Annotated in this window: 51 protein-coding genes and 1 pseudogene (2 of these 52 running past the window's edge); 33 read left to right on the top strand and 19 right to left on the bottom strand. The window is 72.4% G+C overall.

The features are described 5' to 3' along the window. Positions 1-1,709: the 5' portion of a choice-of-anchor D domain-containing protein gene (locus FS825_RS12290; RefSeq protein WP_144713398.1), read on the bottom strand. It extends 70 nt beyond the left edge of the window; the window shows 1,709 of its 1,779 coding nt (coding positions 1-1,709); it begins with the start codon at positions 1,707-1,709; the stop codon falls past the left edge of the window. Between the two features lie 435 nt (positions 1,710-2,144). Here FS825_RS12290 and FS825_RS12285 point away from each other — a divergent pair, with 435 nt between their 5' ends. Continuing rightward, entirely contained in the window at positions 2,145-3,230 is a 1,086-nt protein-coding gene (locus FS825_RS12285) for a YeiH family protein (RefSeq protein WP_144713396.1), read from the top strand. Positions 3,231-3,252: 22 nt separating this feature from the next. On the opposite strand, the gene FS825_RS12280 is transcribed toward FS825_RS12285, so the two are convergent. Beyond that, positions 3,253-4,002, bottom strand: coding sequence for an ABC transporter permease (locus FS825_RS12280; protein WP_186377219.1), 750 nt, complete (start codon positions 4,000-4,002; stop codon positions 3,253-3,255). A gap of 40 nt (positions 4,003-4,042) precedes the next feature. Between FS825_RS12280 and FS825_RS18990 the strand changes: the two genes are divergently transcribed. After that, entirely contained in the window at positions 4,043-4,300 is a 258-nt protein-coding gene (locus tag FS825_RS18990; protein WP_186377218.1) for a hypothetical protein, read from the top strand. Positions 4,301-4,323: 23 nt separating this feature from the next. On the opposite strand, the gene FS825_RS12275 is transcribed toward FS825_RS18990, so the two are convergent. Further along, on the bottom strand, positions 4,324-4,941 hold the full coding sequence (locus FS825_RS12275; RefSeq protein ID WP_144713392.1) for a TetR/AcrR family transcriptional regulator: 618 nt from the start codon (positions 4,939-4,941) through the stop codon (positions 4,324-4,326). Positions 4,942-5,060: 119 nt separating this feature from the next. On the opposite strand from FS825_RS12275, the pseudogene FS825_RS19075 reads away from it, so the two are divergent. The 8 genes and pseudogenes from FS825_RS19075 to FS825_RS12240 all read left to right on the top strand — a co-directional run. Continuing rightward, positions 5,061-5,665 (top strand): annotated as a pseudogene (locus FS825_RS19075) (CocE/NonD family hydrolase); the annotation flags it as partial. Between the two features lie 36 nt (positions 5,666-5,701). Continuing rightward, on the top strand, positions 5,702-6,799 hold the full coding sequence (locus FS825_RS12270; protein WP_313960549.1) for a CocE/NonD family hydrolase: 1,098 nt from the start codon (positions 5,702-5,704) through the stop codon (positions 6,797-6,799). Then, the gene (locus tag FS825_RS12265) at positions 6,796-7,452 is read left to right on the top strand and encodes a hypothetical protein (RefSeq protein ID WP_144713390.1); all 657 of its coding nucleotides are present in this window, start codon (positions 6,796-6,798) and stop codon (positions 7,450-7,452) included. The genes FS825_RS12270 and FS825_RS12265 overlap by 4 nt, the downstream gene beginning before the upstream one ends. A 28-nt stretch (positions 7,453-7,480) precedes the next feature. After that, the gene (locus FS825_RS12260; protein WP_144713388.1) at positions 7,481-8,164 is read left to right on the top strand and encodes a response regulator transcription factor; all 684 of its coding nucleotides are present in this window, start codon (positions 7,481-7,483) and stop codon (positions 8,162-8,164) included. Next, complete coding sequence (locus FS825_RS12255) at positions 8,161-9,525, top strand: sensor histidine kinase (protein ID WP_144713386.1); 1,365 nt, start codon at positions 8,161-8,163, stop codon at positions 9,523-9,525. Before FS825_RS12260 ends, FS825_RS12255 begins: the two co-directional genes overlap by 4 nt. A gap of 135 nt (positions 9,526-9,660) precedes the next feature. Beyond that, positions 9,661-11,127 (top strand): ferredoxin reductase family protein, encoded by a 1,467-nt coding sequence (locus tag FS825_RS12250; protein ID WP_144713384.1) that lies wholly within the window; start codon positions 9,661-9,663, stop codon positions 11,125-11,127. After that, entirely contained in the window at positions 11,124-11,639 is a 516-nt protein-coding gene (locus FS825_RS12245) for an FMN-binding protein (RefSeq protein ID WP_144713382.1), read from the top strand. The genes FS825_RS12250 and FS825_RS12245 overlap by 4 nt, the downstream gene beginning before the upstream one ends. After that, positions 11,636-12,484 (top strand): FAD:protein FMN transferase, encoded by an 849-nt coding sequence (locus tag FS825_RS12240; protein WP_260981156.1) that lies wholly within the window; start codon positions 11,636-11,638, stop codon positions 12,482-12,484. Before FS825_RS12245 ends, FS825_RS12240 begins: the two co-directional genes overlap by 4 nt. 64 nt (positions 12,485-12,548) lie before the next feature. Here FS825_RS12240 and FS825_RS12235 read toward each other — a convergent pair whose 3' ends face one another. The 3 genes from FS825_RS12235 to FS825_RS12225 form a co-directional block, all read right to left on the bottom strand. Next, entirely contained in the window at positions 12,549-14,129 is a 1,581-nt protein-coding gene (locus FS825_RS12235) for a Na+/H+ antiporter (RefSeq protein WP_144713380.1), read from the bottom strand. Between the two features lie 137 nt (positions 14,130-14,266). After that, entirely contained in the window at positions 14,267-14,770 is a 504-nt protein-coding gene (locus FS825_RS12230) for a MarR family winged helix-turn-helix transcriptional regulator (RefSeq protein WP_144713378.1), read from the bottom strand. 67 nt (positions 14,771-14,837) lie between these two features. Beyond that, positions 14,838-17,852, bottom strand: a complete 3,015-nt coding sequence (locus FS825_RS12225; protein WP_144713376.1) for a glycosyl hydrolase — start codon at positions 17,850-17,852, stop codon at positions 14,838-14,840. Positions 17,853-18,058: 206 nt separating this feature from the next. Here FS825_RS12225 and FS825_RS12220 point away from each other — a divergent pair, with 206 nt between their 5' ends. Continuing rightward, positions 18,059-19,399, top strand: coding sequence for an MFS transporter (locus FS825_RS12220; RefSeq protein WP_260981154.1), 1,341 nt, complete (start codon positions 18,059-18,061; stop codon positions 19,397-19,399). A 99-nt stretch (positions 19,400-19,498) separates the two neighbouring features. Here the strand turns inward: FS825_RS12220 and FS825_RS12215 are convergent, their stop codons facing one another. After that, a complete protein-coding gene (locus tag FS825_RS12215; protein WP_222126930.1) occupies positions 19,499-20,296 on the bottom strand; it encodes a DUF427 domain-containing protein in 798 nt (265 codons plus the stop codon). 137 nt (positions 20,297-20,433) lie between these two features. Between FS825_RS12215 and FS825_RS12210 the strand changes: the two genes are divergently transcribed. From FS825_RS12210 to FS825_RS12180, 7 genes are read left to right on the top strand one after another with little or no spacing between them, the layout of a single operon-like run. Next, on the top strand, positions 20,434-21,471 hold the full coding sequence (locus FS825_RS12210; protein WP_144713372.1) for an LLM class flavin-dependent oxidoreductase: 1,038 nt from the start codon (positions 20,434-20,436) through the stop codon (positions 21,469-21,471). Beyond that, positions 21,468-22,847, top strand: coding sequence for an LLM class flavin-dependent oxidoreductase (locus FS825_RS12205; protein ID WP_144713370.1), 1,380 nt, complete (start codon positions 21,468-21,470; stop codon positions 22,845-22,847). The genes FS825_RS12210 and FS825_RS12205 overlap by 4 nt, the downstream gene beginning before the upstream one ends. Beyond that, entirely contained in the window at positions 22,844-24,214 is a 1,371-nt protein-coding gene (locus FS825_RS12200) for an NtaA/DmoA family FMN-dependent monooxygenase (protein WP_144713368.1), read from the top strand. Before FS825_RS12205 ends, FS825_RS12200 begins: the two co-directional genes overlap by 4 nt. A 26-nt stretch (positions 24,215-24,240) precedes the next feature. Then, positions 24,241-25,803 (top strand): ABC transporter substrate-binding protein, encoded by a 1,563-nt coding sequence (locus FS825_RS12195; RefSeq protein WP_144713366.1) that lies wholly within the window; start codon positions 24,241-24,243, stop codon positions 25,801-25,803. Next, positions 25,800-26,783 (top strand): ABC transporter permease, encoded by a 984-nt coding sequence (locus FS825_RS12190; RefSeq protein ID WP_144713364.1) that lies wholly within the window; start codon positions 25,800-25,802, stop codon positions 26,781-26,783. The genes FS825_RS12195 and FS825_RS12190 overlap by 4 nt, the downstream gene beginning before the upstream one ends. Continuing rightward, entirely contained in the window at positions 26,780-27,679 is a 900-nt protein-coding gene (locus FS825_RS12185) for an ABC transporter permease (RefSeq protein WP_144713363.1), read from the top strand. The genes FS825_RS12190 and FS825_RS12185 overlap by 4 nt, the downstream gene beginning before the upstream one ends. After that, positions 27,676-29,304 (top strand): ATP-binding cassette domain-containing protein, encoded by a 1,629-nt coding sequence (locus tag FS825_RS12180; RefSeq protein ID WP_144713361.1) that lies wholly within the window; start codon positions 27,676-27,678, stop codon positions 29,302-29,304. The genes FS825_RS12185 and FS825_RS12180 overlap by 4 nt, the downstream gene beginning before the upstream one ends. A gap of 502 nt (positions 29,305-29,806) precedes the next feature. On the opposite strand, the gene FS825_RS12175 is transcribed toward FS825_RS12180, so the two are convergent. Both FS825_RS12175 and FS825_RS12170 read right to left on the bottom strand, forming a co-directional pair. Further along, the gene (locus FS825_RS12175; protein WP_260981153.1) at positions 29,807-31,387 is read right to left on the bottom strand and encodes a helix-turn-helix domain-containing protein; all 1,581 of its coding nucleotides are present in this window, start codon (positions 31,385-31,387) and stop codon (positions 29,807-29,809) included. Between the two features lie 109 nt (positions 31,388-31,496). Continuing rightward, a complete protein-coding gene (locus tag FS825_RS12170; RefSeq protein WP_260981152.1) occupies positions 31,497-32,336 on the bottom strand; it encodes a helix-turn-helix domain-containing protein in 840 nt (279 codons plus the stop codon). Positions 32,337-32,496: 160 nt separating this feature from the next. On the opposite strand from FS825_RS12170, the gene FS825_RS12165 reads away from it, so the two are divergent. Then, a complete protein-coding gene (locus tag FS825_RS12165) occupies positions 32,497-33,432 on the top strand; it encodes an SDR family NAD(P)-dependent oxidoreductase (RefSeq protein ID WP_144713359.1) in 936 nt (311 codons plus the stop codon). Position 33,433: 1 nt separating this feature from the next. Here the strand turns inward: FS825_RS12165 and FS825_RS12160 are convergent, their stop codons facing one another. From FS825_RS12160 to FS825_RS12140, 5 genes are all read right to left on the bottom strand, one after another. After that, complete coding sequence (locus FS825_RS12160) at positions 33,434-34,564, bottom strand: hypothetical protein (protein ID WP_144713357.1); 1,131 nt, start codon at positions 34,562-34,564, stop codon at positions 33,434-33,436. A 28-nt stretch (positions 34,565-34,592) separates the two neighbouring features. Then, positions 34,593-35,345 carry an anti-sigma factor gene (locus FS825_RS12155; RefSeq protein WP_144713355.1) on the bottom strand — a complete coding sequence of 251 codons (753 nt, stop codon included), beginning with the start codon at positions 35,343-35,345 and terminating at the stop codon, positions 34,593-34,595. Beyond that, positions 35,342-35,887, bottom strand: coding sequence for an RNA polymerase sigma factor (locus FS825_RS12150; RefSeq protein ID WP_260981151.1), 546 nt, complete (start codon positions 35,885-35,887; stop codon positions 35,342-35,344). The genes FS825_RS12155 and FS825_RS12150 overlap by 4 nt, the downstream gene beginning before the upstream one ends. Before the next feature lie 88 nt (positions 35,888-35,975). Continuing rightward, positions 35,976-36,626, bottom strand: a complete 651-nt coding sequence (locus tag FS825_RS12145; RefSeq protein WP_144713351.1) for a class F sortase — start codon at positions 36,624-36,626, stop codon at positions 35,976-35,978. A gap of 2 nt (positions 36,627-36,628) precedes the next feature. Then, the gene (locus FS825_RS12140) at positions 36,629-37,552 is read right to left on the bottom strand and encodes a DUF4397 domain-containing protein (protein WP_144713349.1); all 924 of its coding nucleotides are present in this window, start codon (positions 37,550-37,552) and stop codon (positions 36,629-36,631) included. Between the two features lie 225 nt (positions 37,553-37,777). Between FS825_RS12140 and FS825_RS12135 the strand changes: the two genes are divergently transcribed. The 13 genes from FS825_RS12135 to csrA all read left to right on the top strand — a co-directional run bounded on the left by FS825_RS12135 (position 37,778) and on the right by csrA (position 48,447). Further along, positions 37,778-38,065: a flagellar FlbD family protein gene (locus FS825_RS12135; RefSeq protein WP_144713347.1), complete on the top strand. Its 288-nt coding sequence runs from the start codon at positions 37,778-37,780 to the stop codon at positions 38,063-38,065. A 1-nt stretch (position 38,066) separates the two neighbouring features. Continuing rightward, a complete protein-coding gene (locus FS825_RS12130) occupies positions 38,067-38,909 on the top strand; it encodes a motility protein A (RefSeq protein ID WP_144713345.1) in 843 nt (280 codons plus the stop codon). A 2-nt stretch (positions 38,910-38,911) separates the two neighbouring features. Then, positions 38,912-39,865 carry an OmpA/MotB family protein gene (locus tag FS825_RS12125; RefSeq protein ID WP_144713343.1) on the top strand — a complete coding sequence of 318 codons (954 nt, stop codon included), beginning with the start codon at positions 38,912-38,914 and terminating at the stop codon, positions 39,863-39,865. A gap of 109 nt (positions 39,866-39,974) precedes the next feature. Continuing rightward, positions 39,975-40,868, top strand: coding sequence for a flagellar motor switch protein FliM (locus tag FS825_RS12120; protein WP_144713341.1), 894 nt, complete (start codon positions 39,975-39,977; stop codon positions 40,866-40,868). Beyond that, the gene (gene fliN / locus FS825_RS12115) at positions 40,865-41,581 is read left to right on the top strand and encodes a flagellar motor switch protein FliN (protein WP_144713339.1); all 717 of its coding nucleotides are present in this window, start codon (positions 40,865-40,867) and stop codon (positions 41,579-41,581) included. The genes FS825_RS12120 and fliN overlap by 4 nt, the downstream gene beginning before the upstream one ends. 10 nt (positions 41,582-41,591) lie before the next feature. Next, positions 41,592-42,113, top strand: a complete 522-nt coding sequence (locus FS825_RS12110) for a FliO/MopB family protein (protein ID WP_144713337.1) — start codon at positions 41,592-41,594, stop codon at positions 42,111-42,113. After that, complete coding sequence (gene fliP / locus FS825_RS12105) at positions 42,110-42,940, top strand: flagellar type III secretion system pore protein FliP (protein ID WP_144713335.1); 831 nt, start codon at positions 42,110-42,112, stop codon at positions 42,938-42,940. The genes FS825_RS12110 and fliP overlap by 4 nt, the downstream gene beginning before the upstream one ends. Continuing rightward, entirely contained in the window at positions 42,940-43,212 is a 273-nt protein-coding gene (locus FS825_RS12100; RefSeq protein WP_144713333.1) for a flagellar biosynthetic protein FliQ, read from the top strand. Before fliP ends, FS825_RS12100 begins: the two co-directional genes overlap by 1 nt. A 3-nt stretch (positions 43,213-43,215) precedes the next feature. Beyond that, complete coding sequence (locus tag FS825_RS12095) at positions 43,216-43,974, top strand: flagellar biosynthetic protein FliR (RefSeq protein ID WP_260981150.1); 759 nt, start codon at positions 43,216-43,218, stop codon at positions 43,972-43,974. 5 nt (positions 43,975-43,979) lie between these two features. Then, positions 43,980-45,158 (top strand): EscU/YscU/HrcU family type III secretion system export apparatus switch protein, encoded by a 1,179-nt coding sequence (locus FS825_RS12090; RefSeq protein WP_144713331.1) that lies wholly within the window; start codon positions 43,980-43,982, stop codon positions 45,156-45,158. Further along, a complete protein-coding gene (locus FS825_RS12085) occupies positions 45,155-47,209 on the top strand; it encodes a flagellar biosynthesis protein FlhA (RefSeq protein ID WP_144713329.1) in 2,055 nt (684 codons plus the stop codon). The genes FS825_RS12090 and FS825_RS12085 overlap by 4 nt, the downstream gene beginning before the upstream one ends. Beyond that, positions 47,184-48,149, top strand: a complete 966-nt coding sequence (locus tag FS825_RS12080; RefSeq protein ID WP_144713327.1) for a hypothetical protein — start codon at positions 47,184-47,186, stop codon at positions 48,147-48,149. The genes FS825_RS12085 and FS825_RS12080 overlap by 26 nt, the downstream gene beginning before the upstream one ends. Before the next feature lie 4 nt (positions 48,150-48,153). Then, positions 48,154-48,447: a carbon storage regulator CsrA gene (gene csrA / locus FS825_RS12075; RefSeq protein WP_144713325.1), complete on the top strand. Its 294-nt coding sequence runs from the start codon at positions 48,154-48,156 to the stop codon at positions 48,445-48,447. Here csrA and FS825_RS12070 read toward each other — a convergent pair. Next, a complete protein-coding gene (locus FS825_RS12070) occupies positions 48,444-50,534 on the bottom strand; it encodes an acyl-CoA dehydrogenase family protein (protein ID WP_144713323.1) in 2,091 nt (696 codons plus the stop codon). The genes csrA and FS825_RS12070 overlap by 4 nt on opposite strands. Before the next feature lie 213 nt (positions 50,535-50,747). Here FS825_RS12070 and FS825_RS12065 point away from each other — a divergent pair, with 213 nt between their 5' ends. Continuing rightward, positions 50,748-52,208, top strand: a complete 1,461-nt coding sequence (locus FS825_RS12065) for a peptide MFS transporter (protein WP_144713321.1) — start codon at positions 50,748-50,750, stop codon at positions 52,206-52,208. A 146-nt stretch (positions 52,209-52,354) separates the two neighbouring features. Here FS825_RS12065 and FS825_RS12060 read toward each other — a convergent pair whose 3' ends face one another. The 4 genes from FS825_RS12060 to FS825_RS12045 all read right to left on the bottom strand — a co-directional run. After that, a complete protein-coding gene (locus tag FS825_RS12060; protein ID WP_144713319.1) occupies positions 52,355-52,663 on the bottom strand; it encodes a hypothetical protein in 309 nt (102 codons plus the stop codon). A gap of 502 nt (positions 52,664-53,165) precedes the next feature. Next, positions 53,166-56,528: an ATP-binding protein gene (locus FS825_RS12055; protein ID WP_144713317.1), complete on the bottom strand. Its 3,363-nt coding sequence runs from the start codon at positions 56,526-56,528 to the stop codon at positions 53,166-53,168. Continuing rightward, entirely contained in the window at positions 56,525-57,301 is a 777-nt protein-coding gene (locus tag FS825_RS12050; RefSeq protein ID WP_144713315.1) for a DUF4194 domain-containing protein, read from the bottom strand. The genes FS825_RS12055 and FS825_RS12050 overlap by 4 nt, the downstream gene beginning before the upstream one ends. After that, positions 57,298-57,671: the 3' portion of a DUF3375 domain-containing protein gene (locus FS825_RS12045; RefSeq protein WP_144713313.1), read on the bottom strand. Its footprint extends 1,165 nt past the window's final position; 374 of the gene's 1,539 nt are visible here — the last part of the coding sequence; the start codon falls outside the window, past its right edge — the gene reads right to left on this strand; its stop codon occupies positions 57,298-57,300. The genes FS825_RS12050 and FS825_RS12045 overlap by 4 nt, the downstream gene beginning before the upstream one ends.

The raw sequence follows: 57,671 nt of genomic DNA, 5'->3' as shown, positions 1-57,671 counted from the left end.
ACCATGTTGCCGTCGGCGGGGAGGCCGGTGAGGGTGAGCGGACTCGACGTTCCGCTCACCTGTTGCGAGCCGTACAGGGTGGACAGGACGTAGCTGGTGATGGGCAGCCCGCCGTCACTGGCCGGCGGGGTGAACGAGACGGTCACGGTCCCGGTGCCGCTGCTGGTGCTGGTGATGGTCGGCCGGCCGGGTGCCGTCACGGTCACCGGCGCGGTGCCGAAGCGGGCGACGGCGGCCTTGCTGACGTTCCCGGTCGCATCGACGGCGAACAGGGCCACCGTGTACTGCTGCCCGGCGGGAACGGACGGCACCGCTGCTGAGGTACCCGACACGGTCAGCGGTGTGCCGCTCTGCGGGGTGGCGTTCGCTCCGCTTCCTTGCACGAGCCGTGCGACGACCGACTTCGCGTCCTTCGAGGCCGACGGCTTCCAGGTGACCTTCCGCGGCGACGTCGCGGACACAGCGACTGCGGTCGGCGCTGCTGGCGCGGCGACGTCTGCACGGGCCTGCCACTGGAGCGTCCCGGTCTGCGGAAGCTTCTCACCGTTGTCGCAGTACTGGACGAACGACATGTCCACGGTGTCAGGGAGCCCACTCACCGGGTCGTTGATGAACTGCTTCACGGTGATGGTGCCGTTCGAGTCGCAACCGCTGGAGTTCACCGTGTCGACCATGCTGTACCGACCGCTGACGGTGGTCTTCGTCGTCCCGACCGGGATGGGCTGGTCGTTCGGGCTCGTGAGCCGGATGTTGAGGGCGCTGCCTGAGCCGTCGAGACGGTCCGCGTTGAACATCCACCCGGACCCGATGGAGACGACGGTCATGGCCGTGTTCGCTGCGGTGACCTTGGTCGTCTTGCCCTGGTCGACGATGCCCTTGCCCGATGAGGTGATGCCGGTCGTCCCGAGGAACGACGAACCGGTGAGGGGGACGGTGCGGGTCGCAGTGCCGACCTTGACGCTCAGCGCGGCGGTAGCTGGTCCGGCCGTCTTCGGCGCGAACCCGACGGTGAACGTGCAGGTGGCGCCGGCGGCGAGGGTGGTCTTGCAGGTGCTGCCGCTGACGGAGAACGACGAGGCGTTCACCCCGGCGACCGTGGGCGTGCCGAGCGTGACGGCCGAGGTGCCGGTGTTGTGGACCGTTTCCACCTGCGCCGTCTTCGGCAGTCCGATGAACGTCTTCGTGAACACGAGGTTCCTGGCGCCGAAGACCACGGATCCGGCGGCGTCTTCTCCGAACCGGTACTCACCGACACCCGGGACGATGCCGTCGAAGCGGGTGATGGCGCCGTTCGTCGGGTTCGAGGCGAGGTCGAGGATGTCGAACTCGCCGGAGATGTACTCGCCGTTGATGGTCAGCGTCGGGACGTTCGCCCCGTACGACTGCGTTCCCACGAGTCGGTAGACGCCGGTGGTCAGCGGCTTCCCGTCCGGCGGGGTGAGGATGAACGACGCTCCGGTTGTCGCGGTGACGGTCATCCGGGCGTCGATGCCGCGGGTGGTGTCGGCGAGGTACCGCTGCACGTTCGCGCCGTCGGCGAACTGTGGTGTTCCGCGGTTCGAGTAGTGCGGGGAGAGGATCTGCAGCACCCCACCGGTCGGGGGTGCTGCTGTGGCTGCGGAGGCTGTCCCGAGGCCGGTGAAGCCGACCGCGCCGGCGGTGAGGAGCGCGGCAGCTGCCATGGGTGCCGCGCGAGTGAAGCGCTGCATTCGTCGTCCGTTCTGGTCCCCGAGTCAGCCCCACCCGGGACGACGACGCTGACGCTACTCCCGCGCACCGGCACTGAATCCGTTGCTGCGGGAACCCGCAACAGGTGCTCGACGTCCCGCGCGTGGACCGGGTGTGGAGCAGAACCGTCGCACGGGCACGAAGCCCGCCGTCGTCGTCGCCGCTCCCGCCCGCCGCCGGCGCCGTCGTTGCGCGTCGGGCGTCGGGCGTCGGGCGTCGGGCGTCGAACCACGATCGCGACGTCGAACCACCCGCCGCGGCTGGTTCGACGTCGGATCCGTGGTTCGACCCGCGAGCGCATGCCCGCGCCCGCCCGCACGCTCTCCCCGGCGCGTCCGCACACCCGCGCCGCCCACCCGCAACTGCACCCGCGCGCCGCCCACCCACGAACCCCCACCTCCGGCCATGCTCGGAGCATGCCGTCCCTCCGCCGCCTCCTCCCCGGCGTCGCCCTCGCCCTCGTGATCGGCCTGGTCGCCACCCTCGTCGCCCACGAGGTCCCCGTCATCGGCGGCCCCGTCCCCGCCGTCGTGATCGGCGCCGCCGTCGGCTGGCTCGTGCGCCGGACCCGGACCCGTACCCGGACCCCGACCCAGGACGGCGGCCCGACCGACCCCGGCGGCCCCGACCTCGGCACCCTCCAGCCCGGTGTGAAGTTCGCCTCGAGCCGCGTCCTCCAGCTCGCCGTCGTCCTCCTCGGCGCGCAGCTGTCCGTCGCCGAGGTCCTCCGCATCGGCGGCGAGACCCTCCCGGTGATGCTCACGACCCTCGTGGTGTGCCTGGCCGCAGCGTGGGGGATCGGCCGACTGCTGCGGGTCTCGGGCGCGCTCCGGACCCTCATCGGCGTCGGCACCGGGATCTGCGGCGCCTCCGCGATCGCCGCCGTCACCCCGGTGATCGGCGCGGTCAGCGCTGACGTCGCCTACGCCATGTCGACGATCTTCCTCTGCAACATCGCGGCCGTCTTCGTGTTCCCGCTGCTCGGCCACGCCCTCGGTCTCTCCCAGCACGCGTTCGGCGTCTTCGCCGGCACCGCCGTCAACGACACCTCGTCGGTCGTCGCGACCGCGACCGTCTACGGTCGACAGGCGACCGACACCGCGGTCGTCGTCAAGCTGGTCCGGACGCTCATGATCATCCCGATCGTGGTCGGCCTGGCCGGTCTGGAGGCGCGGCGCACCGCCCGTGAGCAGCCCACGTCCGACGTAGCCTCGGCCCGCGCCGGTGGCGTCCGCGTGTTCCGGTTGGTCCCGTGGTTCCTCGTCGGGTTCCTCGTGGTGGTGCTGCTCCGCACCGTCGGTGTCCTGCCGGCAGCTGCCGCCCCGGGGTTCGCCGTCGTCGCGACCTTCCTCATCACGGTCGCGCTCGCGGCGATCGGGGTGTCGACCGACTTCGCGGCACTGCGCCGGGCCGGATTCCGGCCGATGCTGCTCGGGATCGCGCTGTGGGTGCTCGTCGCCGCGACGAGCCTCGGGGCGCAGGCGGCGTTCGGACTGCTCTGACGGGGGCGCTCCCATCCGGACGTCAGGCCGGCGACTGCGGCCGTGTCGCGACCGGGGCGAGCATGCGCGTCAGCGCGGTCGCGACGATGGCACCCGCGGCGATGATCGCCGCGAGGACGACGATCTGGAACCGTCCGGCCTCGAGCGGTGAGACACCGCCGAAGATCGCGCCGACGAACGCGCCGGGCAGCGTGACGAGTCCGGTCGTGCGGGTCTGGTCGGTGCTCGGCACCATCGCGGCGTGGATCGCCCGCCGCACCAGGTCCGCGGTCGCCCGGCGCGGAGTCGCACCGAGCGCCAACCACCCCTCGACTTCCTCCCACCGGTCGTCGACCAGCTCGACGAACCGTCGGCCGGACAGCGTCGCACTCGTCATGGCGTTCCCGACCACGATGCCGCCGACGGCGAGGACGTAGCGCGGCGTGAACGCGATCGCGCCGGTGAGGAACACGACGCCGAGCGCGCCCACCACCCCGGCCGCCATCGCGAGCGCCACCGGGAGCAGCCGCGTCCGGAGCGTCCCGAGTCGTCGGGCCGCCGTGGTCGTCGCCACGCCGAACATCACGACGAGGGCGACCGCGATCCACACCGGTTCGCGGATGACGCCGCTGAGCACGAGGCTGATGAGGGCGAGCTGGACCGTCCCGCGGAGGACGGCGAGTGCCGGCGCCCACGGTGACGGGGCACGCGCGAGGAGCAGGACCGCGGTCGCGACGGCGACCAGTGCGACGACGCCGACGAGTGTCCACAGGATGCTGCTCGCGTCGACCACGTCCCGAGCCTCCCACGTCCCGGTCTGGTTGGCTGACCCGATGGACACCTCGCCCCGGCCCTCGTCGTACCGCGGTGCGACGGTGCTGCTGGCTGTCCTCGTGACCCTGGCGTGGATCGCGACGGTCGCGTTGCCGGTGACGGTGTTCGTCCTCCTCCGTGGCGTCGACGCGCCGGCCGACCGGACGACGGTCATCGTCCTCGGGGCTGCCCTCACACCGGCGTTGGCCGCCGTCGGCCTGACCGTCGGTCTCGTCGTCCTGCGTCGGCACGCCCGAGGCAGCAGCCGATTCCGCTGAGCCGGCCGGACGCGTGAAGGCCGTCAGCGGAGTGTGCCGGGGACCAGGACCGACTGGACGGCGGGGCCGACCGTGGCGACGAGTCGGTCGTGGTCGGCGGCGACCAGTGCCGGGACGCCGATCACCCGGCGGCTCATCACGATCCCGACGAGCATCGCGGCCGCGAGCCCCGACCGCAGCGCTCGGTCCGCACCGTGCCCGCCGGTCGTGCCGTGCTCCAGACGTGACTGGATGAAGTCGCGCAGCTGCTCGGTGGCCTGCTCGCTGACGACCGCGCTCCGCAGCATCGCCATGAGCGGTTCGGACTCCTCGCCCGGCGCCTCCCAGGCTTCGAGGAACGCACGCACCACCCGCTCGCCGAGGTGCTCGTCGGGACCCTCGAACGCGGTGTCGAACCGGCGGAGTGCGGACGCGGGGACCGCCATCACCGCCGCGAACAGCTCGTCCTTCGATCCGAAGAACTGCATCACCTGCGACGGATCGACGGCGGCGTCGGTCGCGATCCGGCGGATGGTGGTGCCGGCGTACCCGTCCGTGGCGAACCGTGCGCTCGCGGCTGCGAGCACCGTCGTCCGGGTGCTCGTCTTCCCTGGGCGTCGGCCCACCCGCGTGCCCGTCCCGCTGTCGTCGTCCGCTGCCATGACCCGAACCTACTCGGTCACCGCACTTGTTCTCAACGCGTGTTGAGTTATTGCCGGATCGGACGTACGCTCGCCCCGACGACGAGCCCACGGAGGACTCCCGCACGAAGGAGCACACGATGACCGACCAGAGGATGTCCGTCCCCTCGACCCCGCTGCCCGCGCCGCGCACGGGTGTGTTGACCCCGTTCGAGCCCGGCACCCGGACGCTCGAGGCGGGGTTCCGGATCGCTCCACCGTTCCGGTCGCTGCCGGTCGACACCGTGTTCGAAAAGGACGTCGCGATGCAGCTGCGCGACGGCACGACCATCCACGTCGACGTGTTCCGTCCGGTCACGATGGAGCCGGTGCCGGTGATCGTGGCCTGGAGCCCGTACGGCAAGGCGCAGGGCACCTCCGCCAGCGTGATGGGGGTCTTCGGGCTCGTGGGGCTGCCGAACAGCACGGTGTCCGGGCTCGAGAAGTTCGAAGGGCCGGACCCGGCGTACTGGGTTGAGCACGGGTACGCGATCTGCAACGTCGACCACCGCGGCATCGACCAGTCCGAGGGCGACAGCGTGCTCTGGGACCGCCAGGACGGCCGCGACGCGTTCGACGTGGTCGAGTGGCTCGCCGAGCAGCCCTGGTGCGACGGCAAGGTCGCATGAGCGGGACGAGCTACCTCGCGGTGTCGCAGTGGTTCACTGCGGCCGAGCAGCCGCCGCACCTCGTCGCGATCAACCCGTGGGAAGGCGTCAGCGACGTCTACCGTGACCTGGTGATGCGCGGCGGGATGCCGGACACCGGGTTCGCCCAGCAGCTCCAGGACGGCAGTTTCTTCGGGAGGAACCGGAAGGAGGACATCCTGTCCGAGGTCGAGGCGTACCCGCTGATGACCGACCTCTGGGAGCAGAAGGTCCCCGACTTCGACCGGATCACCGTCCCGGCGTACGTGGTCGCGAGCTACTCGAACACCCTGCACACGGCAGGCACGTTCCGCGCCTGGCGCCGGATCGCGAGCGACGAGAAGTGGCTGCGGGTCCACAACGGGCAGGAGTGGCCGGACTACTACGACGAGGCGAACGTCGACGACCTCCGCCGGTTCTTCGACCACTTCCTCAAGGGCGTCGATAACGGGTGGGAGACCACCCGCACCGTCCGGTACTCCATCCTCGACCTCGAGGGCGGCGACGAGGTCGCCGTGGCCGCCGACTCGTTCCCGCCCGCCGGGTCCACGTCGACGCGGTACTTCCTGGACGCGCGGACTCGTTCGCTGTCGACCTCGGTCCCCGAGACCGCGGCCGAGGCGTCCTACGCGGTGGACGGGAACCCGGCCGCCGTGTCGTTCCTCACCCGGTTCGACGAGGAGACCGTGCTCGTCGGGTACCCGAAGGCGCACCTGTTCGTCGAGGCCCGCGACGCCGACGACATGGACCTGTTCGTCCTCGTGCAGAAGCTCGACCGCTGGGGCACCCCGCTGCAGGCGTTCACGGTGCCGAACCAGTCGGCGATCGCGCACGACCTCACCGACCACGGGGCGACGATCCTGCGCTACAAGGGATCGGACGGACGGCTCCGGGTGTCCGCGCGTCACCTCGACGAGTCCCTGACGACCGACGACGTCCCCGCGCACACCTTCGACCGGGTGGAGAAGCTCGCTCCCGGGGAGGTCGCCGAGATCGAGATCGACCTGTTCCCGGTCGGCCTGCGCTTCCACGCGGGCGAGCAGCTCCGGTTCGTGGTCAGTTCGCGGAACCTCCTCGGCACGCTGATGCCGGCGATCCGCGAGTACGTCGGCGCGAACACCGGCACGCACGTCGTCCACACCGGTGGCGACCACGCGTCGTACCTCCAGCTGCCGGTCCGGGCACGCGCATGAGCGCCGCGACGGTCCGCCTCGCCGGCGAGGACACCGACTCGACGATCGACGGGTTGGAGCTGTTCTCCGCGCGGCGGGCGCTCGAGCTCCTCAAGCGGCGACTCGGCCGGGACGGCGTGCTCGCGCTCCTCCGTGACGAGCTCGCCGCCGGCGACGCGTTCCTCCGTGACCACCTCGCACGCTCGGCCGGGGAGGAGACGACGGGCACGACCACGCTCCGCGCCCACGGGATCACGGCGGCCGCGTTCGGCGCGTGGCTCGGCGCCGCGTTCGCCCGTGAGGAGGTCATGCTCGCCGGCCACCCCGAACACTGGTCGATCCACGCCGAGCCAGGCCGGGACGTGAACATCGTCGAGACCCTCGACGACCAGGTGTGCTCGTTCTTCATGCGCCCGTGGGACGACAGCGTCACGCGTGCCCAGGACCTCCCGAACGCGACGGACGCTCCGACGGCGCGTCGGTCGCACATGCTCCTCGCGGACGGCACGGTGATCGGGTCGATCGCGAACAGCTTCGAGGAGGAGCAGGACGGGTTCACGGCCCGGCTCTCCGTGACCCTGCCGGCGACCTGTGCGCCCGGGATGGTCGAGCAGCACCTCGAGCACTTCGCGGTCGAGTTCCGGACGTGGATCCTCCGCGCCGCGGAGGCCTGACCAGCCGGATGCTGGTTTGCTGGGGTCCGTGGCGGAGATCCTGGTGGTGGAGGACGACCCGGAGATGCGCGCGCTCGTCGAACGCGGGCTGACGGGCGAAGGGCACGCGGTGACGGTCGTGACGGACGGCATCGCCGCTCTCGTCGCGGCGCGGTCGCACTCGTTCGACGCCGCCGCGATCGACGTCATGCTCCCGGAGATGACCGGGTTCGAGGTCTGCCGTCGGCTGCGCGAGATGGGGCTCGACCTCCCGGTGATCCTCGTGACCGCGCGCGACGCCGTCGACGACCGGGTGTTCGGGCTCGACTCGGGCGCCGACGACTACCTCACCAAGCCCTTCGCCATCGCCGAGCTGAACGCCCGCATCCGCGCCCAGCTCCGGCGCCGCGCGGCCGGGACCGCGACGGTCGTCGAGGTGGGAACGGTGCGGCTCGACACCGTCGCGGTGCGTGCCGCGGTCCGTGGTCGCGACCTGCCGCTCAGCGTCAAGGAGTTCTCGCTGCTGCGCTTCCTCGCCCAGGGGTCGCCCGCGGTGCGGACCCGGGCGGAGGTCCTCGACGAGGTCTGGGGGAGCGCCGAGCACTTCGACCCCACGATCGTCGACCAGTACGTCAGCTACGTCCGGAAGAAGCTGCAGGCCGCGGACGCCGACGTGGTGATCCGCACCGTGCGGGGTGTCGGCTACGCGCTCGAGGTCGTGCCGACGTCATGAGGTTCCTGCACCGGCTCTCGATCCGGGCTCGGATCACGCTCGGGAGCCTGCTCGTCGGCGCACTGGTGCTCTCCGGCGTCGCGGTCGTGCTGCACGTGCAGATCGAGCGTGCGACCCTCGCCACTGACCAGTCGCTCGCCGCCGGGGACGCTGCCCCGTTCGTCTCGGACCTCCGCCACAACCCGGACGAGCCGCCGGACCGCCCGGCGGAGGACGTCCTCGTCGGGATCCGGGCTGCCGACGGCAGCTGGGTGGTGGACTCCCTGCCGCGGGACGTACGCGCCGCCCTGCCGACCACGGCACCGTCGGACGAGGTGACGCTCCGACTCCGGACCGACGACCGGACGGCGACGGTCGTCGGGATCCCGGTGGCGAACGACGACGGATCCTTCGTCGTCTGGGCGGCGCACGACGGCCGCGCAGGGCAGGAGACCCTCGCGCGTGTCGACCGGTCGCTCGTGATCGGCACACTGCTGGCGTTGCTCGCGTTCGCAGCCACGGCGTGGTTGCTGTCCACCCTCGCGCTCCGCCCGGTCGGCCGGATGCGGCGGACCGCCGACGAGCTCAGCGCCGGGTCCACGGACGGGCACCTCCCGGTCGGGACCTCGGACGACGAGCTGGCAGCCCTCGCGCGGACGCTCAACGCGTTCATCGACCGGCAGCGCGAGCACGCCGAACGGGAGCGCCGGATGGTGTCCGACGCGAGCCACGAACTGCGGACCCCGCTCGCCGCCCTCACGGCGCGGCTCGAGCTCGCCCACCGCGCTTCCGGCGACGCCGTCGCCCTGGAGCGCGAACTCCGTGCTGCCGAGGACGACGCGGCACGACTCGTGGCGCTGGCGACGACGCTCCTCGAGCTGAACCGGCTCGACGAGGCCGGGCCGCCGCCCTCGACCGCCGCCGCCGACCTCGTCACCGAGCTCATGGGCTCGATCGACCGCGCGCGAGCCCTCCGTGGAGCGGGCGTGCGGGACATCGACTTCGCGGTCCGGATCGACGACCCCGAGCGGCACGTCGCGGTCGAGCCGGCGGCGTTCGCCCGGGTCGTCGACAACCTGGTCGCCAACGCGATCGCCGCGAGCGACGTGCACGGCGTGGTCCGGGTGTCGCTCGACCAGGCCGAGGACGGCGGACTCGACCTGCGGGTCGTCGACGACGGCCCCGGCGTCCCGAGCGACTTCCTGCCGCAGGCGTTCGACCGCTTCACGCGAGCGGACAGTGCGCGGCGTGCCGTCCTCGGCGGCAGCGGACTCGGCCTGGCGCTCGTCCGGGGCATCGCCGAGCGCGCCGGTGGGACCGCGACCCTCGAGAACGCCGACGACGGCGGTGCCGTCGCGACCGTCCGACTCCCGCCGGCCTGAACCAGGCCGCGGCGGACCCGGGTGGCCCGATCACTCGAGGTCTCGAACGAACGGCACGGTCCGTTCCGAGTCCCTCCATAGCCCCGATGCGGATGCTGTGTGTCACCCGATCACACGCTGGAGAGGACCGAGACGATGATCGACACCGCTCGCCCCACCCGACCCGACCCGACCAGGCCGGCCGAGCACGGCCGTCTGCGCGCAGCCGTCCCGCCGGCAGAGCCCCTCGACGTCGCCGCCCGTCGCCGCCGCCGCACGGGTCGTCGCCGGGCCGCGACCACGGACCTCCTCGCGATCGGCGCCTGGGCGTCCGCCGCCGTCGCGGTGACGCTGTGGCTCGCGACGCCCGGGTCGCGCACGGTCGTCGGGCTCGGCGGCTGGCTGACGGACGCCGGGATCGTGGCGGGACTGATCGCTACCGACCTCGTCCTCGTGATGCTCGTCCTCGCCGCGCGGGTCCCGCTCATCGACCGGACGTTCGGCCAGGACAACGCGATCGCCGTGCACCGGTCGCTCGGCAAGCCGGTGCTGTACCTGCTGCTCGCGCACGGGCTGCTCCTCACGCTCGGGTACGGCGCATCGGCGGGGACCGGACCGATCGCCGAGACGATCTCGCTGTTCTCGACGCCGGACATGCCGCTGGCGTACCTCGGCCTCGGGCTCTTCGTCGCCGTGGTCGTCTCCTCGCTCGTCGCCGTCCGTCGCCGGATGCCCTACGAGGCGTGGCACGTCATCCACCTGCTCAGCTACGCGGCCGTGCTCGTCGCGCTCCCGCACATGCTCAGCGCGGGAAGCGTCCTCGCACACGGCACGTGGCAGCGCGCCTACTGGATCGCCGCGTACGTCGTCTCGCTCGGTCTCATCGTGGTGTTCCGCTTCGCGATGCCGCTCGTCGTGACGTTCCGGCACCGGATCCGCGTCGTGGGCGTCGAGCCGATCGCCCCCGGCGTCGTGTCGATCCACCTCGCCGGCCGGGACCTCGACCGGCTCGGTGCCCGCGGCGGGCAGTACGGCGTCTGGCGGTTCTGGACGCGGCACACCTGGTGGCACGCGCACCCCGTGTCGTTCTCCGCCGTCCCGGGGCGTGACCGGGCGCGGATCACGGTCCGCGACCTCGGTGCCGGCTCGGCGCGGCTCGGGCGCATCACACCGGGTGCGTCCGTGTCGCTGGAGGGTCCGTACGGGCTGTTCACCAGCCGGGCGCGGACCGCGCCGTACCTCGCACTCGTCGCGTCGGGCATCGGGGTCACGCCCGTCCGTGCCCTCCTCGAGGACACCGACCTCCGCCCCGACGAGGCGACCGTGCTGCTCCGCGGGTCGGACGCCCACCAGCAGTACCTCTGGCACGAGACGGCGGACCTCGCCCGGGCGACCGGCAGCCGCTTCTACACGATGGTCGGGCACCGAGCGCGGTCCGTCGAGAGCTGGATGACCGAGGACGACGTCCGACGCGGGGTGACGCTGCGGTCGGTGTTCCCGAGGCTGACCGAGTCCGACCTGTACGTCTGCGGGCCGCGGGCATGGTCCGACCTCGTCGTCCGGGAGGCGCGCCTCGCCGGCGTCCCGGAGCACCAGATCCACCAGGAACGGTTCGAGTCATGAGGGCACGCGTCATCGCCGGCGGGATCGTGTCGTCCGCCGCCGTGCTCGTCATCGGCTGGCAGCTCGGCGGGCAGCCCGCGGTCACGACACCGGCGCAGCAGGGCACGACCTCCGGCAGCAGCAGCAGCAGCACCTCCGACAGCAGCAGTACGTCCGACGGCAGCAGCAGCACGTCCGGCGGCAGCAGCAGCTCCAGTGGGAGCAGCAGCTCCGGTGGGAGCAGCAGCTCGACCGCGTCCGGCACCTTCACCGGCGACACCGCCGAGACGCAGTTCGGCCCGGTCCAGGTGCAGATCGTGGTGTCGGACGGCAAGATCACGGCCGTCACCGCGCTGCAGCTGACCGACCGCGACGGCCGGTCGGTCCAGATCAGTCAGCAGGCGGCCCCGATCCTCCAGCAGGAGGCGCTCCAGGCACAGTCGGCGGACATCCAGTCGGTGAGCGGGGCGACGTACACGAGCCAGGGCTACACGACCTCGCTGCAGTCCGCGATCGACAAGGCCGGGCTGTGACCGTCCGGACCTTCGAGACGATGGGGACGGTCGTCAGTCTGCGGGGCGCCACCCCGGAGATGGCGGCCGGAGTCCGGGCGGTGTTCGCCGACCACGACCGCCGGTACAGCCTGTACGACCCCTCGTCCGTGCTCAGCCGGGTCGCGGACGGCTCGCTCCGGCTGGCCGATGCACCGGCGGAGGTCCGCGACGTCTACGCCCTCGCCCTCGACTGGCGCCAGCGGACCGGCGGTGCGTTCACCCCGCACCGTCCCGACGGGGTCATCGACCTCTCCGGGGTGGTGAAGGCCCTCGCGATCCGGGACGCCGGCGCCGTGCTCGACGGAGCCGCCGACGACTGGATGATCAGCGCGGGCGGGGACGTCCTCGTGCGCGGTCAGCACCGTCCGGACACCCCGTGGAGCGTCGGCATCGTCGACCCGGCCCGGCGCGACACCGTGGTCGGCATCGTGCGGCTCACTGGGAGCCGCCGCGCCGTCGCCACCTCGGGCACGGCCGAGCGGGGCGAGCACATCTGGCGACGCACGACCCCCGCCTTCGTGCAGGCGAGCGTGATCGCCGACGACATCGTGACCGCCGACGTCCTCGCCACGGCCGTCGTGGCCGGCGACGAGGACGACCTCCGCCGGATCACCGGCGACGGTTCGGTCGACGTGCTCGCGTTCGGCGCCGACGGACGCGTCTGGGCCACTCCCGGCGCGGCCGGCACCGTCCAGGGCGCCGCACCGTCGCACCACGATCCCGACATCGAACCACCGTCCGACCCTGGTTCGACGTCGCAACCGTGGTTCGAAACGCCCGCGCGAGACAGCGCGACGACGCGAGCGCACGCACCCCGCGCCTGACGCGCCCACCGCCGGACGGGAGGCGCGGTGCCGGCCCGCCCCGCGCCTCCCGTCCGCCCCGTCGTCAGACGGTCGTCGCCCCGCCCAGTCGCGCCTCTTCCGCGTCGTAGCCCGCCCGCACCTGCCGGAGCACCAGGTCGTCGATCTCGTCCGCGTCGCGCAACCGGAGCAGCGTCGCGGCCTTGTGCTGCACGAGCGCGAGCTCGAGCGCGACTGCGGAGTCGTGCCGCTGCAGGGCCGGGTGGTCCTCGTCCTCCTCCTCGCGCGCCTGGATGACGTCGAGGTGCGCCTCGTAGTCCTTCCGCACCCGCTCGACGGTGGCGCGGTCGGCCCCGGCGGACCGGGCGAGGCGGGGGAGTGCGTCGAGCGCCTCCTCGATGGCGGTGCGTTCGGCGTAGCGGCGTTCCTCACCGACGGACTCGTCCTCCGGCAGGGCGGCGCGTCGGAGCACCGCCGGCAGCACCAGGGCCTGGCCGACGATCGTGACGACGACGACGCCGGCGGTGACGAACACGATGAGGTCTCGGTCCGGGAACGCCGCGCCGGACTCCAGCGTGCGCGGGACGGCGACGGCCATCGCGAGCGACACGGCCCCGCGGAACCCGGCGAACCCGCTGACGAGCCGGTCCCGGTGTCCCTCGCGCGGAGCACCGCCCGTCCGGCGGGTGACGAGCCAGACCGTGCCGCCGGCGGCGTTGAGGAACGCGAACCGGACGAGCACGAGCGCCACCGCCACGGCCGCGATGATCCCGGTGGCGCGGAGGAGCTCGGACGCGTCGAGCGCGCGGGCGGCGACCATCGCCTCGATGCCCACGAGCACGAACAGCGCGCCGTTGAGCAGGAACGTGAGGAACGACCAGAAGGCGCGGACCTGCTGGCGGGTCTCCGCGCGGTCGAGCTTCGGCCCGACCTGGCTGACGATGATGCCGGCCGCGACCACGGCGAGGACCCCGGACGCACCGATCGCCTCGGCGCCGAGGAACGCGACGAACGGCACGAGCAGCGTCACGAGGTTCTCGAGGACCACGGTGTCGACGCGACGGAGGACGAGCGTGCCGAGCCAGGCGGCGAGGAGTCCCGCGGCGACCCCGCCGAGGTACGACAGCACGAGCATGCCGGACACGCCCCAGAACGTCAGCTCCTGCGTGCCGACGGTGACCGCCACGGCGATCCCGTAGACCACGAGCGTCGTGCCGTCGTTGACCAGGCTCTCGGCGCGGAGCACCGTCACGTTCCGCCGCGGCAGCATCTTCGTGAGCACCCCGACGGCGGTCGCGTCGGTCGGGGCGACCGCTGCGCCGAGCACCCACGCGGCCCCCCAGGGCATCCCGAGGAAGTGCAGGAGGACGGCGACCGCCCCGGCCGTCACGACGACGAGCAGCGTCCCCATGAGGACGATGCCGCGCAGGTTCTTCCGGATCTCCCGGAGCGACGTCGTCAGGCTCTCCCAGTACAGCAGCGCCGGCAGGAACAGCAGTAGCACGGCGTCAGCCGGCAGCTCCACGTGCGTGAACTGCGGGACGAGCGCGAGCCCCGCGCCGAACACGAGCAGCAGGACGGGTGGAGCGACCCGGATCCGGTCGGCGACCCCCGCCGTCACGGCGATGGCGAGGCCGAGCACGACCACCAGTTCAGGACCCAGCACGCGCACTCCTCGTTTCGGCCGACACTCCAGTCAACGCGGTGCGGCCTGACAGCGCACGCCGGTCGGCCGGCGGTCCGTCGGGTGACCGCCTGTCGGACGGGAGGCGCGGGTCGGCGCCGACCCGCGCCTCCCCTCCGTCAGGTGCGAGCGGCCGAGCCGACCGCGTCGTGCCGGAGGCGTGCGAGGACGCGCCGCAGCGCGTCGACGTCCTGCTCGCTCCAGTGCGCGAGGACCTCGTCGAGGTCCTCGCGCAGCTGCGTGCTGATGCGTTCGCCGTACTCGCGCCCCGTCGCGGTGAGCGCGAGGAGCACGCTGCGCTCGTCGTCGGGCGCCGGGACGCGGACGACGAGCCCGATGGCCTCGAGCCGGTTCGCGATCTTCGTGAGGTTCGCGCGGCCCGTGCCGAGCGCGTCGGCGAGGACGCTCGGCTTCGTCGCGCCACGGTAGGTGAGCTGGTTCACGACGAGGAACATCGACGTGTCGGCGACCGGGAAGGCGATCGCCGACATCATGCGCTGACGCACCTGGTGGCTGTCGGCCCAGTGCACGATGCCGGCGAGGGCGACCCGGACGTCGAACGGGTCGGGGTCGATGACGGGGCGGAGGTCCACTCCGTCACCGGGGTCGATCGGTCGTGCCACGTGCACCTCCTGTTCGCGCCACTGTCCGTCGCGCCACTGTACCGAGGATGCGCGTCGCTCCCGGAGGTCAGCGGCGCAGCAGCCGGACGGGTCCGAGCAGTCCGTGGTCCCGCACGTGCGTGGTCTGCGTCGCCTCGGTGCCGGTGACGAGCTTCGCGATGATGTCCGGCACGTCCTCGTAGTACCCGCGGGCGAGCAGCCGGTTGTTGAGCGAGCTGGCCACGCGGACCACGACCCGGTTCGGGCCCTCGCGCAGGTCGTCCGTGACGTCGACGACCGGGTGCGAGGTGTCGAACCCGCGCGCGGGACCGTCGCCGACGACCACCGACCCGAGGCCGCCGGCGGTCGAGCCGAGGTCGAGCAGGTACCGGTGGTGGTCGTCCTCGTCGTGCGGTGCGTCGATCGTGATGGTGGTGGTGTACTCGCCGACGCCGGACACCTCGGGTCCGACCGCGGGCAGGTCCTTCCAGGGGCGCAGGGGTCCGGTGCCGGAGTCGAGGCGGGTCACGCGGGTCAGCGGACGGACCTCGAGCGTGACGTAGCCGAGGCCGCGGTCCTCCGTGACGACCTCGTCCTCACCGGCGTCCCAGCTCTCGACGACGATGTCCCACGCGTCCGGTTCGGCGAGGACGGTGTCGGTCGCGGTCGCGGTCGCGGTCGCGGCGCCGGTCGCTGTCTCCGTCTCGTGCGTGGACGGGTGCGCGGCGGCCGATCGGTCGAGGGTGACCAGCGCCGTCTCGCCGGGGGCGAGGTGCACCGTCACGATCGTGCGGTCGCCGTCGGTCCGGGCCCCGTCGTGCGGCAGGACGGAACCGGACCAGGCGTCGATCCGGTGCACGGCACCGGTCCCCGGCACCGCGACCTCGACGGTGGTGGGCTCCGCCGTCTCGTACAGGAAGTGGTACAGGTACAGGTGGAGGAGGTCGCCGTCCTCGCGGAGGTGCGTCAGGACGTTCCGGTCCTCGGCGACGAACTCGGCGCGCCCGGCGACTCCGAGCCGACGGAGCGCATCGACCGTGTCAGCGGCGACGTCGACCTCGGCCACGGAGGGCAGCGCGCGGAGTCGGTCCATCGTCGCGGCGAGCTCGGCGTCGCGGCCGTCGAGACCCGGGGTGCGGTCCGCTGCTCGCGGGTGGTGGGTGTCGGTGCCCGCGAGGAGGGACTTCAGCTCGCTCGTCCCGTGCACGATGACCACCCGGACACCCTCGGACGCCCACTCGACGAGCTTCGCGGCGACGTCGGCGTCGAGCGTGCTCTGGAAGACGAGCAGTGCCTGGTACCCGGGGCCGTCCGGCTGGACGACGCCGTCGCCGGTGCGCACGTCGTCCCGGAGCAGCAGGGAGCCGTCGAGGAACTCGTACGTCCACCCGGCGTCCTGCATGCCGAGGTCACGCCACCAGTGGTTCTGGCGGTCGCGCATCCACTGTCGCCCGTACGCGACCTCGTCGGGGACCCGGGAGCCGTCGGCACCGCGGAACACCATGCCTGAGGCGTTGTCGGTGAAGTGGTCGGTGTGCAGGATGCCGACGTCGATGCGGGGGCGCCCCTGGCGGAGGACGTACTGCAGGCGGCCGATCGCGTCGTTCCAGAGCGGGTAGAACTCGGACGCCGGCTGCCGGGTGTCGAAGCGCTCCGAGAACATGCTCCACATGCCCTCGTGCCCGGGCCACTGCGTGACGCCCTCGGCGCCGCTCGTGCTCGCCCAGCCGTGCAGGACCGTCTTCGTGATGCCCGCCGCCAGCTGGGTCGCGATGATCTGGTCGGTGAAGCGGTGGTCCAGCATGTGGTTGCGGGTCGTGGCGCCGGTCTCCGACGAGTACTGCTTGCCGAAGAGGTGCGCCGGACCGGCCAGCAGTCGGTACGCGTCGATCTGGGACGCGAACTCGAGCGACTCGGTCTCGATGCCGTCGACCTCGGGACCGGGACGGGTGAGCTCGAACGGCAGGCCGTAGCTGATCTCCGACCGGAGCGTCATCCCGTTGTCGTGCAGGAACGCCGCGAACGGTCGGAGCATGTTCTCGATGTAGAGGTCGGTGAGCGTCCGGACGTAGTCGAAGCGGACCTTCTCGACGTCGACGGCCTGCTCGGGGAGCGGCTCGGCGTGGTAGGTCGTGCTCGACGCCATGAAGGGCGCGCTCCGCGTGAGGAACGGCAGCCACGGCGTGATCTCGTAGCCGCGCCTGGTCCGGAACTCGTCGGCGACGTGCGCGCCCCAGAACAGGCCGCCGGCGCCGTAGGTCGACAGCTCGAGCGAGTCCATGTACATCTGCGCGCGGGGGTTCCGCGCGATCTCGGCCCGGAGCTCCGGTGTCAGGACCACGCGGTCCCAGTAGTCGATCACGGCGTCGACGCCGGCGCGCTCGAGGTAGTTGACGGTCCAGTTCACGGTGGCCGACGGTGACGCGGTCTGCCCGGTGCCGTGGCACCAGAACGCGGAGAGCCGCCAGTCGCCGTCGTCCGGTGCGGTCCAGTCGAGCGCTCCGTCGACGACCGACGCGGTGAGGTCGACGACCGACGCGGCGTCGAGCACGGTCGGGTCGGCGCCGGCGGCGTCGCTGGTCCCGGTGGACGTGCTGACGACGCGCGTGGCGAGGACGGCGACGAGCGTCTGGACGTGCACGGCACCGCGTTCGCCGGGCAGCGTCGTCTCGGCGGTCGGCGCCTCCAGGTCGATCCGTCGGAGTGCTCCGGTCCGCGACGAGCCGCCCGCGAGGTCCTCGTGCACCACGTCGAGCTCCTGGGCCGCGGCCGGGTGGTCGGCGTCGATCGTCGGCAGGTTCGCGTTCGACCAGTTCGTCCCGGAGGTGAAGCTCACGGACATGCCCCTGGCGGTGGTCTCCTCGACGACGATCTGCGAGTCGTGGACCCACTCCTCCGACCCCCAGCCGTAGCGCGCGTGGTCGATCGCCCCCTCGTCCATCGCGAGGAACTCCATGCCGCCGAACCCCAGCCGGTGCGCGGTCTCGATCTCACGCCGGAGCGTGACGTCCGTGTGGAGCCCCTCGGCGAGCCACCACCGCAGCTCCGGGCGGTACTCGATGGCGGGGTGGGCGACGCCGCGGGCGATGTCGTCGATCGACATGGGTGTTCTCCTTCGAACGGGGGTGCTGCGATGACCGTAGGCGGTCGGAGCACGCGCCGTCAATGTCCCTAGGAAACTACCTGTTTGCTCCTCGCAACAAGAATCCGCTCGGAACGGTTGTGGTCGCGGCGGGTGGCGGGATACAGTGCCGCCGACTGGTTGAACCGTTTCATCCAGCGCAGGCCGGCCGTTCAAGGGAGAACGCAGTGAACCGACCCCGTCGTCCCGACACCCGCCCGCGGCCCTGGTGGGTCGCCGTCGTCTCCGGCATGGCGTCGTACATCGACGCCGCCGCGATCGTCAGCTCCGGCACCGCCCTCGTGCTCTACCAGCAGTCGATCGGCATCACCGGGGGTGAGATCGGCGTGCTGTCCGGCGCGCTCACGTTCTGCATCGCGATTGGCGCACTGTCCGGCGGCCGCCTCGGCGACGTGTTCGGACGACGCTCGGTCTTCATCGCGACGATGGCGATGACGGTGGTCGGTGCGGCGGTCCTCGTGTCCAGTCCGGCCTTCGCCGGGCTGCTCGTCGGCACCGTCCTGGTCGGTCTCGGCACCGGCGCCGACCTCCCGGTGTCGCTCGCGACGATCTCCGAGGCCGCGACCGACGACAACCGCGGCAAGCTCGTCGGGTTCTCGCAGGTGCTGTGGTTCGCGGGCATCCTGGCCACGTACGCGATCTCGACCGTCGTCGGCGACCTCGGTCGACTCGGCGGCCAGATCATGTTCGCGCACGTCGGGGTCGTCGCCCTCGTCGTCCTGGTGCTCCGCTTCACGATCCCCGAGTCGACGGCGTGGTCCGACGCACGCGACGAGAAGGCCGCCGGCGTCGGGACCGTCCGCGCCTCCCGCCACGGGATCCGGGACGTCCTCACGCAGCGGATCTTCCTCGTCCCGTTCCTGGCACTGCTCGTCTTCTACACGTTCACGAACCTCGGGGCGAACACGGGCGGGCAGTTCGGCGCGTACGTCGCGGTGAACGTGGTCGGCCTCTCGGTGCCGTTCTTCTCGACCATGAACCTCGTGAGCGTGCCGGTCGGGATGCTCCTGGCGTTCTGGTTCATGCGCATCGTCGACGGTCGGCTCCGCATGCCGTTCTACATCGTCGGCGCGGTCTGCCTGGTGGTGAGCTACGGGTTGCCCCTCGTGTTCGGCTTCTCGCTGCCGACCCTCGTCGCGATGCTGGCCTTCGGCGCGATCGGCAACGCGTTCGCGTTCGAGGCGATCATGAAGGTGTGGTCGCAGGAGTCGTTCCCGACGCTGCTGCGCGGCTCCGTCCAAGGCACCGTCATCGCCGTCGCCCGTGTCGCCGCCGCGCTGCTGGCACTCGTCACCCCGCTCCTGCTCGACCACCCCGAGGTGATGTACGGCATCCTGACCGCACTCGTCGCGGTCGGCGTCCTCGTCGGGTGGCTCGCGTTCCGGCGAGCGGTCTTCAACGCGTTCACGATCGAGGGCAAGGACCTCGCCGACGCGCAGGAGGCCCTGTTCGCCGCCGGCGTCCGCGACGACGCCCCGGCCGCGGCAGCGCGGCACGACCGGCGCTGACCGGGCTGCGTCCGGTGGGTCGGTGGACGTGACCGCCCGTCGGACGGGAGGCGCGGCGCGGCGCCGACCCGCGCCTCCCGTCCGTCGTCGGGTCGCGTCTCAGACGCGCAGGTCGGTCACCGACACCGTCGGCTCGCCGTCGACCTCGATGCGCACACGCTCGCCCCAGAAGGCGACCAGGCCGCGGATCGCTGCGACCGCGGGGAAGGGGTCCGGGTACGACCACGCGACGTCCTCGACGGTGCCGTCCGCCCGACGGACGCCCCAGTACTCGGTGGCGTGCCCCTTGTACGGGCACTCGCTGACCGTGTCCGTCGGGACCAGCTCGTCGAACCGCACGTCGGCGGCGGGCAGGTACCACCGGGTCGGCAGCCCCGTCTCGTAGACCGCGACCGGGGAGCTCGACTCCGCGAGCACGCGGTCGCCGTCGCGCACGACGACGTGCCGGCTGCTCGGCAGTGCGTCGACGCGGTTGTGCGGGTCGCGCGGGTGGGTGATCACGCGCTCGTCCTCCTCGTACCAGGCGTCCAGCACGCCGGGCGTCCAGGTCACGCCGAGCCAGCCGTCCAGCCCGTCGTCGTCCCACGTCCAGGCGACGTGCTCGACCACCCGGTCGGGGAGCACCAGGTGGAACCACTGGCGCGCGGGCCGGACCGGCCGCCAGGACCGTCCCGGTGCCGGGGCGTCGTCGGCCGGGCGGAGCAGGTCGGTGCGGACGTCGGCCGCGGGGACGCCGTACTCGGGGACCTTCTGCCGGGGCTCCCAGACCAGGACGGGCCGCTTCGTGTCGACCACGGTGACGCCGTCAGCGACGGCGCGGACCCAGCGGCTGCTCGGCTCCCAGGTGAAGTGGTCGGGCAGGACGGGGTGGCGACGGTTCGCGGTGGGGTGCGGCACGCCGGTGATCATCCTCCTCGGACGGCGGCGTGACCGTTTCCTACGTTCCGTGACGCATCGCAACGTTCCGTTACGCCGGTGCTCGTGGAACGTCGGGGGTGCGTGTTCTGATCGCTCCACTGACGAGGGAGTGTCCCATGACGGACGTCGAACGCACCGCCCGCGCGGCCACGGTGCCGCTGCGCATCGCCGTGTTCTCGCACGGCACCGAAGCCCCTCCGGCGGGCCGGGCGTACCGCGACGAGCTCGACCTGTTCACCGAGGCGGAGCGCCTCGGGTACGACGGGGCCTGGGTCCGGCAGTTCCACTTCCGCCACGACGAGGACCCCGCGCGCGGCGGGCTGCCGTCACCGTTCGTCTTCTTCGCGGCACTGGCCGAGCGGACCTCGACGCTCCGGCTCGGCCTCGGCGCGGTGACCCTCCCGCACGAGGACCCCGTCCGGGTCGCCGAGGACGCAGCGGTGCTCGACGCCCTGACCGGTGGCCGCGTCGAGCTCGGTGTCGCCAACGGCGGCGGCCCGGAGACGCTCGACGTCTTCGCCCCCGAACTGGTCGGAGCGGACCACGACCGACGGCGGGAGGCGTTCGACGAGCAGCTCGCCAGGCTCCTCGGCGCGCTCCGCGGTGAGCCCCTCGGCAGCGGGACCGCACGGTTGAACCCCGACGGCAGCGCACTGCTCGACCGCGTCTGGGACGCGACCCTCACCGCCGAGAGCGCCGCGATCGCCGCGGCCCGGGGTCACGGTGTGCTCGTCGGCACGACGCAGACGGTCCCGGCGGAGGTCACGGCCACCGCCTACTTCGAGGCGCTCCCGGACGGGGTGACGCCGCGCGTGGCACTGTCCACCGCGATCTACCCCGCGCCCGACCGCGACACCGCGCTCCGTGAAGCGCGCGCGGGCATCGAGGCGAAGTACGCCTGGGGCGAGTCGTTCCTGCCACCCGCGAAGACCCTCGCCGAGAAGGCCGACGCGCTCAACCTGCACTACGGGACACCGGAGGACATCGTGGAGTCGATCCTGTCGAAGCCGTACTCGCGGTACGCGACGCAGCTCAACGTGCAGGTCGAGCACGGGTACCCGGACTACGGACGTCGACGGGACGCCCTGGCGCTGTTCGCGGAGGCCGTGGCCCCGCGCATCGGCGCGACGACCGGAGCGGCGGTGTCCGCATGACCCGGGACGGCGGCCTCGTCCTCGGCGGCATGGTCTTCTACCCGGGTGGCGAACACGTCACCAGCTGGCGCCTGCCCGGCAGCGAACCCGACGCCTACCTCGACATCGAGTACTACGTGCGGTTCGCTCAGACGCTCGAGCGCGGCGGCTTCGCCACCCTGTTCATCGCGGACGAACTGTACGTGTGGGACCGCTTCGCGTCCGGCATCGACCACGCGGTGAACATCCGGACCGAGCCGTTCACGCTGCTCGGTGCGCTCTCGCAGCGCACGGAGCACATCGGCCTCGCCGCGACGATCTCGACGACCTACAACGAGCCGTACCACATCGCCCGCAAGCTGGCCTCGCTCGACCACCTCAGCGAGGGCCGAGCGGCGTGGAACCTCGTCACGAGCGCCTCCGACGAAGAGGCGTGGAACTTCGGCCGGGACGCCAACCTCGACCACGCCGTCCGCTACCGGCGCGGCGGCGAGTTCGTCGACGTCGTGCAGGGGCTCTGGGACAGCTGGGACGACGACGCCTTCCTGTACGACAAGGAGTCCGGGTACTTCGCGAAGCGCGAGGGCCTGCACGTCCTCGACCACGAGGGCGAGTTCTTCCGGGTGCGCGGTCCGCTGAACATCGCACGGCCCCCGCAGGCGCACCCCGTGCTGTTCCAGGCGGGCGCGTCCGAGGCGGGTCGTGCGCTGGCCGGCGCGAAGGCCGAGGGCGTGTTCACGCTCTGGCAGGACGGACTCGCCGAGGCGCAGGCGCTGTACGCCGACTACAAGCGTCGCGCCGTCGAGGCGGGGCGTGACCCGTCGTCGGTGCTCATCCTGCCCGCGGTCTCGCCGGTGATCGGTGACACCGAGGCCGACGCGCTCCGGCAGCTCGACGAGATCGAGGAACTCACGCCGGACCGTGTGTCGCTCGACCTGCTCTCCCACTACCTGCAGACCGACCTGTCCGACCGGCCCCTGGACGCGCCGCTCGAGCACGTGTTCGACGAGTCGGCGATCAACCAGTCGAAGTCGTTCTACGAGTCCATCCGGCGCATCGCCGCCGACGCGAGCACGCTCCGCGACGTGTACCGCACGATCCTCCGCGGTCGGTTCCTGCCGGGCACGCCCGAGCAGATCGCCGACCACCTGGTCGAGCGGTACGAACACGACGCCGCCGACGGCTTCATGCTCGCGTTCTCGTCGATCCCCGTCAGCGTCGACCGCTTCGTCGACCAGGTCGTGCCGGAGCTCGAGCGCCGCGGTGTGTACGACCGGACGTACCGCGGGAGCACGTTGCGGGAGCACCTCGGGTTGGAGCGTCCGACGAGCCGGTTCGGCGCGGGCGCGGCCGGCGCTGCCGGCGCATCGGCCGACGTCGAGGAGGTGTCCGCGTGAGCGACCGGATCCTGCTCGCGGCCTTCGCCTTCCACCCGGGCGGCGCGCACGTCACGGGGTGGCGACACCCGTCGTCCCGACCCGCGGAGCACCTGACGATCGGCCACCACCGGCACATCGCGCAGAGCGCCGAGCGTGGCTTCTTCGACACGCTGTTCCTGGCGGACGGCCTGTACTTCTGGGACCGCTACCCGTCCGGCGTCGACCACTACGGTGCCCTGCGCCCGGAGCCGTTCACCCTGCTCGCCGCGCTGTCGCAGGTGACCTCGCGGATCGGTCTCGCGGCGACGGTCTCGACGACGTACAACGAGCCGTACCACGTGGCGCGGAGCATCGCGTCGCTCGACCACATCAGCCGAGGCCGTGCCGCCTGGAACCTCGTCACGAGCCGGTACGACGAGGAAGCCCGGAACTTCGGCGGCGACGCCCACATCGACCACTCCCGCCGGTACGAACGCGGCCGTGAGTTCGTCGACGTCGTCAACGGGCTCCTCGACAGCTGGGAGGACGACGCCATCCGTGCGGACGCCGCCTCGGGGATCTTCGCCGATCGCGACGGCCTGCACCGGCTCGACCACGACGGCGAGTTCTTCCGCGTCCGTGGGCCGCTGAACATCGCGCGCCCGCCGCAGGGCCACCCGTTGCTCTTCCAGGCGGGCGGGTCGGAGTCCGGGCTCGAGCTCGCGGCCGACACCGCCGACGCGGTGTTCACCCGCGGAGGATCGACGGGCGACGTCCGTGCGTTCGTCGACGACCTCCGCGCCCGGGCGGTCCGGCACGGCCGCTCGGCGGACGCCGTCAAGATCATGCCGTCGGTGATGCCGGTGGTGGGGGAGACCGCCGCGGACGCCCGTGCCGAGGCGGACGCGATCCTCGCCCTGACGCCGGACGCGCTCATCCTCGAGGACGTGTCGCACCAGATCGGCGTGGACCTCTCCGGGCGCGACGTCGACGTGCCGTTCGACTACGCGCAGTTCGACGACAGCGGGAAGTTCGACACCTCGAACGAGACCCGCTCGCCGAAGCCGGTCGTCGAGCGGCTGCTCGCCGACGGCCCGGCGACCCCGCGGGACGTCTACTCGTGGACGTACCGCCGGCAGCTGCTGACCGGGACCGGACCGGAGATCGCCGACCGGCTCGAGGAGCTCGCCGACGACGGCGGAGCGGACGGCTTCGTCGTGCAGTTCCCGTACCTGCCCGGCGGCATCGACCGCTTCGTCGACCACGTCGTCCCCGAGCTGCAGCGCCGCGGCCGGACCGCCACCACCTACGACGACCTCACGCTGCGCGAACGGTTCGGACACGCCCGCGTGCCCGACCGCGCGCACCGCTCGTCGCCCGCTGTCCCGCCAGTCCTCCACCCGTAGCCCCACCCGAACCCCTGGAGTCCACCGTGACCGTCGACCTCACGTCGCGACGGCGTCGCCTCAAGCGTCTCGCCCTCGCCGCCACCGCCGCCGCCCTCGCCCTCACCCTCGCCGCCTGCTCCTCCGGCGGCAGCGCGACCAGCGGGTCGTCCTCCGGCGCCGGCGTCTACAAGCTCGGACTCCAAGAGCCCGACAGCACGATCAACCCGCTCACCACCTCCGACTACAACGCGATGTTCCTCGTCGGACTCGCTTCCGAGGGGCTCCTCAGCCAGGACGCGAAGGGCACGCTCGAGGGCCGGCTCGCGAAGTCGTGGAAGCCGTCCTCGGACGGGAAGACCTGGACCGTGACGCTCCGCGACGGCCTCCAGTTCTCGGACGGCACCGCCCTCACGAGCAAGGACGTCGTCGCGACGTTCGACTCGATCATCGGGAAGGACAGCCAGTCGCCCGGGAAGTCGAGCTTCGACGGCATCCTCTCGTCCGTCACCGCCGACGGCGACTCCGCGGTCACCTTCGCCCTCGCGAAGCCGTACGCCGACTTCCCCTACCTGCTCACCGGCTCCAACACCACGATCCAGCCCGCCGGGTTCTCGGCGTCGACGAACTGGGCCAAGAAGCCCGTGGGCGCCGGCCAGTTCGTGCTCTCGAAGTACTCGGCCGGCCAGGGGGTGACCTTCACGAAGAACCCGAAGTACTGGGACGCGAAGGACGTCAAGCTGTCCGAGGTCGACGTCAAGTTCTACGCGGACGACCAGGCGCAGCTGCTCGCCTTCCAGAGCGGCGAGATCGACCAGATCGCGTCGAGCCCAACGGCGACCGCGACGCTCAAGGGCACGGCGGTCAAGGAGACGAAGCCCTACTACAACAAGTTCGACGGCATCTTCATCGACGTCACGAAGGCGCCGTTCGACGACCCGAAGGTGCGGGAGGCGTTCGCGCTCGCGCTCGACCGCAAGGCGATCGTCAAGACGGTCTACGGGGGCGACGCCTCGGTCGGCAACGACACCACGTTCTTCCCGAGCTCGGCGATCCAGCCGAAGGGTCTCGAGCAGCGGTCCCAGGACGAGTCGAAGGTCAAGGAACTCCTCGGCGGGAAGACCGTCTCGTTCACGATCACCACGCTTGACGCCGAGAAGGCCCTGGCCCAGGTCGTGCAGCAGCAGCTCGAAGCGGTCGGCGGCTTCAAGGTCACGCTCAAGGTGCTGACGAGCGCGGAGTACTACGCCGACGGCGACGACACGCCGTGGCTGAACGCACCCGTGACGATCACGAACTGGGCGCAGCGGCTGCCGGCGCAGTACGTCGACCTCATCTACCGGTCCGGGGCAGCGTGGAACGCCTCGAAGTACTCGAACCCGGAGCTCGAGAAGTTCGTCGACCAGTACGAGTCGACCACGTCGGACTCCGAGCGACAGGACCTCGCGAACCAGATCGCGACGATCGAGTGGACGGACCTGCCGGTCATCGTGCCGGCCTTCGCGTCGAGCAAGATCCTCCTGCAGGAGCACGTCACCGGGACCTTCCGCTCCGGGCAGGACTTCCCCGGCGGGTTCGACTTCCGCGGGATCGGGGTCAGCTCGTCATGAGCACTGCGCGCCGCCGTCGTCTGCTGACCCTCGTCGGGCAGCGGGTCGTCCAGATCCCGCTCGTCCTGGTCGTGGTCTCGATCCTCACGTTCTGGCTCGTCCAGGTCGTGCCGGGGGACCCCGGTCGGAACGCCCTCGGGCAGTACGCGACGGCGGCGCAGGTGCAGGCCTGGAACGTGTCGCACGGGTTGGACGGGTCCCTCGTGAGCCGGTACCTGCACTGGATCGGCGGGTTCGTCACGGGGGACTGGGGCACGAGCTTCGTGTACTCCGAACCCGTCCGGGATCTCGTGCTCGGCCGGCTCGGCAACTCGCTGCTGCTCGGTGCGTACGCGTTCGTCATCATGGTGCCGGTCGCGATCGCACTCGGCGCGGTGCAGGCGTACCGGCAGGGGAAGCGTTCCGACCGGGCGATCACGGTCGGACTCCTCACGGTCTCCGCCGTCCCGGAGTTCGTCGTCGGCATCGTCCTGCTGCTGGTGTTCGCCGTCTGGCTGCGGGTCGTCCCGGTGCAGGCGTCCGGTGCGCTCGACGCCGGGTTCGGGGAGCGGCTCCGGGTGCTGACGCTACCCGCGGTGGTCCTCGCACTCGCGTACCTGGCGGTGCTGACCCGGATGGTCCGGGCGGGCACGATCGAGACGATCCGCTCGCAGTTCCACCGGACCGCCGTGCTCAAGGGGCTCACGACCGGGCAGATCGTCCGTCGGCACGTGATCCGGAACGCGCTGATCCCGACGTTCTCGGTGCTCGGCATCTACCTCGGCACCCTCCTCGGCGGCAGCGTCATCGTCGAGACCCTCTTCTCCTACCCGGGGCTCGGTGCGCTGCTCGTGTCCGCCGCCGAGCGCAAGGACGCACTGCTCCTGGAGAGCGGCGTCATGCTCGCCGGGGCACTGTCTCTCGGCGCGCTGCTGCTGACCGACCTGCTGTTCGTCGTGGTCGACCCGCGGATCCGGTTCGAACGACGGGCGACCGCATGACCGCCGTCGTCCCCGGAGCCCTCGACACCGAGGGCCGCCCGGCCGCCGCCGACCCCTCGTCGACGACCATCGCCGCGAGTCGCAGCAGCCGCCGCGGCTGGCGTGCGCTCCTGGTCCGGCCGACGTTCCTGGTGTCCGCGGCGATCCTCCTGTGGTGGGTGGTCCTCGCCATCGGATGGCACGCGTTCGGGCTGCAGCCGTACGCGAAGACCGGCGGCCTGCTGCTCGCCCCGAGCGGCGCGCACTGGTTCGGGACCGACTCCCTCGGCCGCGACGTCTTCGCGCGGGTCGCGGCCGGTGCGCGACCGGCGCTCCTCATCGGACCGCTCGGCGCGGCCCTCGCGACCGTCCTGGGCGGCACGCTCGGTCTGCTCGCGGGGTACCACCGCGGTTGGGTCGACACGGCGTTGATGCGCTTCTTCGACGTGCTGCTCGCCCTGCCGAGCCTCATCTTCCTGGTGGTCCTCGTCGGGGCGTTCGGCGTGTCGACGCCGGCGCTGATCCTCATCGTCGGTGTGCTCTTCGCACCCGGCATCGCCCGGATCGTCCGGGCCGCGGTGCTGGTCGAGATGGGCAAGTCCTACGTCCAGGCCGCCCGGCTGCAGGGCGAGAGCGGGTTCCGTGCGATGCTCACCGAGCTGCTGCCGAACGTCGTCGGGGTCTTCGTGATCCAGGCGGTGCTGAGCCTCGGTGCCGCGATCTTCATCACGGCGTCGCTGTCGTTCCTCGGGCTCGGGTCGCAACCGCCCGCCGCCGACTGGGGGCTCGACATCAACGCGAACCGCGCGTACCTGCAGGCCGCGTGGTGGACCGTCGTCTTCCCCGGGATCGCCGTGGCGTCGATCGTCGTCTCCGCGAACCTCATCGCGGACAACCTCAAGGAGGTCTCCGAATGACCGAGCCACTGGTCCGCGTCGACGACCTCTCCGTCGCCTACCGCGGGACGCGGGTCGTCGATCGCCTCTCGTTCACGATCGACGCACGCGGCTCGTACGGCCTCGTCGGCGAGTCCGGTTCGGGCAAGAGCACCGCGGCGGGCACCCTCACCGCGTCGCTCGGCCCGGACGCCGAGGTCCGCGCGGCCCGGCTCGAGGTGGACGGCACGGACGTGACCGCCGTCCGCGGTGATCGGCTCCGACGGTTCCGGCGCGACGTGGTGGCGGTCGTGCACCAGGAGCCCGGTCTCGCGCTCAACCCGACGATGACCGTCGGACGCCAGGTCGCCGAGGTCCTCCGCAACACCGGCTCCGGCCGCGCCGACGCCGAGCGGGCGACCGTCGAGGCGTTCACCCGGGTGGGACTGCCGTCCCCCGAGACCATCGGGGTCCGGTACCCGCACGAGCTCTCCGGTGGACAGCAGCAGCGCGTGGCGATCGCGATGGCGCTCGTCGCCCGGCCGCGGCTGCTCGTCCTCGACGAACCGACGACCGGACTGGACGCGACGGTCGAGGCGGGGATCATGGCACTCATCGACGAACTCCGCGCCGAGCTCGGGTTCGCCACGCTCCTCATCAGCCACAACCTGCCGCTCGTCGCCGCGCACTGCGACCGGGTCGGGGTCCTCCGGCGGGGCGTGCTCGTCGAGGAGGGCACGGCCGCCCAGGTCCTCACCGCGCCGACGGACCCGTACACCGTGCAGTTGGTCGAGGCCCTGCCCGACATCACGGCCGGCAAACCGGCCGGCCGACCGGTCCTGGCCGGCCCGTCCAACCCGGCGGGCCCAGCTGGCCCCGCCGACCTGGCCGGCCCAGCCGACCCGGCGGCCACGGCGGACCCGGCCGTCCTGGTGACCGTCCGCGCGCTCCGCAAGGAGTACGACGGTCAGGCCGCCCTCGACGGCGTCGACCTCGACCTGCACCGGGGCGAGGTCCTCGGCGTCGTGGGGGAGTCCGGTTCCGGCAAGACGACCTTCGGCCGAGCCCTCGCCGGCCTCGTCCGGTACGACGGCACGATCGACCTCGCCGCCGACGACAGCGGCCGCCGCACACCACCCGTGCAGGTGGTCTTCCAGAACGCCGACGCCTCGCTCAACCCACGCCGCACCGTCCGGCAGGTGCTCGGTCGGGCGATCCGACTGCTCGGCGGGGACGGCACCGCCGAGCAGCTCGCCGCCCGCGTCGGCCTCGCCCCGGACGTCCTGGACCGCCGACCGGCCCAGCTGTCCGGCGGGCAGAAGCAGCGCGTCGCGATCGCCCGCGCGTTCGCCGGGCCCGTCCCGCTCGTGGTCTGCGACGAGCCCACCTCCGCGCTCGACGTGTCCGTGCAGGCGCGGATCCTCGACCTCGTGCTCGACCTGCAGCAGACCACCGGCACGACGTGCGTCTTCATCTCGCACGACCTGGCGGTGGTCCGACGGGTGGCGGACCGCATCGCCGTCTTCGAGGCCGGACGCATCGTCGACGTCGCCCCGGCCGAGCGGGTGTTCGACGACGGCAGTCACCCGCGCACGCGGGCGCTCGTCGACGCCGCCTTCGACCTCCGCCGCCGCGCCGGCCTGACGGCGCGCCTCGCGCCGTCCTGACCCGATTCCCGTGCGCCGGTTGCGTGCGTCCCCGAGCGCGACCCGAGTCCCCGAGCGGGCAGGACGCGCCGCGCGCGTCCCGCCGAGCGGGCGGAGCCGGCCGCCGCCGACCGCCGAGCGGGCCGTATTCTGCCCGCTCGGGAGGGCGGTGGCCGCGACCTGACGCCGGACTGGAGGCGCGGTGCGGGCTGGCACCGCGCCTCCAGTCCGCCGCGTCCACGTCACCGAGCGGGCAGGACGCGCCCCGCGCGTGGCGCCGAGCGGGCGGAACCGGCCGCCGCCGGGGGCCGAGCGAGCCGTATTCTGCCCGCTCGGCTGGGCGCCGAGCGGGACCTATTTCGCCCGCTCGGGAGCGCGGTGGACGCGACTCGACGCCGGACTGGAGGCGCGGTGCGAGCGGGCGGGACGCGCCGCGCGCGGGTCGCCGAGCGGGCGGAACCGGCCGCGGCCGGGCGCCGAGCGGGACGTATTTTGCCCGCTCGGGGGGGGGGGGGGGGACGGGTCAGTCGTGGAAGGTCTCGATGGAGGCGCCGAGGGAGTTGAGACGCTCCTGGAGCTGCTCGTAGCCCCGCGCGATGATGCCGACGTTGCGGAGGACGCTCTCGCCCTTCGCCGCGAGCATCGCGAGCAGGATCACGACCGCGGGCCGGAGTGCCGGCGGGCAGCTGACCTCGGCGCCGGAGAAGTGCGTCGGGCCGGTCACGTCGAGGCGATGCGGGTCACGGAGCGTGACGCTGGCACCGAGACGGGTGAGGTCGAGGAGGTGGATCGCGCGACCCTCGTAGACCCAGTCGTGGACGAGGGTGGTGCCCTCGGCCATGGCGGCGATGACCACGAAGAACGGCAGGTTGTCGATGTTCAGGCCGGGGAACGGCATCGCGTGGATCTTGTCGATCGGGGCGTGCAGCTCGGACGGGTGCACTGTGATGTCGACCAGTCGGGTGCGGCCGTTCGCGGCGGAGTACTCCTCCGAGACGTCGAAGCGCAGGCCCATCTCGGCGAGGGTCGCGAGCTCGATCTCGAGGAACTCGATCGGCGCGCGGGTCACCGTGAGCGTCGAGGCGGTGACGATGCCGGCGGTCAGGAGGCTCATCGCCTCGACCGGGTCCTCGCTCGGCCAGTAGTCGACGACCTCGTCGATGCGGCTCTTGCCGGTGATGCGGAGCGTCGTCGTCCCGATGCCCTCCACCTGCACGCCGAGGAGCTCCAGGAAGAAGCAGAGGTCCTGCACCATGTAGTTCGGGCTGGCGTTGCGGATCACGGTCTGGCCGTCGCGGGCGGCCGCGGCGAGGATCGCGTTCTCGGTCACGGTGTCGCCGCGCTCGGTGAGGACGATCGACTTCGTCGGGACGTCGGTGTTCGCGACGCCGACCTCGTACCAGCCGGAGGTCGCCTCGACGTCGACACCGAAGGGGCGGAGCGCGATGAGGTGCGGCTCGACCGTGCGCGTGCCGAGGTCGCAGCCACCGGCGTACGGCAGGCGGAAGGACTCGTACCGGCCACTCAGCGGGCCGAGGAACATGAGGACGCTGCGGGTGCGGCGCGCGGCATCGGCGTCGATGGCGTCGAGACGGAGGTCCGACGGGGCGACGATCTCGAGCGTCTCGCCGTCCTCGGACCACGTGACGGTCGCGCCGAGGCTGCGGAGCACGTCGATGATCCGGTCGACCTCGACGATGCGGGCGACCCGGTGCAGGCGCGTGACACCGCGGTTGAGGAGCGAGGCGCAGAGGAGTGCGACGGCCGCGTTCTTCGACGAGTTCACCGCGATGGAGCCGCTGAGCTTCCGTCCACCCTGGACGCGGAGGTGCGCTCGCTGCGGGGCGCCGCCGATGGAGACGATCTGCTGGTCGAGGGCGTCGCTGATGCGCGTCAGCATCTCGAGGGACAGGTTCTGGCCGCCCTGCTCGATGCGGTTGATCGCGCTCTGGCTCGTGCCGACGCGTTCGGCGAGCTGCGCCTGGGTCATGCTGCGGCCCTTGCGTGCGCCGCGGATGAGTGCGCCGACCTCGCGCAGGGGTGCCAGCGAGGAGGTGACGGGTGCGGCAGCTGCTGGGGTGACGACGGTGGTGGTGTCGGACATGGCGCCAACGTAACACGGTCATGAGATAAAACGAGGGGGACAACGCCCAGGATTCACTGCATCGGGTTGGGAATACACCGTCTGTGAGAAGTGTCACCCCGCTCGGCCGTCAACGACCGCCCGGGTGACCGACCGAGTCGGCGAGGCGTCGGAGGGCGTCGTGCGAGGGTGACCTGGGGTCGGCGTGGTACATGACCATGAGCTGGCCGTGTGCGCCGGTGACCTGGAACTTCTCGTGCCGGAGCACGAGCGGCCCCACGACGGGGTGGAGCATCCGGCTCGTGCCACCGACCTTGCCGCGGACGTCCTGCCGCGCCCAGAGTGCGCGGAACCGGTCGCTCGCGGTGGACAACTCGTCGACCAGTGCACGGAGGCGCGGGTCGTCGAGGTCCGGTCCGGCGAGCAACCGGAGACCGGACACGGCTTCCTCGGTCGCACGGTCCCAGTCCTGGTGCAGTTCGCGGTCGCGGGGGTCGAGGAAGACCGCGCGGAGCAGGTTGACGCCCGAGCGGTACTGCGGCGAGAGGGCCGTGGCGAGGGGGTTGGCCGCGAGGACGTCCCCGAAGCGCCCCTGCACGAAGGTGGGGACGGTCAGTTCGTCGATCAGCTGCGCGACGCCCGGATCGACGTGCTCGACGTCCGCGGTCGTGGTGGCCGGCGTGCCAGGAGCCGGGGCAGCGCGGGCGAGTCGGTGGAGGTGCTCACGGGCCTCGACGTCGAGCTGCAGCACGCGCGCCACCGCGTCGAGGACCTGCGCCGACGGGTTGTGGTCCCGCCCCTGTTCGAGCCGGAGGTAGTAGTCCGGACTGATCCCGGCCAGGAGGGCGAGTTCCTCCCGGCGCAGGCCGGGGACGCGACGCCGACTCCCTCGTGGCAGGCCGACGAGTTCGGGCGTGACGAGCTGCCGCCGTGCCTTGAGGTACTCCCCGAGGGGGTTCGTGCCGTCCACGAGTCGACGGTAACGCCTGGCGGTACGGCACGCAGGGTGGTCCTGCCAGGGCACCGTCCCACCGGGGTCTCTCCTCGGTGCTGGCGACGGCGCGACGATCGTCCCGGCGACGCGGGACCGGACGGACCGGTTCGCGATCAGTGTCGCCGGGAGGAACACCATGACCAGGATCTCCACGCCGTTCGACCGGACGTCCACCGCTGACGACGTCAGCGAAGGCATCGACCTCACCGGGAAGCGAGCGATCGTGACCGGTGCGGCATCGGGCATCGGCGTCGAGACCGTGCGGACCCTCGCCCGCCGCGGTGCCGACGTCACGATCGCCGCGCGGCGCCCGGACGCCGCACGGCGGGTGGCCGAAGCGGTGTCGGCCGACACCGGCAACCCGAACGTGCACGCCGCACCGCTCGAACTCACGGACCGTCGTTCAGTGGCGGCGTTCGCGGAGGCCTGGACCGGTCCGCTCGACCTGCTCGTGAACAACGCCGGCGTGATGATGGTCCAGGAGCTGACCCGGAACGCCGACGGGCGGGAGATGCAGTTCGCGACGAACCACCTCGGGCACTTCGACCTCACCACGCGCTTGCACGACGCGCTCGCCTCCGCAGCGGACGGCGCTCGGGTGGTCGCCGTGAGTTCTTCGGGTCACCTCTTCGGACCGGTGGTGTTCGACGACGTGGACTACCGGTTCCGGCGCTACGATCCGGTCTCCGCGTACGCGCAGTCGAAGACCGCCGAGATCCTCTTCGCCGTGGCAGCCAGCCGGCGCTGGGCCGCCGACGGCATCACCGTGAACGCGGTCAACCCGGGTGCGATCAAGACCGACCTGCAGCGCCACGTCGGTGGGACGCTCGCCACCCCCGAGCACCTGCAGAAGACCGTCCGACAGGGTGCCTCGACGAGCGTCTTCGCGGCGGTCTCCCCGCTGCTCGAGGGCGTCGGCGGGCGCTACTTCAACGACAACGCGGAGGCGGCACCGGTGACCGAGCGCCTCGACGACCCCTGGCTCCTGGTGGACACGGTCGCGACGTACGCGCTCGACCCCGAGGGCGCTGATCGGCTCTGGGCCCTGTCCGAGGCGCTCCTGGCGGCCTGATTCAGGAGGCGATCCACCGCTCCGCCTCGTCGTCCCACCGCCACGCAGCGGACGCACCGAGGCCGGGCTGCGGGTCGCGGAGCCAGACGGTGGACCCCGGCGTCCATCCGGCGATCACGCTCGCCGTGCTCGCGTCGACCGGGACGGCCGTGCCCGCCGCACGGAGCCAGCCGCGGAACGTGAGGTGGACCGCGTCGTACGCGCGGGCGATCGCCGCCCAGTCGGGCGTGATCCAGTCGCCGTCCCGGCCGGTCGTCCAGTACCAGTCGTGGCGGCGTGTCGTGCCGCTGACGTCGACCGCCCCGACCCGGCACAGGTCGGCCCAGTCCTCGGCGTCGTCGACGATCGCGACGCGTGCATCCGGAGGTGCCGTGACCGGCGAGACGAGGGCACGGTCCCACCCCTGGTCGTCCTCGACCGCCCAGAGTCCGACGGGGCCGTCGTCGAGTGCGGCCGTCGTCACGAGGAGGCCCCACGGCGGTGTTGACCACCATTCCCCGCCGCGGTGTGACGCGGCCGGGCGCCGTCGGTCGCTGGGCCGCACCGCCGCCACCTCGGCGAGGAGCGCGCGCTGCCAGTCGGCCGTCCGGCGGGCGGCGGTCACCGCCCCAGGAGCGGCCGCGCCGGTGTCGCCCGTGCCCGTGCCGCGATCAGGCTCGTCGAACTCGACGGCCCACTGCGGCGCGTCGTGGTGGTCGACGCCGAGCGCCGTGACCGCGGGCGACGCCGCCACCGCCGACGCGAGCGCTCGGAGCGGTGCCGCCAGTCCGGACGAGGCGAGGAGCACGTCCTCGGCGTCGGGCTCCTGCCAGTACCGGGCGAAGGCCGCGGCGTCGGCGACCGCCTGGAGTGCCTCGAGCACCGTCGTGGCGGCCAGGTCGGCGGCGGACACGGCTGCGGCGAGCGCGGCGGCGACGTCGGCAGTCGACGGATGCGGATGCGGTTCGGCGGCCCCTGGACCGAAGAGCACACCCCCGCCTCCGCGCGCCTGCCCCAGGTGGTACCCGGCCCAGAACAGGGTCGCGTGCAGCTCCTCGCCTGGACCGGTGTCCTGGTCGAGGACGCGACGCAGGAGTCCGAGGCAGAAACGGCGCCCGCGCGGGCCGGCGAGCAGGTCCTCGGGGGTGATCACTGCACCAGGCTAGCCAGGGGCCGTCGGGTCAGGGGCGGCCGAGGGTCCCGCGGACGATCGAGTCGCCGGAGTGCGCCGGATCGCCGTCGTCGGCCTCGGCGGACACGTCGACGACGGGGAACCGGGAGGTGTCCATCGCGGCGGGGACCGTGAACCGCCCCCGGTCGCCGTCGAGGAACCCGACGCTCACGAGCCCCTTGAGGTCCGACCGCATCATCCACACCTCGCGGAGGCCGCCTGCGCCCGGTTCGTCGTCCCCGCCGTGCAGGTCGACGACGAGGGTGAGCCGGCCGTCCCGGGCGCGTTCGAGTTCGGCCGTCCCGCTCGACCCCTTCCACGCCGGCAGCGCGGCGAGGTCGGCGCGGGCGAGGACCGACTCCGAGCCGCCGCGGGGGAGTCCGGGGACCACACCGGTGGCCACGCCGATCCCGAGCACGACCGCGACCACCCCGATGCCGGCGGCGACGAGCACGGCCAGTCGGCGTCCGCGGTGGCTGCGCCGTCGTGGCGTGACGTGCGCGTGGTCCGGAGCCGCGCCTCCCGGCTGCGCCACGGGGACGCGATCCGCGGCGACCTCCGCGGCGATGCCGTCCCAGACCCGCTCCGGCGGGGCGACCAGACCGACGTCCGCCGACGACCGGGTCACCGCTGCGACGCGCTGCAGGGCAGCGACCTCGTCGCGGCACTGCCGACACGACGCCAGGTGCCGGGCGACCTCGTCGTCGGCCACCTCGTCGGAGACCGCGAGCATCGCCAGCGTCTCGTCGTCGACGTGCCTCATTCGATCACCTCCAGACGTGTTCGGAGCCGAGCCAGACTTCGGTGGATGTGGCTCTTCACCGTCCCCAGCGGCAGGTCGAGCCGTTCCGCGATCTCACGATGGCTGAGGTCGTCGTAGAACGCCAGTCGCATCACGCGGCGCGGGACCTCGTCCAGCCGGTCGAGCTCGCCGGCGACGAGGGCCCGTTCGGCCAGGTCGAACGCGGGTTCGGGGGCCGGTGTCGTCGCCTCGATCACCTCGGGGTCGGCCGCGCTCGCGTGCCGGCGCCGGTCGTTCAGGGCGTCGGCGATGCAGTTCCGGGTGATCCCGACGAGCCACGCGCCGAGGGGTGCGCGCGCCGGGTCGTAGCTGGCGCTGCGACGCCACGCCTTGACGAAGACCTGCTGGGTGACGTCCTCGGCGGCGCCCGGGTCGGACAGTGCGCGGAGCGCGAGGGAGTACACGAGCGAGGACCACCGGTCGTACACGGCGCGCAGGGCCTCCTCACTCCCGGCGCTGAACGCGTCGGAGAGTTCGCCGTCGTCCGGGAGGGTCGTCGTCACGTCGTCCTGTCGCTGGTGCGGTCCTCGTCGACCACGGCCCGATCGTACGGCCGAGTCCGGCGTCTCGCTCATGGTCGGGTCGCCGTCGTCACACCGGGACCGCGGTGATGACGAGGTTGCTCTCGTAGTGGTGGGTGCTGGTGTCGAACGCTCCGCCGCAGGTGACGAGGACGAGTCGTCGCGGACCGTCCGTGCGGAAGACCGACGACCAGGGCAGCCCGCGCTTCGCGATCATGCTGACGGAGGCGATCCGCCACCGCGTCTCGGCGCCGGTCGCGTCGGTGATCGTGACCGTCGTGCCGTCGGGCACGTCCTGCAGGTGGGCGAAGGGGCCGACGCCGTAGCCCACCGCGTCGACGTGGGCCGCGATCACGACGGTCCCGGCGGGCTGGGACGGTGCGGCGCCGAACCGGTACCAGCCGGCGACGGACGGATCGGACGGGAGGGCCATCGCGCCCTGGTCGTCGACGCCCTCCGGTCGGACGGCGGCGCTGACCCCGGCCCAGTCCACGGCGATGCGGGTCGGGGCCGCGGTGGTGGGGACCGGTGGCACGGTCGCCGCGGCACGGGGGACCGCGGTGGAGAACGCCGACGGCACGGGTGTCGGCGGGGCGGTGGGCGCGAACGAGGGGTGCTCGTCGGGGGCGGGGGTCCCAGCCGGCGAGCACCCGGTCAGTGTGGCGAGGGCCGCCGCGGCGACGACGAGCGTCGCCACGGCGGACCGCACCGGGAGCAGCACGGTCAGCGACCCGAGTCCCCGCGCTGCCCCGCGTCCGCGGCGCGCCCGCCACGGAGCGACGGAGCGTCCGCCGCGCGCCGGCGACCGAGCACGACGGCGTCCGCCGCGCGCCCGCGACGGAGCACCACGGCCCCGAGCCCCAGGGCCAGGGCCATCGCCACGGTGCCGCCGATGAGCGGCGCCGCGTCCGGACGGTTCGTCGCCACGAGGCCCGCGTTCCCGGCCGGGACCCCGTTCGGCGTCCCACCGAGGTCGGCGATCGTCTGGGTGGCCAGCGCCAGCGTCTTGTCGTCGAGACTGCCCCACGCGTAGACGATGGTGTCCGAACCCGCCGTGACGGGGACGTCGGCCGGGCCGATCACGGGCGTCGTGGTGCCCGCGGCGGCGACCGCGGCCGAGACGGTGCCGGCGGGGAGCACGAGCGCCTTCTCGTCCGGGTTCGACAGCTTCGACACGACGGCCGTGCCCCCGGCGAGCACGTCGACCGCCGGCGCCGCTGCGACGTGCCGAACGATGAGTCGGCCCTGCCCGGCGGGGACGGCGGAGGTGTCGTTCGTGAACAGGGTCGCGGTCGGGGACCCGTCCGTCTGGTCGTGGGCGACGGCGGTGTAGTTCGCTCCGGCGTCGAGCGTGACGTCGACCGGCCCGATGATCGGCTTCGACGCGTCCGCGGCGTCCGAGGCGGTGATCGCGAGCTGGTGTGCGCCCGCGGGCACCATCATCGGGCCGGCGAGCGTGCCTGGTGTGAAGTCGTCGAGCGCGCGCTTGCGGTCGAGGTACACGTCGACCGTGACCGCGGGGACGGCGTGCAGGACGGACAGGGTGGCGTCCCCGGTGGCGGCCGTGGCCGCGGCGGCGGGCAGCACGGCGGCGGCTGCGGCGAGCAGCACGCCGGCGCTGAGGCCGGTGGCGAGTGTCTTGCGCATGGTGGGCTCCTCGTGGCCGTTCCGGGCCGGGCGGGGACGTCCTCGTCGACGTCTCACCCCTACTACCGCCCAGGACCCCCGATCGGATGCACCCGCGCGCACCCAACCCGGAACCGCCGGCTAACGCGCGCGCCCCGTCCGCCGATAGTCCCCGGTGCAGGCCCACGGACGGGCCGCATCCCGCCCCACGGACGGCGGCGGGACGATCGAGAACCAGGACGGGCCATGATCGTCGTCACACGACTCAACGGCAGCGGATTCGCTGTCAACCCGGACCTCGTGGAGCGCATCCAGGAGACACCGGACACCACGCTCATCATGGTCGACGGCGCGAAGTACATCGTGCGCGAGTCCATGGCCGAGGTGATCGACCTCATCGCCGCGTACCGCGCCCGCATCGTCGGCATGGCCTACGGCACCGACGCCGCCGCACGCGCTGCCACCGGCCCGCAGCCGACCCTCGCCGCGGTCGCCCCGATCCACCCGCAGCACGCGCAGGACGGGGGTCGCTGACGTGGACATCGCGACGATCATCGGCATCCTGCTCGCCTTCGGCGCCCTGTTCGGCATGGTCGAGATGGAGCACGTCGAGCTCGCCGGGCTGTTCCTGCCCGCGCCGATGCTCCTCGTCTTCGGCGCCACGATCGGCTGCGGCATCGCGAGCACCACGCTCAAGGACGCGATCGCCAGCTTCAAAGCCGTCCCGAAGGCGTTCACGGGCAAGGTCACCCCGCCGCAGTCCGTCATCGACGACGTGGTCGGGCTGGCCGAGACCGCCCGGTCGAGCGGCCTGCTCGCGCTCGAGCAGGAGGCCGACAAGCACGACGACCCGTTCATGAAGAAGGCGCTGCAGAACATCGCCGACGGCACCGACGGCGACGAGCTGCGGATCCTGCTCGAGGACGAGATCGAGTCGAACGCAGCCCCGGTGCGGAGCGCGAGCTCGTTCTTCATGGGCCTCGGCGGGTTCGCTCCCACGGTCGGCATCATCGGCACGGTGGTCTCGCTGACCCACGTGCTCGCCAACCTCGGCAAGCCGGACGAGCTCGGTCCGCTCATCGCCAGCGCGTTCGTCGCGACGCTATGGGGTCTCCTCACCGCGAACTTCCTGTGGCTCCCGATCGGCGGCAAGCTCCGCAAGCTCGCGCAGCTCGAGGCCGACCGGCAGACGCTCCTCATGGAGGGCCTGCTCGCGGTCCAGGCCGGCAGCCAGCCGCGGCTGCTCGGCGAACGCCTCACGGCGATGGTCCCGCCGGCCGCCCGCGGCGGGGACGCCAAGGCCGGCAAGGCGGGCAAGGGCGGCAAGGCCGGCAAGGGCGGGGACGCGGACGCCGACGACCAGCAGCTGGCGGCCTGACGATGAGCGCCAACCCCCGCGGGCGCGGTCGCGGCCGCGCGAAGAAGTCGCACGACGAGGCCGAGCACCCCGACGAGCGCTGGATGGCGTCCTACATGGACATGATCACCGTGCTGATGTGCATGTTCCTCGTGCTCTTCGCCATGTCCACGGTCGACCAGGAGAAGTACATCGCGCTGAAGAACTCGCTCGCGACGGGCTTCGGCGAGGTCAAGTCGCAGAAGGTCGACACGGCGTCGGGCACCGTCGTCACGAAGGACCAGGTCGAGGACGGCTCCGGCTACTCGACGGACAAGTCGCAGGCGGACCACTCGACGGCATCGTCGGGCACGAAGGACACCAACGTGGACCCGGCCTCCACGGTGGTCCCGGCGACCACGCCCGCGACCACCCCCGCCACCGCGACGAAGGCCGACGTCGCCGCGGCGCAGAAGGAGCTCGACGACCTCAAAGCGATCGAGGCCGCGATCAAGGGGAACCTCGCGAAGGCCGGTCAGACCGCGAACGTGCAGTTCACCGTCGACGCCCGCGGCCTCACGGTGCGGTTGGTCGGGAGCGAGACCTACTTCACGACGAACAGCGCCGACCTGTCCGACCAGGCGAAGCGGATCATGGACGCGATCGCGCCGGTCCTCAGGACGAGCAGCCACGACGTCAGCGTCGAGGGCCACGCCGACCAGCGGAACTCGACCGCGCCCTACGCCACGAACTGGGAGCTCAGCGCGGCACGGGCGACCGGGGTGCTCCGGGACCTCGTCGAGCGGGGCGGGATGCCGGCGGACCACGTCCAGAGCGTCGGGTTCGGGTCGAGTCGGCCGCTCGCGAAGGGCGGCACGGACGCGGACCTCACGCTCAACCGCCGGGTCGACATCGTGGTGCTGTCGAACCAGGACCAGGACGTCAGCGCCTTGATGCCCGCCCTCGCGAAGGCCCAGGACGGAGCACGGAACGGATAACGACGGAGCACGGAACGGGGAGGAGAGCACGAGCACACCGCCCCCAGAACAAGGCACAGCGAGGACACAGCACTGACGGGCGCTCCACAGCGGACCGATAGACGCACCCGTGACCGAGACCCTGCCCGCGCCAGCAGCGCCAGCGCCCGAGGTGTACGACTTCGCGCGCCCGTCGACGCTCGCCCGCGAGCACGCCCGGGTCCTCGAGCTCGCCTTCGAGACGTTCGCGCGCCAGTGGGGCACGCAGCTCACCGCGAAGGTCCGCGCGGTCAGCCAGGTCACCTGCGAGCAGGTGCAGATGACGACGTACGACGAGTACGCCGCGTCGCTGCCCGCGCTCACCGGCATGGTGCTCCTCCCGATCGCCGACGTCGTCCCGAAGGGCGTCCTGCAGGTCCCGCTCGACGCCGCCCTGACCTGGGTCTCGCACGCGCTGGGCGCCTCGAAGCCGCTGCCGACCCCGGACCGCACGTTCACGCCCATCGAGCAGGCGCTCGTCCGCAAGATCGTCGAGGACGCCCTCGACGACCTCCGCTACTCGTTCGGCGGCCTGCTCGCCCACGACGTCACCGCGGGCGGGTTCCAGTTCAACTCGCAGTTCGCCCAGGCGGCCCAGAAGGGCGACCTGATGATCGTCGCCTCCTTCACGATCCGCGTCGGGGACCGGGTCGCGCCCGGCACCCTCGCCCTCCCGGCCGACGCGGTCCTGCCGCAGCTCGGCGAGACCGCCGCGCACGTCACGCCCGCCGACGCCCGGGCCCTCGTCGACGCGCAGCTCGCCGGCGTCCCGGTCGGTGTCAGCCTGCGCTTCGCGCCGGCGACGGTCCTGCCGTCGCAGGTGCTCCGGCTCGCCGTCGGCGACGTCCTCCCGCTGCCGCACCCGCAGCACCGGCCCCTCACCATCGCGGTCGACGGCGAACCCGTCGGCACCGCCGCCGTCGGCGCGAACGGCTCGCGCCTCGCCGGCATCGTCGTCACCACCACATCGGAGCTGCCCGCATGACCACGACCACCACCCTCCACACGCAGGCGGCCGAGTCCCTCGCGGCGCAGCTCCCGACGACGGCTCCGCTGGCAGCGGTGGTCCTGCCTGGAGGCGCGACTCCGGTCGCCCTCGAAGCCGCCGGTGACGCCGTGGTCGCGTCCTTCGTCGGTGCGCTCTCCGCGGACCTCGTGCTGGTCCTCACCGACCTCGACGCCGTCACCGCCGCCGGCGGCGCCGACCACGGCATCGTCGACGTCACCGACGTGCTCCGCCCGTCCATCGAGGCCGCCGCGGGCGTCCTCGGCGTCGGCGTCCTCGGGGACGCTCGGCGCGAGTCCGCCTCGGCACTCCTCGCGGACCCGGACACCGTGGTGTTCGAGCTCACCGCGGCCGGCGTGCCCGGCGGCTGGTTCGCACTGCGCGTCCGGGAGAACGGCACCGTGTCCGCACCGGCCGCGCCCTCGCTCGCGGCGAGCCTCCCCGCCGGCAACCTCGGCCGCATCAACAACGTCGAGATGACCCTGACCGTCGAGATCGGTCGCACCCGGATGTCGGTCCGCGACGTGCTCGGCATGGAACCGGGCGCCGTGGTCGAACTCGACCGGAGCGCCGGGGCCCCGGCCGACGTGCTCCTCAACGGTCGGCTCATCGCGCACGGCGAGGTCGTCGTCGTCGACCAGGACTACGCCGTCCGGATCACGAAGATCCTCGACGTCGCCGAGAGCGTCTGAGCCGCCGACCGTGGACACGCTCGTCATCGCCCTCCGCGTCGCGCTCTCGCTCGGCGTCGTGCTCGTCCTCATGTGGGTGCTGCACCGCCGCATGGCGAAGGGGCCGTTCGGCAAGTCGGCGACCAGGGGCCGCCGCTCGGCGTCGGTCGAGGTCGTCGGCCGTCAGGGCATCGGCGGCAAGGCGAGCGTCGTCGTGGTCGACGTCGAGGGGGAGCGCCTCGTGCTCGGCGTCTCCGAGCACGGTGTGTCACTCCTCACGAGCGGCCAGGCGCCGGCGCCCGAGCTGACCATCGTGACCGGTCCCGTGCCGCTGCCCGTGCGTCCGACCCCGTCGGCCGACGCGTTCCGTCAGGAACTGGACCAGCAGACGGCAGCCGAACCGCGCCTCCCGGACGCCCTTCCCATGCGCCCCCGCAACCGCCGCCCGCAGCGCACCGTGCTGCCCACCGCGCAGCAGCTGCAGGGTTCGATCCTGTCCGCCGACACCTGGCGCCAGGCCGCCGCGGCACTCCGGAACCGGCGGGCCGGGTGACCGCCGCCCGGACGTACCGGCTCGGACGCCTCGCCGCCCTCGTCCTGCTCGGCCTGGTGGTCGTCGCCGGGTACCTCATGCTCACCGCGACGGGCGCGCACGCCGCCGGCGTCGTCCAGCCGACCGCGCCCGCCACGCCGACCCCGCCCTCGACGGGGGACTTCAGCGTCAGCGTGAACGGGCCGGACGGCACGCCCTCGTCCGCGGTCGTGACCCTCATCGGCATCACGCTGCTCAGCGTCGCGCCGGCGCTCATGCTCATGATGACGTCGTTCACGAAGATCTTCGTGGTGCTCGCGATGACCCGGAACGCGCTCTCGCTGCAGTCGATCCCGCCGAACCAGGTCCTCGCCGGGCTCGCGCTGTTCCTGTCGCTGTTCGTGATGGCGCCGGTGCTCGGACACATCAACGACGATGCGGTCCAGCCGTACCTCGCGGGCCACCTCGACTTCAACCAGGCCGTCGAGATCGGCACGAAGCCGCTCCGGACCTTCATGCTGCACCAGACGCGCGAGGAGGACGTCGCCCTCATCACCCGCGCCGCCGGTCAGGACAACCCGAAGACGATGGCCGACGTGCCGATGACGACGGTGATCCCGGCGTTCGTGATCTCCGAGCTGCGCAGCGCGTTCATCATCGGGTTCGTCATCTTCATCCCGTTCCTCGTCATCGACCTCGTCGTCTCGGCGGCGCTCATGTCGATGGGCATGATGATGCTCCCGCCGGTGATGATCTCGCTGCCGTTCAAGATCCTGCTGTTCGTCCTCGTCGACGGGTGGGGGCTCATCATCAAGAGCCTGATCGAGTCGTACCAGGTGGTGCACTGATGGACCAGCAAGCCGTCATCGACCTCACGCTGCAGGCGCTCCTGGTGGCGGGGAAGCTCGCCGCGCCCGTCCTCGTGACGTCGCTCGTCGTGGGCTTCGCGATCTCGCTGTTCCAGTCGGTCACGCAGATCCAGGAGGTCACGCTCTCCTTCGTGCCGAAGGCCGTCGCCGTCGCGATCGCCCTGGTCGTCTGCGGCAACTGGATGATCTCGGAGATGGTGTCGTTCACGCACGTGGCCTTCGCCATGATCCCGAAGCTGCTGGGGTCGTAGCCCGTGGAACTCGTGATCAACGGCGACCGCCTCGAGGCGACGATGCTCGCCGGCGTCCGCCTGGTGGCGTTCTTCGTCATCGCGCCGCCGTTCTCGTACAAGGCGTTCCCGGCGACGGTGAAGGTGATCCTCGGGATCGGCCTCGCGATCGGCGTCGCACCCGCGGTCGCGGTCGGGTACCACTCGCTCGACACCGGGCCGTTCCTGCTCGCCCTCGTCACCCAGCTCGTCGTCGGTCTGGCGCTCGGGTTCCTCGTGTACCTGGTGTTCGCGGCCGTGCAGTCGGCCGGTGCGCTCGTCGACCTGTTCGGCGGCTTCACGCTCGCCCAGGCCTACGACCCGCAGTCGCAGGTGAACGGCGCGCAGTTCACCCGGCTGTTCCAGATGGCCTCGCTCGCGCTGCTCTTCGCGTCCGGCGGCTACCAGCTCATCGTCGGCGGGCTCGTGCGGTCGTTCGACGCGGTGCCGCTGACCGGGACGTTCGAGCTCGGCGGACTCGCCTCGCTGCTCGTCGCCGCGCTGTCCCAGATGTTCCTCGCGTCGCTGCAGATCGCCGGACCCCTCGTCGTCGTGCTCTTCCTCGCCGACGTCGGGCTCGGACTGCTCACGCGCGTGGCACCGGCACTCAACGCCTTCCAGATGGGCTTCCCGATCAAGATCGGCCTCACGGTCGTCTTCGCCGGGGCGCTCTTCATGGCCCTCCCGTCGGTCGTGTCGTCGCTCACCGGCGACGCCGTGGCCGCGATCACCGGGAAGGGGTGACCGCGGTGTCCGACAGCGGGGAACGCTCCGAACAAGCAACGCAGAAGCGGATGCGGGAGGTCCACCAGAAGGGCCAGATCGGCCGCTCGCAGGACCTCGGCGCGTGGATCGGCATCGCCGCCGCCGCACTCATGATGCCCGCCGCGATCGGGAACGCCGCGGCGGCCGGGTCGAACCAGCTCCGGTCCGTGCGGCGCGTCATCGAGGACCCGACCATCGGCACGATGAACGCGGTCTTCCACGAGGCGCTCGGCTCGATCGCCGGCACGCTCGGCCCGATGCTCGCCGTCGTCGCGGTCGCCGTGCTGGCCGCCGCGGTCGCGCAGGGCGGCGTGCACTTCCGGAAGCTCGCACCGCAGCCCGAGCACTTCGACCCGGTCCAGGGCCTCAAGCGGGTCTTCGGCACGCAGGCGATGTGGAACGGGCTGAAGGCGCTGCTCAAGACCGCGGTCGTCGGGCTCGTGCTCTGGGCCGCGGTGCAGGCGCTCGTCCCGGTCCTCATGACGAGCGGCTCGCTGCCGCTGTCCGCGGTGCTCGACGCCGCGGCTGCCGGGGCGGGGACGCTCCTCCGCGCCGCGATCGCCGCCGGCCTCGTGCTCGCCGCGCTCGACGTCTTCGTCGTCGTCCGCCGGAACCGGAAGCGCACCATGATGACCAAGCGCGAGGTCAAGGACGAGAACAAGCACGCCGAGGGCGACCCGCTCGTGAAGTCGCAGCGACGCTCCCGGCAGCTCGCGATGAGCCGCAACCGGATGGTGCAGGCGATCGGCACGGCGGACGTCGTCATGACGAACCCGACGCACTACGCCGTCGCGCTCAAGTACGAGCCGGGCAAGTCCGCACCGAAGGTCGTGGCGAAGGGCGCCGGACCGGTCGCCGACGTCATCCGGTCGAAGGCGCAGGAGGAACGCGTCCCGATCGTGCAGGACGTCCCCCTGACCCGTGCCCTGCACGCCGCGTGCGAGCTCGGGCAGGAGGTCCCCGTCGACCTCTACACGCCCGTCGCCCGGGTGCTGTCGTTCGTGATGGCGCTCAAGGCGCGCGGTGCGGCCGCCGGTACGCATGCGCCGCCCCGGCCGACCACGCCGGACGAGGTCGCCACGGTCCTCGACCCGACCACCCTCACCGGCGACCTCCGCCCCCGCAAGCTCCGCCCGACCGCACCCGAAGGAGTCCCCGCATGAACCGCAAGGACCTGCCGAAGCTCGTCGTCCCGGTCTTCATCGTCGGCATCATCCTGCTGCTGATCCTGCCGGTGCCGTCGTTCCTCCTCGACTTCCTCATCATCTGCAACATCCTCCTGGCGCTCGTGATCCTCCTCACGACGCTGTTCGTGAAGAAGCCGCTCGACTTCTCGGTGTTCCCGTCGCTGCTGCTCGTCGCCACGTTGTTCCGGCTCGGCCTCAACGTCGCCTCGACCCGGCTCGTGCTCGGCGAGGGGTTCGCCGGCGACGTCATCCAGGCGTTCGGGCACGTCGCGGTGTCCGGCTCGATCATCATCGGCGCGGTGATCTTCCTCATCCTCGTCGTCATCCAGTTCGTCGTCGTGACGAAGGGTGCCGAGCGCGTCGCCGAGGTCGGGGCCCGCTTCACCCTCGACGCGATGCCCGGCAAGCAGATGGCGATCGACGCGGACCTCAACGCCGGCCTCATCACCGACGCGCAGGCCAAGGAGCGCCGTGCGGCCGTCTCCGCCGAGGCCGACTTCTACGGTGCGATGGACGGTGCGTCGAAGTTCGTCAAGGGCGACGCCATCGCCGGCATCCTCATCATCGTCATCAACCTCGTCGGCGGCATCGCGATCGGCATGCTCCAGAACGGGCTCTCGATCACCGACGCCCTGTCGAAGTACGGCATCCTGACGATCGGCGACGGACTCGTCACCCAGATCCCGGCGCTGCTCATGGCGGTCTCGACGGGCATGATCGTCACCCGCTCCGGCGCCGAGACCGAGATCGGCACGTCGGCGGCGCAGCAGCTCACCCAGTCGCGGAACGCCCTCGGCATCGCCGGGGTCGCCGCGATCGCGATGGGGTTCATCCCCGGCATGCCGATCATCCCGTTCCTCCTCATCGGCGCGACCCTGCTCATCGTCGCCTGGCGGCTCGGACAGCAGGTCAAGCGCGCGGAGCAGGACGCCGCACGGCAGGAAGCACTGGCCGCGGTCGCCCCGAGCGCCGACACCCCCGAGGACCTCATCGAGCAGATGCGGGTGCACGCCCTCGAGATCCTGCTCGCCCCCGACCTCGTCGACATGGTCTCCGGCGCGTCCGACGACCTCCTCGGCAGGGTCCGCGCCCTCCGCCGGAAGATCGCGATCGACATGGGGATCGTCGTGCCGCCGGTCCGGACCCGGGACAGCATCGAGCTCCCGCCCTCGACCTACGCCATCCGGATCGCCGGCGTGGAGGCCGGCCGCGGCACCGCGCCGTCCCGGAGCGTCCTCGCCCTCGGCGACCACCTCGAGGGACTGCCGGGGGAGACGACCGTCGAGCCGGTGTTCGGCCTCGCCGGCAAGTGGGTGCCCGCCGAGCTCCGGCACGCCGCCGAGATGACCGGCGCCACCGTCATCGACCGCGTCTCCGTGCTCGTCACGCACCTGCAGGCGATCATCGGCGACAACGCCGCGCGGCTCCTCACCCGCGAGGACGTCAAGGTCCTCACCGAGGGTGTCAAGCAGGTCAACCCCGCCGCCGTCGAGGAGCTCGTCCCCGGCATGCTCTCCCTCGCCGAGGTGCAGCGCGTGCTGCAGGGGCTCCTCGCCGAGCGGGTCCCGATCAACGACCTCGGTCGGATCTGCGAGGCGCTGACGCTCCGCGCGAAGGTCTCCACCGACCCCGAGGGACTCGTCGAGGCCGCGCGCGCCTCGCTCGGTCCCGCCCTGCCCGCCCGGTACCTCGACGCCGGCACGCTCCGGGTGATCATGATCGACCCGCTGCTCGAGCAGTCGATGCTCGAGGGGCTCCGGCCCTCGGAGCAGGGCACCCAGATCGTGCTCGACGCGCACCGGATCGAGCAGGTCCTCGGGTCCCTCCGCGACGCCGTCCGCTCGGTGGAGGACCAGGGGATCTCCGCCGTGCTCGTCTGCGCCCCGCAGCTCCGCCCCGCCGTGCACCGCATGGTGTCCGCGCAGTCGAACGGCCTGCCGGTGCTCTCCTACCAGGAGGCCACCGCCGCGGGCTCCACCATCGAGACCGTGGGAGTGGTCCGTGCCGCCGACCCGATTGCAGCGTAGCGGCGCCACGCTCGACGAGGTCCGCGCCGCCGTCCGGACCGAGTTCGGCGCCGCCGCCCGGATCGTCGCCGCCGAACGCGTCACCACCCCCGGCATCGGCGGACTCTTCCGCAAGGCCCACGTCGAGGCCACCGTCGAGGTCCCCGCCCCCGACGAGGTCCCCACCGCCCGGGTCGCCATCGCCGACGGGGCCGCGAAGCGGGTCGGCATCGCCGCGCTGCTCGCCGACGCCGAAGCTGCCGAGGCCCGCATCGCCGGCGGCGACGGCACCGCCTCGACGCGCGCGGACGCGTTCGCGTCCGTGCTCGACGGGTTCGTGGCCGACGGCATCGGGGCGGGCCCGGCCACGCGTCCCGACCCGACCACCGCGGTCGTGAGCGGGTCCACGCGACCGGCGCCGCGCCTCCCGTCCGACGCGACCGGACCGTCTGGAGGCGCGACCCGGCTCCTCGACGCAAGCAACGATCCCGACGCGGCCGGGTCCACCGACGGGGTCGCGCCCGACGCGCGTCCCGCCGTGCCGGCCGCGCGCCCGGCCGTGCCCGCGGTGCGGTCGGCCGACGGGGACCTCGTGCTGCTGGTCGGGCGGCCGAACGACGTGGACGCCGCCGCCGGTGTGTTCGCCGTGCGGCACGCCCTGCGCCCCACCGACGCCGCCGACCGCCGGGCCGGGATCCTCGCCCGGGCCGACGGGGTCCGGGACGGGCGCGCAGTCCTCGCCGTCGCGGCGTGGGACGACCACGAGACGATCCTCGGGCTCGCACCCGACCAGGTGTGGGTCGTCGTCGACGCCGGGCGGAAGCCCGCGGACTCGGCCGCCATGCTCGCCGCCGTCGCCGGACGGGCGCAGGTCGCCGGGGTGGTGGCGATCGGCGCGGGGGAGACCGCCACGCCGGAGTCCGTGCACCTGCTGGGGGTGCCCGTCCTGTCGCTAGGCTGAGCGGGTGCTGGTACTCACGCGGAAGGTCGGGGAGCGGATCCTCGTCGGTGACGACATCGTCATCACGGTGCTCGACAGCCGCGGGGACGGCGTCCGGATCGGCATCGACGCGCCGCGCGGGGTGAAGATCCAGCGCGAAGAGGTCGTGCGGGCGGTGACCGAGGCGAACGCCGAGGCGGCTGCGGCGGCTGCGGGCGGCGGGCCCGACGGGTCGGGGGACGACGCCGAGGCGCGGTTGCGCCGGGCGCTCGGGGACCTCGACCAGTCCCGCGAGACGCCCGACGCGCCGTCCCGCTAGGGGCGGGGCTTCTTCTCCTGCTCCGGCAGGCGACCCGCTGCGGCCTCCGCGGCGAACCACGCGCGAGCCTCGTCCTGACGCGCCCGCTCGGCGCCCAGGGCGATCGGCGCGCGGACGTGCCCCGGCTCGTAGCCGAACGAGTCGAGCAGCTGTGGGACGATCGGCCGGATCCGGGCGACCAGGCGGTCGATGTAGGCCGAGACCGCGCGGGCACGCTGCGCGGTGAGCCGCCCGTGCACGAGGTACCAGTCGAGGTGCTGCTCGAGGAGGCCGAGCGCGAACAGGTCGCGGAGCCACACCAGCACGCGACGGGTGTCACCCTCGGGCACCTCGTCGATCGCCTCCGTGAACGCGTCCCACTGCATGAGCTCGGCGTGCGCCTTCGCGGCCTCGATCAGCTCGTGCTGCGAGCGGTTGAGCAGGAGGGCCCCGCGTGCGCGGTCCTTGCCGGCCGACGCGAGGCGCATGCCGATCTCGGTGACCATCGTGTCGACGCGGCCGGCGAGCAGGTCGCGCTGGGTCCTGGCGTCCTGCAGGTCGGTGACGCTCGCGGCCAGGGAGCCGCGGTCGGCCACGGACTGCCCGATCCGACGGAGACCGGCAGCGTCGGCCAGTCTCGTCGCGGCCTGGGCCGCCACGAACTTCGCGGTGGCGGCGGGGTCCTTCGGGGCCTTCGCCCGGAAGTCGGTGAGCAGCCGCTTGCCGACGAGCTGGAGCAGCACGGTGTTGTCGCCCTCGAACGTCACGTACACGTCGAGGTCGGCGCGCAGGCCGGTCAGCCGGTTCTCGGCGAGGAAGCCGGCGCCGCCGCACGCCTCACGGGCCTCCTGCAGGGTGTCGAGGGCGGACCACGTGGACATCGACTTGAACGCCGCCGCCTGGGTCTCGAGGTCCTCGCGACGCTGCGGGGTGTCTGCGCGTCCGCTGAACACGTCGTCGAAGGTGCGGAGGAGCTTCTCGTGCGCGAACGACTGCGCGAACACGGTCGCGAGGCGCGGGATGAGCCGCCGCTGGTGCCGGCCGTAGTCGAGGAGGACCCCCTCAGTACCGTCGCCGGTCGGGAACTGCCGACGCTCGGCCGCGTAGGTGAGGGCGATCTGGAGCCCGATCTTCTGCGCGACGACGGCCGCGCCGTCGAGGGACACACGGCCCTGCACGAGCGTGCCGAGCATCGTGAAGAACCGGCGGCCGGGGGACTCGATCGGCGAGGAGTAGGTGCCGTCCTCGGCGACGTCGCCGTAGCGGTTGAGCAGGTTCGTGCGCGGGACCCGGACGTGGTCGAAGTGCAGCCGCCCGTTGTCGATGCCGTTGAGGCCGCCCTTGTAGCCGTCGTCCTCGCCGCCGACGCCGGGCAGGAACGAGCCGTCGGCGTCGCGGAGCGGCACGTAGAAGGCGTGCACCCCGTGGTCGACGCCGCGGGTGACGAGCTTCGCGAAGACCACCGCGGCCTTGCCGTGCAGGGCGGCGTTCCCGATGTAGTCCTTCCACGCGCCGCGGAACGGCGTGTGGATGACGAACTCCTGCGTCTCGGGGTCGTAGGTCGCGGTCGTGGCGATGCTCTGGACGTCGGACCCGTGCCCGGTCTCGGTCATCGCGAAGCACCCAGGCACCTCGAACGAGACGATGCCCGGGAGGAACTCGCGGTGGTTCCGCTCCGTGCCGAGGTGGTGGACGGCCGAACCGAAGAGCCCCCACTGCACCCCCGCCTTGATCTGCATCGACGGGTCGGCGGTGGTGAGCTCCTCGAACGCCGCGAGGTTGCCCCCGTGGTTGCTCTGCCCGCCGAACTCCTCGGGGTACGGCCGCTGGATCGCCCCGGCGTCGACCAGGACGCGGAGCTGGTCGAGGGTGCGGGAGCGGGCGTCCGCGTACGGCATCCCCTCGATCTTGTGCATCGCCGGGTCGAGGGCCAGGCGACGCGACGCCCGGCGGTCCTCAGCCCACCGACCGAGCAGGTGCTCGGCGAGGAGGTCGACGTCGATCCGGACGTCGGTCGCCGTGGCACCGGCGGGAGTGCCGGCGGCCGGGTCGCCGGCGGCGTCGGCCTTGGGCGTGTTCGTGCTGTGGACGGGTGCGGTGTCGACCATGGTCGGAGCCCTCCTGAACTGCTCTGTCCGTGTTGCAGAGGACACGCTATTGCGCCGAGCCGCGAGTCACGTGAACGCCGTCCGCGCCACACAACGGCCGGGCTCCCGGCGGGCGGCGGCCTCGTGGGAACCCTCCAAACCCGCCGCGCGCGGATTCCTCAGCGGGGCGGCACGATTGGGCGGACGCGGGTGCCGGCGGGCAGACTGTCGGGCATGTCAGGCACCACCTCGTCCGAGCGCAAGCACCAACGCACCTTCTTCGGGCAACCCTTCGAGCTGTCCACCCCCTTCGCCGTCGAGCTCTGGGAGCGGTTCTCGTTCTACGGGATGCAGGGCATCGTCCTCATCTACATGTACTACACGCTCTCGCAGGGCGGCCTGGGCATCGACAAGGGCGTCGCCAGCGGGATCATGGGCGCCTACGGCGGGGCCGTGTACCTGTTCACGATCATCGGCGCCTGGATCGCCGACCGGCTGATCGGCGCGGACCGCACCCTGTTCGGCAGCGCGATCGTCGTGATGCTCGGACACATCGCGCTCGCGCTCATCCCGGGCGTCGCCGGGGTCGGGGTCGGCCTCGTGCTCATCGCCCTGGGGTCCGGCGGGTTGAAGGCCACGGCGACGACCATCGTCGGTGGTCTCTACAGCCGCGACGACCCGCGGCGGGACGCCGGGTTCTCGCTCTACTACCTGGGCGTCAACCTCGGCGCCTTCTTCGGACCGCTGCTCACCGGCCTCCTGCAGAGCTCGCTCGGCTTCCACTACGGCTTCGGTCTCGCGGCCGTCGGCATGGCCGCCGGGCTCGTGCAGTACGCGATCCGCCGCCGGAACCTGCCCGACTCGGTGCGGCACGTCACGAACCCGGTGGACCGCCGACGCCTGCCCCTCATCGGCGCGCTCGTCGTCGTCGGCCTGGTCGTCGTCGTGGTGTCGGTGCTCGTCGGCTGGCTCAACGTCGAGACACTGCCGACCGTGGTGGTCGCGATCGTCGTCGTCGCGACCATCGGGTACTTCGTCGTCATCCTCACCAGCGGCATCACCGCGCAGGAACGGTCGCGTGTGCTCGCGTTCATCCCGCTCTTCATCGGCAGTGCGGTGTTCTGGTCGCTCTACCAGCAGCAGTTCACCGTCGTGACCGTCTACTCCGACGAGCGCCTCGACCGCTCGCTGTTCGGCTGGGAGATGCCCGTGTCGTGGGTGCAGTCGATCAACCCGGTGTTCATCATCGTGCTCTCCGGGGTCTTCGCCGCGATCTGGACGAAGCTCGGCGACCGCCAGCCGTCCACCCCGACCAAGTTCGCGCTCGGCACCGGGATCATGGGCATCGCGTTCCTGCTCTTCCTGCCGTTCGTCGGCACCGGCGAGAACGGCACGCCGCTCCTCGCCCTCGTCGGCATCCTGCTGGTCTTCACGATCGCCGAGCTCCTGCTGTCCCCGGTCGGGCAGTCCGTGGCCACGAAGCTCGCGCCGCCGAAGTTCCAGACGCAGATGGTCGCGCTCTTCTTCCTGTCGGTGTCGCTCGGCACCGCCGTGACCGGCGTGCTCTCGCAGTACTACGACCCGAAGAACGAGGCTCCGTACTTCGCCGTGCTCGGCCTCGCCGCCGTCGTGGTGGGCGTCGTCCTGCTCCTCCTCGTCAAGCCGGTGCTGAAGCTCATGCGCGGCATCCGCTAACCTGAGGACAGCCACACCGGCCCCGGAACCAAGGAGTCACCAATGCTCGAACTCATCGCAGGCGTCATCATCGGCATCGGCGTGCTCGGTGGCGTGGGGGTCTGCATGGCCGTCGCGGCCATGATGAAGAGCGGCTCCGAGGAGTACTAGGCCTCGGTGACGGGTACCGACTCGACCGGTACCAGCTGACGACTCAGGACGGTCGCGCGCTCGAAGGGGCCGCGGCCGTCCGTCGTGTACACGGGCTCGTCGAACGCGACCGTCCACGAGAGCGGTTCGCCGACGCCCGGGTAGCCCACGAGCTGGTTGCCGCCCGGCGCCACGATCACGCCGATCGGCTCGTCGGCCCAGCGTTCGCCGCCCTGGTCGGTGTCGACCACCTGGACGAGGGCCCCGATGCCGAGACCCGGGCGGTCGTCGGGCTGGGGGCTGGGGGAGCGGCGGCGTCCGAACACGCCCTCACCGTAGCGCGCCCGGCGCGCGCCGCGCCCGCGCCGCGCCCGCCCGCCGAGCGGGCGGAACACGCCGCGCCCGTCCCGCCGAGCGGGCGGAACGCGCCGGCCGTCGGCCGCGACCGTGACGGATATCGCCCGCTCGGGAGGCGACCGCCTCCGGACGGGAGGCGCGGTGCGGGCTGGGCCCGTCCCTCCCGTCCGCCGCGCGCCCGGCTCCGAGCGGGCGAGACACGCCGCGCGCGTCTCGACGGGCGGGCGGAAGCGGCCGGGCAGCGGCCGCGAGCGTGACCTATATCGCCCGCTCGGGAGGGCGACCGCCTCCGGGCGGGAGGGGCGGTGCGGGCTGGCACCGTGCCTCCCGTCCGGCGCGCGCTCGGGCTCGAGCGGGCGGGACACGCCGTGCGTGGTCCGCCGAGCGGGCGGAACCGGCCGGTCGGAGGCGGCGAGCGGGACGTATATTGCCCGCTCGGGGGGGGGGGGGGAGGGGGCCGGCGCCCGGGCGTCAGCCCGCGGCCACCCGCGCGATCTCGGTGATCGATGAGTGCCCGGTGTCCGGGTGCTTCCGCATCGACAGCAGGCGCTCCATCGACGGCTCGAGCGCGGTCACCTTGTCGAGCGGCGCACTCACCACGAGCTGGAACCCGAGCCGGAGCCACGCCGTCACCGCACGCCCGGCGAACTCCGAGTCCGCCTTGATGAACGCCTCGTCGAGGAACACCGGCGCGAACCGCGGCCGCGGCCGGGTCTCGTCGCCGAGCTGGTACCGGAGCGCCGCCCCGACGATGAACGCCACGAGCTCCTGCGTCTCACCACCGGACTTGTCGCCGAGCGACGAGTACACGCCCAGGTCGGTGCCGGACGTGTCGTACCGCACGGCGGTGATCTCCATGTGCCGGCGGACGTCGAGCACCGCGTCACGCTGGGTCGTGCGCCCGCGGGGCGAGGACGGGTCGGGCCGGATGACCGCCATGAACCGGCGGAGCCGGCGGAACCGGGTCTCGAGCACGTCGTCGGTCAGCTCGGTGTCGACCGAGGCCGACAGCGCCCGGAGCTCGCGGCGGAACGCGGTGACGTCCTCGCGGGTCACCCGGCGGATCTGGATCTTCAGGCGGTCGCGGTTCGCCCCGAACGGCAGGTCGCGGAGGATCTCGTTGACCGGCTCGAGCCGCTCCTCGATCTCCACGACCGCGCGGTCGAACGCGCCCGCGAGCGGCACGAGGTCCTCGCCGCTCCACTGCGACAGCCGGCGGCGCCACTCGGTCCGGCGGGCGTGCAACCCGGTCGCCACGATCTGGTCGAGGATGTCGTGGTAGTCCGGGTACGAGGCGACGCCCGTGCCGAGGTTCGGGTCGGGCCAGGCGTCCTGGTACCGCTGGAACGTGAGGGTCAGCGCGTTCGAGGCCGAGGCGGCACCGTCGAGGGCCTGCGACAGCCGCTCCTCGAGCCTGCGGCGTAACCGGCGGGTCGCGTCGTCGAAGCCGTCGACGCCGTCCGGGGCACCCACTTCCTCGAAGGTCTCGGCGAGCAGGCGCTCCTGGGCGTCGTCCGGGACGCTGTCCGGCAAGGACTCGAAGCGCGACAGGATCTCGGCCGCGGCGTCCTGGCCGTCGACGAGCACGGCATGGCGCTCCTCGAGGCGGCTGACCGACAGACGAGCGGCGCTCCGACGGTCGGACGCCTCGTCGAGCCCCTTCCGGAGCCGTGCGACCGACGAGCGGAGGGTGCGGAGCCCGTCGTCGGCGGCGAGCAGCGCGGCACGCTCGTCATCGAGACGCGCGAGCGATGCGTCGAGTCCGAGGACGTCGATCGCCTCCCACGTCACGTCGACCAGGTACTGGTGCGCGGCGCGGAGCACGTCGAGCGCCGCGATGTCCTGCGCCACGTCGGTCCGGCGTGCCTCGAGGGTGACGAGGTCCTCGGCGATCGAGGCGAGCTCCTCCTCGACCGCGGCGATGCGCGCCTCGTTCGTGAACCCGATGACGTTCGACTGCCGCCGGTCACCGTGCGCGCCCCGACGGCCGTCGCGGAGCTGACCCGACTCGGTGACGCGGCGACCGGGCCCGGACAGGTCGGCGACATCGGTCACGCACCGGGCGTCGATCCTGTCGGACTCGATGCGCGAACGCACCCAGGTGCTGAACGGCGACGCCTTGATCGCGAGCTTGCCGGACACCATCGACGGGTCGCCGTCGAGGTCGAGGTGGGGCCCGGTCGGCACGCCCTCGAACTGCACGCGGACGGGCAGGCGGAGCGAGTCGATCGCCGCGCTGAAGTCGTCCAGGCGGTCCTGGTCGACGAGCAGCGTGCGGGCGACGGGCGCCAGGACGGACTCGATCGCCGTGCGCCAACGCTCCTCGCCGGGCAGGACGTCGAGCAGCTCCGCCACGAACGGGAGCGAGTCCGGGTCGATGCCGGCGGCACGGGCCATCTGGACCCGGGCCTCGTGCATCGGCAGCGGCATGGCGCCCTGGCGGTGCTCGAGCGACTGCCGTTCCTGGCGCAGGGAGCGCTCCCGGTCGAGGAGCGGGTACTCCTCGCGCGTCAGGGCGTCCCGGCGCTGGTCCAGCTCAGCGCGCGACGCGGCGTAGGTGCCGAGGAACTCGTGCGACGACCGCTGCGCCGCCGTGAACGCGGACTCGGCCGTGATCGACGCGCCGAGCACGGCCGTCCGCTCGTCGAACGTCGCCCGGGCCCGGACGACGGCGTCGCGCTCCCGGGTCTGGCGTTCGATGCGGTCCTCGAGCTGCGCGAGGGCGTTGCCACCCTGGTCACGGAGCCGCGCCTCGGCGTCCCGGAGTTCGATCTCGACCGCGGCGTGCCGCGCGGACGCCGCGGCGACCTCGGCACGCGCGGCGGTGCGCTCGCGAGCGTTCCGCTCGACCTCGGCATCGAGGAGCGCCCGCTTCCGGGATGCGGTCCAGTGCGCGAACGGCGACACCTCGGCCCCGGTTGCGATGCCGTCGAGCGCCGCGGCCGCCGAGGTGGCCCGGTCGATCTCGGCGTGCAGCTCGACGATGGGGGAGAGGATGCGGACCTTGCGCTCCTCGGTGTCCATCGCCTCGTACGCCTCGTCGAGGGCGGAGAAGTGCGCGAGCGCCCGGTCGGCGGCCTCGTAGGTCCCCGGGGTCTCGAGCACGAGCGACTTGTACAGCGCGTCGACCGTCGGCAGGTGCTGCCCGGCCTGGATCCGGGCGAGCAGGCGCATCGCCCGGTTGCCGCCGCCCGAGTCACCGATGCCGAGCCGGGTCTGCAGCGTGTACGCGAGTTCCTGGTAGGTGTCGCGGATCACGAGCCCCGGCACGCGGCCCGTGAGCTCGAGGTGGTGGAACCGGGACGGCACGAACTCCTCGAGCCGTCGCAGGTCGAACGTGTCGTCGACCGTCGCCATCGTCATCTGGATGTCGCCGACGCCACGGGCCCGCTTCGGCACGATGTAGGCGCGCAGCACGGTGAAGCGGCGCTCGTCGTCGTTCCGGAACGTCACCGCCACGGCGCCCCACGTGGTCTGGTCGTCGCCCCGCAGGTTCACGTCGCGCAGGGCCCCGGACTCCGGGTCCCGCCGGGTGTCGACCTTGCCCCGCAAGTACGTCAGCAGGTTGCGCTGGTCCGCGCTCCGCGCCCGCCCCGTGGTCGCGTCGTTCGACGCGCCGTTGAACGGGACGTCCGACGGCATCATCACCGCGAGGTACGCGTCCATCAGGGTGGACTTGCCGGTGCCGGACGCACCGGAGATGAGCGTGGCCGTGCCGGACAGCTCGACCTCGCGGTGACCGTGGAAACCGCCCCAGTTGACGACCTGCATCGACTCGGCGCGCCACTGCGCGACCGTGTCGAAGAGCGCGGGGATCTCGAAGGTGTCGGTCATGCTTCCGTCTCGCCTTCGTCGTCGGTGTCGGTGTCGTCTGCCGGGAGGCGCGGGTCGTCCCCGCCGGTCGGCTCACCGTCCGGGGTGGTCGCGTTCTGCGACGCCGTGCTCTGCAACCACGTGTCGAGTTCGCGCAGGCGTTCGAGCGGGAGCAGCACCTCGACCACGCTGGCGACACGGAAGCGGTCCGGGTCCGAGGTCTTGATGAGGATCCGGGCCGTGACCAGGCGCTCGACGGCCTTCGCCACCCGGCCCTCGTCGCGGGTGCGGTCGGTCGCGGTCGCGGGACGGAAGCCGGCGACGTGCCCGAGGATCTCCGAACGGTCGACGACGACCTGGTCCGGACCCGGACGGGTGTCTGCGCGGAGGCGCATCCGGAGGTACACGAGGACGATGGTCTCCTCGCGCGTGTACGGGACGTCGCGGAGCAGGGTCGGGAAGCCGCGGCGCTGGCTCTCCGAACGGGCCTGGCGCTTCCAGGCGACCTCGCGGTCCCGGTCGACGTGCAGCTCGAGGAACAGGTCGTTGAGGCGCGACCGCAGCTGGTTCTCGGTGTCGAGGACGGCGCGCCACTCGTCGGCGTGCGTGCGTGCGCTCACGTAGGGGTTCCGGAGGAGCGCCACGAGGGCCCGGCGCTGACGGTCGTCCAGCCGGCCCTCGTCGCCCTCGAAGAGGGCGAAGCTCGTCTCGTCACGCTCGTCGTCCTCGGGGACGGTGGTGGGGTCGTCGTAGGGGACCGTCTCGTCGACCGGTGCCGGCGTCGTGTCGCTCACCGCGCCTCCTGTGCGTGTTCGTCGTTGGTCGTGTCGGGGATGACCTGCTGGCGGTCCGGGTCGAGCGCGGCCGTCGGCATCCGGAAGGCGACGGGGCTGCCGTCCGGGCGGACCGTGCGGTGCTCGGCGACCGCGGCGGCGGACTCGAAGTCCTCGTGGCCGGTGAGGAGGTGCGCCAGGCCGAAGAGCTCCACCGGGCGGCGCTGCTCGTCGGGCAGGCCGTGGAAGGCATCGACGCTGGAGTCGGCCTCGGCCGAGCGGAGGGCCGCGCGGAGCTCGGTGAGCAGCGGGCCACCGTGGCGGCGGAGCATCTCGACGTCGAGGTCCTCGAAGACGTCGTCGTCGGGTTCCTCGATGGGCGGCGGGACCG

This window comes from Curtobacterium pusillum, from assembly GCF_007680845.1.
GTDB classification, from domain to species: domain Bacteria; phylum Actinomycetota; class Actinomycetes; order Actinomycetales; family Microbacteriaceae; genus Curtobacterium; species Curtobacterium pusillum_B.
Note: the sequence above shows the minus strand (reverse complement) of the source record. Positions and strands in the feature narration are given on the sequence as shown.

What these genes read in the sequence shown, in the direction of transcription:
- FS825_RS12185 (WP_144713363.1), top strand. Translation starts at nt 26,780, where the DNA reads ATGACCGCCGTCGTCCCCGGAGCCCTCGACACCGAGGGCCGCCCGGCC.
- fliN (WP_144713339.1), top strand. Translation starts at nt 40,865, where the DNA reads ATGACCACGACCACCACCCTCCACACGCAGGCGGCCGAGTCCCTCGCG.
- FS825_RS12205 (WP_144713370.1), top strand. Translation starts at nt 21,468, where the DNA reads ATGACCCGGGACGGCGGCCTCGTCCTCGGCGGCATGGTCTTCTACCCG.
- FS825_RS12100 (WP_144713333.1), top strand. Translation starts at nt 42,940, where the DNA reads ATGGACCAGCAAGCCGTCATCGACCTCACGCTGCAGGCGCTCCTGGTG.
- FS825_RS12265 (WP_144713390.1), top strand. Translation starts at nt 6,796, where the DNA reads ATGAGCGCCGCGACGGTCCGCCTCGCCGGCGAGGACACCGACTCGACG.
- FS825_RS12245 (WP_144713382.1), top strand. Translation starts at nt 11,124, where the DNA reads ATGAGGGCACGCGTCATCGCCGGCGGGATCGTGTCGTCCGCCGCCGTG.
- FS825_RS12065 (WP_144713321.1), top strand. Translation starts at nt 50,748, where the DNA reads ATGTCAGGCACCACCTCGTCCGAGCGCAAGCACCAACGCACCTTCTTC.
- FS825_RS12135 (WP_144713347.1), top strand. Translation starts at nt 37,778, where the DNA reads ATGATCGTCGTCACACGACTCAACGGCAGCGGATTCGCTGTCAACCCG.
- FS825_RS12070 (WP_144713323.1), bottom strand. Translation starts at nt 50,534, where the DNA reads ATGGTCGACACCGCACCCGTCCACAGCACGAACACGCCCAAGGCCGAC.
- FS825_RS12155 (WP_144713355.1), bottom strand. Translation starts at nt 35,345, where the DNA reads ATGAGGCACGTCGACGACGAGACGCTGGCGATGCTCGCGGTCTCCGAC.
- FS825_RS12225 (WP_144713376.1), bottom strand. Translation starts at nt 17,852, where the DNA reads ATGTCGATCGACGACATCGCCCGCGGCGTCGCCCACCCCGCCATCGAG.
- FS825_RS12255 (WP_144713386.1), top strand. Translation starts at nt 8,161, where the DNA reads ATGAGGTTCCTGCACCGGCTCTCGATCCGGGCTCGGATCACGCTCGGG.
- FS825_RS12210 (WP_144713372.1), top strand. Translation starts at nt 20,434, where the DNA reads ATGACGGACGTCGAACGCACCGCCCGCGCGGCCACGGTGCCGCTGCGC.
- FS825_RS12275 (WP_144713392.1), bottom strand. Translation starts at nt 4,941, where the DNA reads ATGGCAGCGGACGACGACAGCGGGACGGGCACGCGGGTGGGCCGACGC.
- FS825_RS12140 (WP_144713349.1), bottom strand. Translation starts at nt 37,552, where the DNA reads ATGCGCAAGACACTCGCCACCGGCCTCAGCGCCGGCGTGCTGCTCGCC.
- FS825_RS12055 (WP_144713317.1), bottom strand. Translation starts at nt 56,528, where the DNA reads ATGACCGACACCTTCGAGATCCCCGCGCTCTTCGACACGGTCGCGCAG.
- FS825_RS18990 (WP_186377218.1), top strand. Translation starts at nt 4,043, where the DNA reads ATGGACACCTCGCCCCGGCCCTCGTCGTACCGCGGTGCGACGGTGCTG.
- FS825_RS12250 (WP_144713384.1), top strand. Translation starts at nt 9,661, where the DNA reads ATGATCGACACCGCTCGCCCCACCCGACCCGACCCGACCAGGCCGGCC.
- FS825_RS12175 (WP_260981153.1), bottom strand. Translation starts at nt 31,387, where the DNA reads ATGTCCGACACCACCACCGTCGTCACCCCAGCAGCTGCCGCACCCGTC.
- FS825_RS12190 (WP_144713364.1), top strand. Translation starts at nt 25,800, where the DNA reads ATGAGCACTGCGCGCCGCCGTCGTCTGCTGACCCTCGTCGGGCAGCGG.
- FS825_RS12085 (WP_144713329.1), top strand. Translation starts at nt 45,155, where the DNA reads ATGAACCGCAAGGACCTGCCGAAGCTCGTCGTCCCGGTCTTCATCGTC.
- FS825_RS12270 (WP_313960549.1), top strand. Translation starts at nt 5,702, where the DNA reads ATGCGCGGCGGGATGCCGGACACCGGGTTCGCCCAGCAGCTCCAGGAC.
- FS825_RS12180 (WP_144713361.1), top strand. Translation starts at nt 27,676, where the DNA reads ATGACCGAGCCACTGGTCCGCGTCGACGACCTCTCCGTCGCCTACCGC.
- FS825_RS12165 (WP_144713359.1), top strand. Translation starts at nt 32,497, where the DNA reads ATGACCAGGATCTCCACGCCGTTCGACCGGACGTCCACCGCTGACGAC.
- FS825_RS12285 (WP_144713396.1), top strand. Translation starts at nt 2,145, where the DNA reads ATGCCGTCCCTCCGCCGCCTCCTCCCCGGCGTCGCCCTCGCCCTCGTG.
- FS825_RS12125 (WP_144713343.1), top strand. Translation starts at nt 38,912, where the DNA reads ATGAGCGCCAACCCCCGCGGGCGCGGTCGCGGCCGCGCGAAGAAGTCG.